This is a genomic window from Methylobacterium symbioticum, assembly GCF_902141845.1.
Taxonomy (GTDB): Bacteria; Pseudomonadota; Alphaproteobacteria; order Rhizobiales; family Beijerinckiaceae; genus Methylobacterium; species Methylobacterium symbioticum.
In genome coordinates, this window is the sequence record NZ_CABFPH010000007.1 from 1 (window position 1) to 55752 (window position 55752).

Consider the following 55752-nt stretch of genomic DNA (forward strand, 5'->3'; position numbering starts at 1 on the left):
CACCGGAGGCGCGCCGGGCTGGACGCCGGCCGCGGCCGTGCCCGTCCGGGCGGCGCCCACCTCCGCCAAGCGCGGCGCGGGCAGGAGCAAGGCACGGCGCCCCAGGTCCGAGGCTGGCCTGATCGCAGTCTCGTAAGACACAGGCGCGCATTCCGGCTGTCGAGCGGAGCGCCCCGGTCCGCTCAGCTCCTCCGGGTGGCTCGTCCCTCCTGCTCCTCGAAGCCCTTCAGCACCTTGTCGAGGGTCATCGGGTAGTCGCGGATGCGGATGGCGGTGGCGTTGTAGATGGCGTTCGCCACCGCGGCGCCGGCACCGCAGATGCCGAGCTCGCCGAGCCCCTTGCTCTTGAGCGGGTTCGCCTTGTCGTCGAGTTCGGGCAGGAACACGGCCTCGATCGCGGGCACGTCGGCATGGGCCGGCACGTGGTACTCGGCGAGGTCGCGGTTCACGAAGCTGCCGAAGCGCGGGTCCATCACAGCGTCCTCCATCAGCGCGGCGCCGATGCCGAAGGTCATGCCGCCAATGGCCTGGGACCGCGCGGTCTTGGCGTTGAGGATACGCCCGCCGGTGAATACGCCGAGCATGCGGCGCAGGCGGATCTCGCCGGTCTCGGCGTCCACCGCGACCTCGGCGAAATGCGCACCGAAGGAATAGTGGGAGAACTGCTCCTTCAGGCTGCCGGGCTTGATCTCACCGGTCGCCTCCATCCCGTCGCGGCCGGCGAGGTCGGCGAGCGCCTCCGAGCGGTTGCCGGAGGTGACGCGCCCGTCCGCGAAGGCGGCCCCCTCCACCGCCATGTCGGCGGCCTTGAGGAGCGCCTGACGGAGGTTGTCGCAGGCCACGTAGAGGGCCGAGCCCGCCGAGCCCGCCCCGAACGAGCCGCCCGAGCCCGCCGCCATCGGGAAATCGGTATCGCCGATCTCGACGCGGATCCGCTCGACCGGCAGGCCCATCATCTCGCCCGCGATCTGAGCGAGGATGGTGTAGGTGCCGGTGCCGATATCGGTCATCGCCATGCGCACCGTCAGGCTGCCGTCCTGGGCGAGGCGCACGCGCGCGGCGGAGGGCATCAGCGGGTTGAGCCGGGCGGCCGCCGACATGCCCATGCCGACGAGATGGTGCCCCTCGCGCCGGCTGCCCGGGGCCTGGCGCCTGTCCCAGCCGAACATCCGCGCGCCCTCGCGCATGCAGGGCACGAGTTGACGCACCGTGAAGGGGACGCGTTTCTCGGGATCCTGCTCCGGCTCGTTGCGCACGCGCAGCTCGATCGGGTCGAGGGCCAGCTGCTCGGCGAGTTCGTCCATGGCGCATTCGAAGGCGAGCTGGCCCACCGCCTCCCCGGGCGCACGCATGGCCGAGGTGATCGGCACGTTCAGATTCGCCAGGCGATGCCGGGTGATCCGGTGCGGCGCGGCGTAGAGCGCGCGGGTGACGTTGGCGGAGGTCTCGAAGAACTGGTCGCCGATCGCGGCGTCCGACCAGGATTCGTGGGCGATGGCCGACAGGCGCCCGTCGCGGTCGGCGCCGAGGCGCACGCGCTGGATCGTGTCGGTTCGGTGGGTGCCGACATGGAATTCCTGCTGCCGGGTCATCGCCACCTTCACCGGCCGCCCGACGATGCGGGCGGCGAGCGCCGCGAGCGTCGCTTCGGGCTGGATCTGCAGCTTCGAGCCGAAGCCGCCGCCGATGTAGCGGCTGACCAGCCGGACCTTGTCCTCCGGGATCTTCAGCACCGCGGCCAGCGATTTCTGCCCGCGGTTGAGCATCTGGTTGGCGGTGAAGAGCACGACCCGGTCGCCCTGCCATTCGGCAATGGTGGCGTGCGGCTCCATTTGGGCGTGGATCTGCGGCGGGGTGGTGTAGGTGACGTCGAGCCGCACGGGCGCCGCGGCGAAGGCCGCCTCGAAGTCGCCGGCCTGCGAATCCGGGTCGGTCTGGGCCGGCTTCGGCTTGTAGGTCTCCGGCAGCGCAGCCTTGAGGGAGGCCTTGGGCGGTGCGGCGTCGTAGGCGACGCGCACCAGGGCGGCGGCGGCACGGGCCTGCTCGAAGGTCTCGGCCACCACGAAGGCGACGGGCTGGTCGAAGAAGTGGATCTCGGTGCCCTGGAGCTGCGGCCAGACCTGCTCGCGCTTCTCGCCCTGGGCCGGCACGTTCTCGTGCGTCATCACGTGGAGCACGCCGGGCGCGCGCCCGGCCGCGGCGGCGTCGAGGCTGCGGATCCGGCCGCTCGCCACCGTCGCGCCGAGGATGAAGCCGTAGGCCGCATTCCGGGGCTCGCGCACCTCGTAGGCATAGGGGGCGCGGCCCGTCACTTTCAGGCGGCCGTCGATGCGGTCGACCGGGCGTCCCACGAGCCCGTCGGGGCGCCCGTCGAGGGGCGTCGCGCCGATCGGCTGATTCATCTCCATGGAGAGGGTCCTCGCGAATGAGCAGGCGATAGGAGCAGGCGGCGGGTTCAGGCCCGGGCGGCCTCGTCGAGGACGGCGCGCAGGGTCCGGCGCGCCAGCGGGATCTTGAAGTCGTTGGCGCCGTAGCCCTTGGCGCCCGCGAGCACCCGGTCGGCGGCGGCGTCGGCCGCGCCGGTCTCGACCAGCGCGCGCTCGGCGGTCTCGACCCGCCACGGCCTGTGCGCGAGGCCGCCGAAGGCGAGGCGGGCATCGGCCGGGCGGCCGCCCTCGCCCTTGACGATGATCGCGGCCACGGAGACCGTGGCGAAGGCGTAGGAGGCCCGGTCACGCACCTTGCGGTAGAGATGCGTGCCGGCGATCGGCTTCGGCAGCGTCACCGCGGTGATGATCTCGCCCGGCTGCAGGGTCGTCTCGGTCTGCGGCGTGTCGCCGGGCAGGCGGTGGAAGGCGGCGATCGGAATGGTCCGCGCCGCGCCCCGCGCGTCGAGGGTCTCGACCGTGGCGTCGAGCGCCCGCATCGCCACGTTCATGTCGGAAGGGTTCGTCGCGATGCAGGATTCGCTCGTCCCCAGCACCGCCATGATCCGGGTGAAGCCGCCGATGGCCGAGCAGCCCGAGCCGGGCTCGCGTTTGTTGCAGGGTTTCGACGTGTCGTAGAAGTAGTAGCAGCGCGTCCGCTGCAGCAGGTTGCCGGCGGTGGTCGCCTTGTTGCGCAGCTGTCCGGAGGCGCCGGCAAGGAGCGCCTTGGCGAGCACCGCGTAATCCTTGCGCACCCGCGGATGCGCGGCGAGGTCGGCATTGCGCACCAGGGCGCCGATCCGCAGGCCGCCGCCTTCCGTGTCGGCCACCGTGTCGAGCGGCAGGCGGTTCACGTCGATCAGAGTCCCGGGCGTCTCGATCTGAAGCTTCATCAGGTCGAGCAGGTTGGTGCCGCCGGCGATGAAGCGGGCATCCGGGCGCGCGGCCGCGATCTCGGCGGCTTCCGCGACGCTCTTCGGGCGCTCGTAGCTGAAGGCCTTCATGATGCGCCCCTCAGATGTCGGCGGCGTCGCGGATCGCCGCGACGATGTTGGGATAGGCGCTGCAGCGGCAGATGTTGCCGCTCATCCGCTCGCGGATCTCGGGCTCGGCGAGCGCGGCCTCGAGGACGAGCGGCTCGGCGATCTGCGCGCTGACATGGCTCGGCCAGCCGGCCTTCGCCTCGCGCAGCATTCCGACCGCGGAGCAGATCTGGCCCGGCGTGCAGTAGCCGCACTGGAAGCCGTCATGCGCGATGAAGGCGGCCTGGACCGGGTGCAGGGCGTCGCCCTCGGCCAAGCCCTCGATCGTGGTGATCGCGTCGCCGTCGTGCATGGCGGCGAGGGTCAGGCAGGCATTGATCCGGCGTCCCTCGACCAGCACCGTGCAGGCGCCGCACTGGCCGTGGTCACAGCCCTTCTTGGTGCCGGTGAGACCAAGATGCTCGCGCAGGGCGTCGAGCAGGGTGGTGCGTGTGTCGAGCTCGAGGTCTCGCGCCTGCCCGTTGACGGTGAGCCGCACCGGCATCGTCTGCGGCGCCGGATCGCCGGGCGCGGGCGCCGCGACGGCATGGCCCGGCCAGCCGAAGCCCGCCGCGCCGACGGCCGCGGCGCAGCCCTCGACCATCGTGCGCCGGGTCAGTGCCAACGGGTTTCGCTGCTGTGGATCGTTCATGCCGCCATCCCGCGCTGCAACTGGTGCGGGTGGCAAACGTCCTGTGCCGGGGTTCGATCCGCCCCGGACTTGCGCCCGATCGGCGCGGGGCGTCAGATCTCCCCGGCCAGCCCGTCATGGCCGATGGCGGACAGGGTGAGATGGTCCGCTCCGACCTCGGCCCCCGTATAGCCCAGCATATGCGCGAGCTGGTCGCGCGCCCGCCAGACGCGGCTCTTCACCGTCCCGATGCGGCATTTGAGGATCTCGGCGGCCTCCTCGTAGGAGGCGTTCTCGACGGCGACGAGGATCAGCGCCTCGCGCATCACCGCGGGCAGGCGGTCGAGGGCGGCCTGAACATCCTGCAGGTCGAGATGGCCGCCCTGCTCGGGCACGGTCGAGAGCCGGGCGGCATGATCGCCGTCCGTGTCCGAGACCTCGCGGGACTGCTTCCGGTGCACGCTGTAGAAGGCGTTGCGCATGATCGTGAACAGCCACGCGCCGAGATTAGTCCCAGCCTTGAAGCTCGCGCGGCTGCGCCAAGCCCGCAGGAGCGTGTCCTGGACGAGGTCGTCGGCGGTGGTCGGGTTGCGCGTCAGGGACACGGCAAAGTTGTGGAGGCTCGGCACCGCTTCGAGCAGGCCGGCCCGGAACGCCTTCGCATCGCGATCCTCGGTCTTCGTCAGCGCCGCGTCCAGCTTGGCGATCAGCTCGGCGAGATGGGGCGTCGGCGGAGCCGGTTTCATCTCTGCATAGGCGGATTGAAGATGCAGGCCGAGATGCGCCCGGATGGCCTCGGTGAGACCCGGACGGAGGTCTGGGGATGCGATGGCGTTCGGCAGGGCTGGATGGCCAGACATCGAACCTCGTTCGCGCAGAAGTTGCCGGAAAAGCGGTATTGCACTTGTTGGTTCAACTCTCGCGCAGGCATCCAGGGGTTGCAGCAACATAGGTTACCGGTCCTGTCCGAAGACCCCTCGCGGCACTGGATCGGGCCGCAAAAGGAGCCAGGTGATGGCGAAATCATCCCGCGACCAGAGCGCGCGCCCCGCTCAGCCGGGGCCGGCGCCCCGCCCGGAGCCGACAGCCATGGCCGACCCTGTCCCGAGCCTGTCCCTCATCGACGGCCGGCCGATGCCGCAACTCGGCTTCGGCGCCTATCAGGTCGAGGAGGCCCGCGCCCCCGCGGTGGTCGGTGCGGCGATCCGGGCCGGATACCGCTCGATCGACACGGCGGCGATCTACGGTAACGAGGCCGGAATCGGACGGGCGATCCGGGACGCGGATGTCGCGCGCGCGGATCTCTTCATCACCACGAAGCTGTGGAATGACCGGCACGGCTACGACGCGGCGCAGGTCGCTCTGGACGAGAGCCTCGCCCGGCTCGGACTCGATCACGTCGATCTCTACCTGATCCACTGGCCCTGTCCGGGGCAGGGCCGGTTCGTGGAGGCCTGGAAGGGGCTGATCGCGTTGCGCGCGTCAGGCAAGGCGCGCGCGATCGGCGTCTCGAACTTTACGCCCGCGCATCTCGACCGAATCATCGGGGAGACCGGTGTCGTCCCGGCGGTGAACCAAGTCGAGCTGCATCCTCGCTTCCAGCAGGCGGCGTTGCGCGCGGCCCACATCCGTCACGGGATCGTGACGGAATCCTGGAGCCCGCTCGGGCGCGGCCAAGGCCTCGCCGACCCGGTCCTTGTTGCGATCGCGAAGGCGCACGGGCGGACGTCGGCCCAGGTGGTTCTGCGCTGGCACATCCAGAGCGGGCTCGTCGCCATCCCGAAGACGGCGACCCTTGAGCGTATCTCCGAGAACATCGCGGTCTTCGACTTCACCTTGAGCGCGGACGAGATGGACCGAATTGCCGCCCTCGACCGGGTCGATGGTCGCACCGGGCCGGATCCCGACCGGTTCGGCTGAGAATATATTGCTGCATCGCAGCGAGAGTTGGGGCGCATAACACCGCGTCGCAAAACCTTTATGCTCAGTCTCAGCATATCTGGACAGGGCTGTCTGGGCCGCCTAAGTTAGGCGGCACAATGCTCAAACTGAGCATAATGGAGGACGCCATGGCGGCGACCAGTCAGCCGATCTCCCGCAGCCCCGCCGGTCTCGCACCGGGTCTGCCCCTGCCCGACCTCTACGCCCGGGTCAGCCGGCACGTCCCGGCGATCGAGTGGCCGGCGCTCGCCCCGGACATCGAGGCGATCCTCCGGCTCAAGCGCGAGAAGAACGCCGTCATCCTGGCGCACAACTATCAGGCGCCGGAGATCTTCCACACGGTGGCGGACATCGTCGGCGACAGCTTGGCGCTCGCCCGCGAGGCGGTGACCGTCGAGGCGCAAGTCATCGTGCTGGCCGGCGTCCACTTCATGGCGGAGACGGCCAAGCTGCTGAACCCAGGCAAGACCGTGCTGATCCCCGACATGGGCGCCGGCTGCTCCCTTGCCGACTCGATCACGCCCGAGGACGTGCGCGGCCTGCGGGCCAAGTATCCGGGCGTTCCGATCGTGACCTACGTCAACACCTCTGCGGCGGTGAAGGCGGAGTCCGACCTCTGCTGCACCTCCGGCAATGCCGTCGCCGTCGTGCGCTCGCTCAATGCGCCGCGTGTCCTGATGATCCCCGACGAGTTCCTTGCCCAGAACGTCCAGGCCGAGGTGCCGGAGGTCGAGATCCTGACCTGGGCCGGCCATTGCGAGGTGCACGAGCAGTTCACCCCGGCCGACATCCGTGACGTGCGCGAGAGCTATCCCGGCGTCACCGTGATCGCGCACCCGGAATGCCCCCCCGAGGTTGTGGCCGAGTCGGACTTCTCCGGCTCGACCGCGATGATGATGAACTTCGTCACCGAGAAGCGGCCCCGGCAGGTCGTGCTGGTGACCGAGTGCTCGATGGCCGACAACATCGCCGCCGAGAACCCCGACATCGAGTTCATCAAACCCTGTAACCTCTGCCCGCACATGAAGCGGATGAGCCTCGGCAACATCCGGCGCGCCCTCGAGACCATGACCCACGAGGTCACGGTGGATGCGGCGCTCGCCGACCGGGCGCGCGCGGCGGTGGAGCGCATGCTGGCGGTGCGCGCACGATGAACGCCCTGTCCCGCAACCCCGCCGACCGCGTCGTCGTGGTCGGTGCGGGCGTCGCCGGTCTCAGCGTCGCGCTCCGGCTGGCGCCGCGGCCCGTCACGCTTGTGACGGCGCAAGCCCTCGGCCTCGGAACTGCGACCGGCTGGGCCCAGGGCGGCATCGCGGCCGCGATCGGCGCCGACGACGCGCCGGAGTTCCACGCGGCCGACACCCTGGCGGCCGGTGCGGGGCTGAGCGAACAGGCGGTGGCCCTGCGCGTTGCGGCGGAGGGCCCACGCCTGATCGACTGGCTCGTCGGCCTCGGCGTGCCCTTCGACCGGCAGGCGGACGGCGCCCTGGCGCTCGGTCTCGAAGCCGCGCATGGACGCCGCCGCATCGTGCGCTCGGGGGGCGACGCCACCGGCGCCCGCGTCCTCGAAGCCCTGGTGCGCGCGGTGCAGGCCGCTCCCTCGGTCGAGGTCGTCGCCGCCCGCGTCACCGACCTGCTGCAGGACGCGCACGGCGCCGTGGCCGGCGTGGTCTGCGAGCGAGACGGCGCCCCCTTCCGCATCCCGGCCCAGGCCGTGGTGCTGGCCACCGGCGGCGTCGGGGCGCTCTATGCCTCGACCACGAACCCCCGAGGTGCCACCGGCCGCGGCCTCGCGCTCGCCGCGCGGGCCGGCGCGGTTCTCCGTGACACGGAGTTCGTGCAGTTCCACCCGACCGCGATCGCGGCCGGCGCCGACCCGATGCCGCTGGCCACCGAGGCCCTGCGCGGGGAGGGGGCTTGCCTCATCGATGAGCGCGGCGAGCCGGTCATGGCCGGTGTCGATGGCGGCGACCTCGCCCCCCGCGATGTGGTCGCCCGCGGCATCTTCCAGGCTTTGGCCCGCGGCCGAACGGTCTTCCTCGACACGCGCGGGGCGCTCGGCGACCGCATGGCCGCGCGTTTCCCGACGGTCGCCGCGCTCTGCGCCGAGGCCGGCATCGACCCGGCGCGCCAGCCGATCCCGGTGCGCCCGGCCGCGCATTACCACATGGGCGGCATCGCGGTGGATGCCTCCGGCGCCAGCACCGTGCCAGGCCTCTATGCCTGCGGCGAGGTGGCCTCGACGGGGCTGCACGGCGCCAACCGGCTCGCCAGCAACTCGCTCCTCGAAGCGCTCGCCTTCGCGGGCTTCATCGCCGACGGGCTCGACGCCGCTCCCATCGGCGCCGTCCGGCCAACCGCGACGCAGGTTCGGGCCGGCTCCGACCTCGCCGCGATCCGGGCGCTGATGGAGACCCGCGTCGGCGTGGTCCGGGACGAGGCCGGCCTGCGCGCGGCCGTTTCCGCCCTCGCGCCGCTGGCGCCGTCTTGCGACGCCGCGCTCACCGCGCTGCTCATTGCCCACGGCGCGCTCGCCCGCGCGGAGAGCCGAGGCGCCCATTGGCGCAGCGACTGCCCCGCCCAGGCACCCGCCCGCCACAGCGAGACCACCCTCGGCGGGCTCGAACGCGCCCTCGCCGGAACCCTCGCCGTGCCCCTTGGCGGGCCCTTTGCCGATACCGTTCCGGCCACGGAGGCCCTGTGATGACCGAGATCCGTTCCGAACTGTCGCCGCTGCCGCGGCTCCTGGTGGAGCCCGTGGTGCGCGCCGCCCTGCTGGAGGACCTCGGCCGGGCCGGCGACATCACCACGGATTCCATCGTCCCGCCCGAGGCGCGTCTAAACGGTGTGATCGCCGCGCGCCAAGCTGGCGTGATCTCGGGTGTGGACGCTGCCCGCATCGCATTCGAGCTGATCGATCCGGCCGTGCAGGTCGCGGTGGAGCGCGGCGACGGGGCCCGCGTCGCGCCGGGCGACGTGGTGATCCGGCTCTCGGGGCCGGCACGGGCGATCCTCACGGCCGAGCGCGTCGCCCTCAACCTGCTCTGCCGGATGTCCGGGGTCGCCACCGCCACGGCCGGTCTGGTGGAGGCGGCCCGCCCGCATGGGCGCGCATCCATCGTCTGCACCCGCAAGACGACCCCGGGCTTGCGCGGCCTGGAGAAGCATGCAGTGCGGGCGGGCGGCGGCTCGAACCACCGGTTCGGCCTCGACGACGCGGTGCTGATCAAGGACAACCACATCGCGGTGGCCGGCGGCATCGTCCCGGCGATCGAGCGCGCGAAGGCGCGGGCGGGGCATCTCGTGAAGATCGAGGTGGAGGTCGATACGCTGGCGCAGCTGGAACAGGCCCTGTCGGTGGGGGCCGACGCGGTACTCCTCGACAATATGAATCCCGAGACGCTGCGGGAGGCGGTGGCGATGGTCGACGGCCGTGCGCTCACCGAGGCCTCCGGCCGGATCACCGTCGAGACGGTCGGTGCCGTGGCGGCCTCCGGCGTCGATCTGATCTCCTGCGGCTGGATCACCCACAGCGCCGCGATCATCGATCTCGGCCTCGACGCGGCCTAGCTGGCGCAGGCCTTTCGGATCCGCAAAAAGGAAAAAGCGCGCCCCGGTGCCGGGGATCGCGCTTGCGAGGTAGCCCGCGGTCTCAGGGACGGGCGATGCAATCCTAAGTCGGAGACCGCGGCCGGCGCACCCCGTCGCACGGGAAACTGGATACATTGTTCAGCCGCTGTCGCGACGGTGCGGCCAGTCGATCCGTCATGATTGCTCAGGATCTGGGCAGATCGGGCCGGCGTTCGTGTTCGCTCGGCGTCGTCATCCCGGTCCTACGGCAAAGCTGCCACAGTGTTGCCATGACATCACGAGGGGCCCCGAACCTCGCTGCGGTGCGGTTTCAGGCTTGGCTTTAAGCGGGGCTCGTTTACCCGTTGGCGAGAGATGTCCGAGCATTCTGCCGGACGAATTTTCACCGCGTTTCCACAACCTTCTGCCTTCGAGAGACCTCGATGCGTCGACACGCCCCCGCCCTGCTCGGGCTCGCCTTCGCGGCTGCCGCCTGGGCGACGCCCGCGCTCGCTTACGAGATCGATCCGCTTACCCGTCAGCCCCTCGACAACGCGCTCTCGGTGCGCGTCCGCCCGCAGAGCGTGCAGGCGGTGCCGACCGCCAACGCCGCGCTGAACACGGCCGATCCGCTCGACTCGGCAGTGCCGCAGATGTCGGCGATTCCGCGTGAGACGGTGGCCTATAACGGTCCCTACGGCGCCGGCACGATCGTGGTCTCCACCGCCGAGCGGCGGCTCTACCTCGTCCTCGGCGGTGGCCAGGCGATGCGCTACGGCGTCGGCGTCGGGCGTCCGGGCTTCACCTGGGGTGGCGTGCAGACCGTGACCATGAAGCGCGAGTGGCCGGATTGGCGCCCGCCGGCGACGATGCTGCGCCGCCGCCCCGATCTGCCCCGCTACATGAAGGGCGGTCTCGAGAATCCGCTCGGCGCCCGCGCCATGTATCTCGGCGGCACGATCTACCGCATCCACGGCTCCAACGAGCCGGAGACCATCGGCACCGCGGTCTCCTCGGGCTGCATCCGCATGACCAACGAGGACGTCACCGATCTCTACGAGCGCGTGAAGGTCGGCACCCGGGTCGTCGTCCAGCGCTGAGGCGCACGGCTCCCGCACAAACTGGAACGTCAGAACGCCGGCCTCGCGCCGGCGTTTTGCGTTTTTGGGTCGTGTGGGCCGCCCGGATCGGGTCGGTCGCCGGCGCCGGTTCAGGCCGCGCAGAGACTCTCGATCTCGCGGATGACTGCGCAGCGCATGCTGTGCAGGCGGCCGAGCATCGGCTCGACGCTGCGCTGCTCCTCACAGGCGAGTTCGATCTCCCGGCAGAGGTCGGCGAAGTGCCGGAAACCGAGCACGCCGCTCGCCGAGATCATGGCGTGGGCGTCGTGGGCGAGCTGTCCGCGCTCGGGAGTGCTGCCCGCCGGCCCGAAGCGCTCTCCGAGCTCCTTGGCGAGGGTGGCCAGGAGGTGCTGCATGCGCTTCTGTCCGACCACGGCGGTGACCTCCTCGAAGGTCGAACGGTCGAGGATCTTCGGAGCAACTTCCGCCTCCGCGGGGGAGGGCGCGGCCTCGCCGCTGGCCGTCCAACGCTCCACGCCCGCGAGCAGGGCTGCGCGCTTGAATGGCTTGCCGATATGGTCCGTCATTCCAGCGGCGCGGAAGGCCGCCACCTGCTGCGGCCGCACGCTCGCGGTCATCGCCACGATCGGTAGCGCCTTGCCCTGGTCGAGGGCGCGGATCTGCTGCGTCGCGGTCATCCCGTCCATCCCTGGCATCTGCACGTCCATCAGAACGAGGTCGTAGGACGCCGCGCGGACCGCCGCGATTGCCGCCGGTCCACTCTCCACGGCGTCGACCGTGTGACCGGCCGCGCACAGCACGGCGATCGCGAGGTCGCGGTTGAGCGGCATGTCCTCCACCAGGAGGATGCGGCGGGGCGGATAGTCCGGCTCGGCGGACGGCGCCGCCTGCCCTGCTGGACGCGCAGCGGGCGCGACGGGCAGGCGCAGCGTGAACCAGAAGGGCGAGCCGCGGCCCGCATCGCTCTCGACGCCGATCAGGCCGCCCATCAGCTCCACGAGCTGACGTGAGATGGCGAGGCCGAGGCCGGTGCCGCCGTATTCCCGCTGGATCGTGCCATCGACCTGACTGAAGCGCTCGAACAGCTTGTGCAGTTTGGTCGTGGGGACGCCGATTCCGGTATCCTGCACGGAGAAGCGCAGGCGTACCTCGCCGCCGTCCGAGCCCGCCAACCGTTCGAGGCCGAGCGTCACGCTGCCGGCATCGGTGAACTTCACGGCGTTGTTGAGCAGGTTCATCAGGACCTGCCTGAGGCGGTCGGCGTCGCCGATCACGCATCCGGGCAGGCCGGGGCCGACGCGCACGTCGAGGCGCAGCCCCTTGCCGTCCGCACCCGCCCGGGTGATCGCCACGGCCTGATCCATCAGGTCGGTGAGGACGAAGGGCTCGGCGGCGAGCTCGACCTGTCCCGCCTCGATCTTCGAGAAGTCGAGCACGTCATTGACCACCGTGAGCAGCGCCGCGCCCGCGCCGCGGATCCGCTCGGCATGGAGGCGCGCCGGGGTGCCGGCCTCGAGCTCGTCCACCAAGAGGTCGGCATAGCCAAGCACGCCGTTGAGCGGCGTGCGGATCTCGTGGCTCATCGTGGCGAGGAACTCGCTCTTGGCCGCGCTCGCGCGCTCGGCCTCGCCGCGGGCCGCCTCCGCGGCCGCCTTGGCGCTCACCAGGGCCGCCTCCGCGCATTTGCGCGCGGTCACGTTGATGTTGAGCCCGATCAGCCGTAGCGGCCGGCCGTTCTCGCCGTAGACCGCCCGGCCGGTGCTGCTCACCCAGCGGGTGCGTCCGTCCATTCCCGGCACGCGGAACTCGACGGTGAAGCTGTCGTTCCGCCTCACCGCCTCGGTCACGCCGGCCATCGCCGCCGGGCCATCCTCGGAATCGACGAGGGTGAGCCACTCCTCAAGGGAGAGGGTGTGACCCTGCGGCGCGTCGACTCCATGCAGTGTCGCGCTCTCGCCCGACCAGATGATGCGCTGCGTCTGGAGATCGAACTCCCATATGCCCGCCCCCGCTGCCTGCTGGGCGAGCTGCAGGTGGTTGCCCGTCTCCTCGAGCTTGCGCCGGGCGCCGATGATCTCGTCGATGTCGAGCGCCGTGCCGAGCATGGCCACGATCTCGCCGCGTTGGCGGATCGGGATCAGGATCAGCTTGTGCCAGCGATAGGCGCCGTCGCGGCGGCGCAGGCGCCCCTCGATCCGGTAGGGACTGCCTGTGCGCAGGGCCGTCCGCCAGGCCCGTTCCATCCGCTCGGCGTCCTCGGGATGGTTGCGGCCGATGCGCTCGGCGCGCCGATTGCCGATCGGGCCGTAGTATCGGTCGAATTGCTGGTTGGAGTAGGCCTTCTCGCCGGTCTCGACCGAGAAGATCCACACGAGCTGCGGCAGCGCGTCCGCGAGCGCGCGGTAGCGGGCCTCGCTGGCCTCGCGGGCAGCGATCTCCTCCTGCTGACGCTGGTTGGCCTCGTGCAGACGCAACTGGCCGACCACGATGGCCGCGAGGTCCTGCAACTGGCGCCTCTGGACCTCGCCGAAGGGGCGTCCGACGGTGTCGAGCAGGCAGAGCGTGCCGATGCGCAGGTCAGGCCCGATGATCAGCGGCGCACCGGCATAGAACCGGATTCCTGCCGGACCGGTCACCAGGGGGCTGCTGGCGAAGCGCGGGTCCTGGGTCGTGTCCGCGCAGACCAGGATCTCATCGGCCAGGATCGTATGGCCGCAGAAGGCACCCTCACGCGGGATCGGCGCGCCGTCGGTGCCGCAAGCGGCCCCGAAGCGCAGATGATCCGCCTCGACCAGCGACACCAGCGCGATGGGTACGCCGAACAGGCTCGCGGCCGTCCGGCAGATCGCGTCGAGATGCACGGCGGGATCCGCCCCGAGATCGCCCAGCGCACGAAGAGCTGCGAGCCGCGCGGCCTCGTTGCCTGCGACCGGAAACGCCATCTGACCCGCTCCCCGCAACCGGCCGTGACCGGGTGTCGTCTCCCCCTGTCCGGAACCATCCGGCTAGGAGGCGGCTGATTGCTTAAAACAAGCTTTATTGTCCGGGCGGTCCCAGGCAAGGCCGGGGCCAGACGATCTGCGATCAGGCCGAGAGCGTCGCGCAGGGCCGGCCCCCTGGCCCGGGACGCCGCACACACCATCTCGTGGCGGCGCCGATGCCGTGGCCGAGGAACCCGCGCGAGGGGGATGACCGTCTATTTCACTGCCGACACCCATTTCGGCGACGCCCATATCCTGCGCCAGCGCAGCGCCCGCTTCGATGCGTTGGAGGCCCATGACGAGGCTCTGATTGCCGGGTGGAACGCGGTGGTCGGGCCGGAGGATGAGGTCTGGCATCTCGGGGATTTCGCCGCCCATGCGAGCCGGGCCCATTGCGCCGCGATGTTCGCGCGCCTCAACGGCATCAAACATCTGATCCTGGGCAACCACGACACCAACCGCGTCCGCACACTCGCCTGGGCGGAGGCGCCGGTCGAGACCGCCCGGCTCCGGCTCGACGGACCTGACGGCACGTCCATCCGCCTCTTCCTGGCGCATTATCCGCACCGGGCCTGGCCCGGCCTGTGGCGCGGGGCCCGCCATCTCTACGGGCACACCCACGGCACGATCCCCGACACGCGCTTCTCCTGCGATGTCGGTGTCGATGCCTGGGACTTCCGGCCGGTGGCGCTGGTCGACCTGATCGCCCGGCAGGACCGAGCCACGCTTCTGCCGGACGAACTCGCGGTCCGGGCCCCGCGCAACCGGGCCGAGTGTTGAAAACTGGCGCGACCGTAGCAGTTTAGCGCTCGATCCGTTTTCACCGCGTACCGGCCGCCACCATGTCGCTGTATAGCCGCCTTCACCGGCCCGAACTGACCGCCTCCCTCGCCCTGGGCGACGCAGCCTTCGACGCGCTTCTCACCGACCCGCCGCGGGTCTTCCGGGCCGGCACGGCCATTGTCGCACAGGGCGAGCGGCATGATTACGTCTACCGCTTGCGCACCGGCTGGGTGGCCCGCATCCGCGAGCTCACGGACGGGCGCTCGCAGTACCTCCTCGTGTTCCTGCCCGGCGACATCTTCGGCGTGAAGAGCATGTTCGTCCTCCACCAGCCAGACGCGGTGGTGGCCCTCTCGGACGTCACCGTGGATCGGGTGGAGTACCAGCGGCTCAAGGCCGCCTTCGATGGCAATCCGGACCTCGCCACCCGCTGCGCCTGGCAGATCACCGAGGAGGAGCGGCGCCTGCACAATTGGGTGGTCAGCCTGGGCCAGGGCAGCGCCGAGGAGCGCATCGCCTACGTGCTGCGCGAGTTCAGCGAGCGACTGGCGGGCTCCGACCCGGGCGGCAAGAGCGTGCGGGAATTCGCCATGCCGTTGACGCAGGAGCAGCTCGGCAACGTGCTCGGCCTGACCCCCGTCCACGTGAACCGGGTGCTGCGGCGGCTGCGGCAGGAAGAGATCGTCAGCGTGCGCAACCGCATGGTCCGCATCGTCAACCCGGAGGCGCTGGAGCGGATCGCCCGACCGCTGCAAGACGCGCCGGTCGAGCCGCGCGAGGCGGAGGTCGCCGAGGTGGCCGGGTAAGGCGGCTCAGCCTGCTCAGGCCGAGCGGGAGGCCTCCTCCGGGCTCATCCAGGTCCAGCCCGTGCCCATCTGGTGGCGGAACCAAGTGAACTGCCGCTTGGCGTAAGCGCGGGTATCGCCCTGGCCGCGCAGGATCGCGTCCTCCAGGCTGAGGCGCCCGTCGAGATGGGCGATCAGCCCCGGCACGCCGTGGGCGCGCATCACAGGCAGCATCGGGTCGAGGCCGCGCTCCCTCAAGGCGACCACCTCGTCGAGGGCGCCCCCGGCGATCATCTCTCGGAAGCGCCGGTCGATGCGCGCGCGCAGCTCGGTCCGATCGGGGGCCAGGAAGATCTTGCGCAGTGGTCGGCCGCTCAGGGGGCCTGGGATGCGGCTGCCGTGGAAGGATGCGATCGGCCGGCCCGTCGCCGCCAGGATCTCCAGCGCGCGCAGCACCCGTGCCCGGTCGCTCGGTCGGAGCGTGGCCGCGCCCGCGGGGTCCTGGGCGGCGAGATCCGCGTGGAGCGCCTCGGTCGGCCGGCCCTCCGCCGCCGCGCGCACTGCAGCGCGGACGGCCTCCGGCACCGGCGGCAGGTCGGAGAGACCCTCCTCAAGCGCGCGGAAATAGAGGCCGGTACCGCCGACGAAGACCGGCAGCCGCCCGTCGAGCGCACTGAGCAGGGCGGCCACGTCGCGGGAGAAGTGGCCGGCCGAGTAGTTCACGCCGCCATCCACATGACCGTAGAGCCTGTGTGGCACCCGCGCCTCCTCGGCCGGGTCCGGCCGCGCCGTGAGGCGGCGCAGATCCGCGTAGACCTGCATCGAATCGGCGTTGACCACGACGCCCCCGTGGCGCAGCGCAAGCGCGGAGGCGAGCGCCGACTTGCCCGAGGCTGTCGGCCCTGCGATGAGGATCGCCGCCGGCCGATCCGTGGACGGCCCCTGTGACACCACGCTGAAACGGCTCCCCGGATGACCCTCGTCGCGGTCCTGATAGCAAACCCCGCCCGGCCCGCCATCACCGATGCGGTGCTGGCCGAGACCCGGCGGGTGCTGGGAACCGCGCACCAGCCGCGGATCCTGCACGGCGAGGTGGCGGCCGAGGTGATGCTGGCGGGCGAGGCCGGCTCGGCCCCGTCCCTGACGGAGCGCCTGCGCGCCGCGCTCGGGGATGAGCCGATCGACGTGGCGGTGCTGCCGGCTGACGCGCATCGGCGCAAGCGGCTGTTTCTCGCCGACATGGATTCCACCATGATCGAGCAGGAATGCATCGACGAGCTGGCCGATCAGGTCGGGCTGAAGGCGCATGTCTCCGCCATCACCGAGCGCGCCATGCGCGGCGAGATCGCCTTCGAGCCGGCCTTGCGCGAGCGCGTGGCGCTCTTGAAGGACCTGCCGGTCGGTGCGATCGATCGGCTCATCGCCGAGCGCATCACCCTGACTCCTGGCGGGCGCACCCTGGTGCGGACCCTGCGGGCGCACGGCGCCTATACCTGCCTCGTCTCGGGGGGCTTCACCCTCTTCACCGGGCCGGTCGGCGACAAGCTCGGCTTCGAGGAGAACCGGGCGAACCGCCTGACGCTCGCAGGCGAGAAGCTCGCCGGCACGGTCGAGGAGCCGATCGTCGGCAAGGCCGCCAAGCGCGAGACGCTGATCGAACTGCGCGAGCGCTTCCACCTGGCGCCCGCGGAGACGCTCGCGGTCGGCGACGGCGCCAACGACCTCGACATGCTGGGCGAGGCCGGGCTCGGCGTCGCCTTCCGGGCGAAGCCCGCGGTCGCCGCCGCAGCGCAGGTGCGCATCGAGCACGGTGATCTCACCGCGCTCCTCTACCTCCAAGGCTTCGCCGCGGCCGAGTTCGTGGGCTGAGCGGGCCGCCTGTCACGGGGCGCCGCCCCCGGCAGGGTGTCAGGCCGGGACCCGGCCGCTAGACTGGCCTCCACCGAAGAGCCGCCGTCCGCGCGGCCGTGGATCGAGCCCGAGGACCCGCCCATGAACGCCCCGACGCGCCCACCTGGCTCTGCCGCGCCCGAAGCCTCGGCTTCGGCCCGCTTCGTTTGGGACGATCCCTTCCTGCTGGAGGACCAGCTCACCGAGGACGAGCGCGCGATCCGCGACGTGGCACAGGATTTCGCGCGGGAGAAGCTCCTGCCCGGCATCGTCGAGGCCTACGCGAACGAGACGAGCAACCCGGACCTGTTCCGTGCCATGGGCGCGCTCGGCCTGCTCGGCGTGACGCTGCCCGAAGAATACGGTTGCGCAGGCGCGAGCTACGTTGCCTACGGCCTGGTGGCGCGGGCCGTGGAGAGCGTCGATTCCGGCTACCGCTCGATGATGAGCGTGCAATCCTCCCTCGTCATGTACCCAATCTACGCCTACGGCTCGGAGGAGCAGCGCCGGAAGTTCCTGCCCAGGCTCGCCAGCGGCGAATGGATCGGCTGCTTCGGCCTGACCGAGCCCGATGCCGGCTCCGACCCCGCAGGCATGAAGACGAAGGCCGAGAAGACCGCGGATGGCTACCGGATCTCGGGCGCCAAGATGTGGATCTCGAACGCCCCTTTCGCCGACGTCTTCGTGGTCTGGGCGAAGTCCGACGCCCATGACGGGGCGATCCGCGGTTTCGTCCTGGAAAAGGGCATGAAGGGCCTCTCGGCCCCGACCCTCAAGGGCAAGCTCAGCTTGCGCGCCTCGACCACGGGCGAGATCGTGATGGATGGCGTCGAGGTCGGCGAGGACGCGCTCCTGCCGAACGTCTCGGGTCTGAAGGGGCCGTTCGGCTGCCTCAACCGGGCGCGCTACGGCATCTCCTGGGGCGCGATGGGCGCCGCCGAGGATTGCTGGCACCGCGCCCGCAGCTACACGCTCGACCGTAAGCAGTTCGGCCGGCCGCTGGCCCAGACGCAGCTGGTACAGAAGAAGCTCGCCGACATGCAGACCGAGATCGCGCTCGGCCTTCAGGCCTCCCTGCGCGTCGGGCGACTGATGGATGCCGGCAAGATGGCGCCCGAGATGATCAGCCTGGTCAAGCGCAACAATTGCGGCAAGGCTCTCGACATCGCTCGGACCGCCCGCGACATGCACGGCGGAAACGGCATCATGGGCGAGTACCATGTCATGCGCCACGCCCAGAACCTTGAGACGGTCAACACCTACGAGGGTACGCACGACGTGCACGCGCTGATCCTCGGCCGGGCTCAGACAGGGCTGCAGGCCTTTTTCTGATTTGACCGTGGTCGCGTCGGGACAAAGTGTAGCACGATCGGTTCCAGTCCGCCGGCCGTTGACGTCTCACAGAGTTCGCGAGCGGCAGGATCGGATCATGAAACAGCTTCTCTTCGCCTCAGCACTGCTTACCGGCGCGATCGCCCTGCTTCCGGTAACGGCCGATGCCCAGCGGGGCCGCGCCATCGGCAGCGGGATCGCGGGAGGCACCCTCGGTGGTGGGGGCGGCGCCCTCGCAGGCGGCGGCGTCCGGATGGGCACCTTCGGGGCGGGCCGCGGCGGCTTCGGCGGTGTCGGCGGCCAGCAGACGATCGGTGGCACTGGTTTCCGCGGTGGCGGTCTCCAACAGGGTGGCGGTTTCGCGGGTCGCGGCTTCGGCGGCGGTCCGCGGCCGGGCTTCGCCGGCAATCCCGGCGTGGCCGGTTCGGGCGCCACCAATCCCGGCGTCGCGGCCAATCCGGGCTTTGCCGGGCGCAATCCCGGATTCAACAATCCTGGGCTTGGCAATCCGAGATTCGGCAATCCCGGCTTCGGCAACGGCTACCGCGCCGCGGGCTTCAACCGAGGCTACGGCTTCCATCGGGGCCACGGACACTGGCGCCGCGGCGGCTACGGTCTTGCCGGCTTCGGGGCTGGCGTCGGTCTCGGCCTTGCCGCAGGCGGCCTCTACGGTGGATACGATGACGCTTACCCGTACCCCTATGACAGCTATTATGGCGGCGGCTACGCACCGGTGACCTATGGCGCCGAGGATGAGACCGAGCAGGCGACGACGTCCGACGCCGGCGCCGTGGCGTATTGCGTGCGCCGCTTCCGCTCCTACGACACGCGGACCGGCACCTATCTCGGCAATGACGGCCGGCGCCACGCCTGTCCGTAACCGATTCCGAACCCCCGGATCTTCATGATGGCCCCGCGCGTTCCGACGCGCGGGGCCATCGGCCATCTGGAGCCGGGCGGCAGAGAACGGGGCTGCCATGACCGAGTCGGCGATCGAGACCCTCAACCGGGCGCGCGCCAGCCTCGTGCGCGAGCGCGACACGCTCGCCCGCCGCATCGCGGGCATGGACCTCGCCCCGGTGACGATGGCCGAGGACCTGACCCGCATTCTGGTCGCGATCGAGACCCTGGACCGTGCGCTGACGGCGGAAGGCCAGCCCTACCTGCCGCCGATGAGCGCGGACTGAGATCCCGTGTGTCGAGAGGGATCATCCCTCTCGCGGGTCCGGGCAGAGCCCGGGATCTTCCGTCAGGGCTTCGCCCCGACACCCCACCAAAGGGATCATCCCTTTGGGATCCCAGATGGATGGATCAGCCGCCCGTCACGCTCATGTGGCGCGGCACGGCGGCCGGGCGCTGGCGCTCGATGACGAAGTCGTGGCCCTTGGGCTTGCGCGCGATCGCGTCGATCACCGCCTGCGTGACCAGGGCGTCGTCTGGCGAGGCCCGCAAAGCCGCGCGGAGATCGGCGGCGTCCTCCTGGCCGAGGCACATGTAGAGCTTGCCGGTGCAGGTCAGGCGCACCCGGTTGCAGCTCTCGCAGAAATTGTGAGTCAGCGGCGTGATGAAGCCGAGCCGCCCGCCGGTCTCGGCCACGCGCACGTAGCGGGCCGGCCCGCCGGTGCGGTCGGGCAGGGGCGTCAGGGTGTAGCGCTCCTCCAACCGCTGCCGCGCCACCGAGAGGGGCAGGAACTGGTCGGTGCGGTCGCCCTCGACCTCGCCGAGCGGCATCACCTCAATCAATGTCATGTCCATGCCGAGCCCGTGAGCCCAGGCGATCATGTCGGCGATCTCGTGCTCGTTGACGCCCTTCAGCGCGACGGCGTTGATCTTCACCTTGATCCCGGCGTCGCGCGCCGCGGCGATCCCGTCGAGCACGACCTTCAGGTCGCCGCGGCGGGTGATCGCGCGGAACTTGTCCGGATCGAGGGTGTCGAGGGAGACGTTGACCCGGCGCACGCCGAGATCGGCGAGCTCGCCCGCGAATCGCCCGAGCTGGGTGCCGTTGGTGGTGAGCGTCAGTTCCTGCAGCGCGCCCGTGTCGAGGTGGCGCGACAGGCGGCGGAACAGATGCATGATGTCGCGCCGGACCAGGGGCTCGCCCCCGGTGATGCGAAGCTTCCGCACGCCGCGGGCAATGAACACGCCGCAGAGGCGGTCCAGCTCCTCCAGGGTCAGCAGATCGCGCTTGGGGAGGAAGTTCATCTCCTCCGCCATGCAGTAGACGCAGCGCAGGTCGCAGCGATCCGTCACCGAGATGCGCAGATAGGTGATCGCCCGCTGGAACGGGTCGATCAGCGGCGCAGGTGCCGGGGCAGCGGTCGCTGCGAAGTCGGTACGCGGTCCCCACATCTCGGAATCACGGCTCTGCTGCGGCTGGGTGACGATGGCGTCGCGTGACGAACCTAGCATGTCCTGGCATATGAGGGGATGTGTGCCAGGGAGCAAGCTGGGCCGGACCAGCCGCCGCACGCCGCCTGTGAAAGGGACCTGATCCGTGAGCGAGGAACGCTGGCCCACCGAGATCCGCCTGTCCGCCGACAAGCGAATCCTCAACGTCGCCTTCGACGACGGCAAGCGCTTCGCCCTGCCGGCGGAATATCTGCGCGTGTCGAGCCCTTCGGCCGAGGTGCAGGGCCATTCGCCGGCCGAGCGCAAGGTGATCGGCGGCAAGCGCGCTGTCGAGATTCTCTCGGTGCAGCCGGTCGGCAACTACGCGGTCAAGCTCGGCTTCGACGACATGCACGATACCGGCATCTACGGCTGGGGCTACCTCTACACGCTCGGGGCCGAGTATTGCGACCGCTGGAAGACCTATCTCGCCGAGCTGGCGGAGCGCGGGCTCGACCGGGAGCGCCGCGGCTCGGCTCAGGCCGCGCCCGCCGCGGGCGGGAGCTGCGGCAGCGGCTGCGGCTGCCATTGAGGCCGCCAGCCGGGCCGCGGGGCCGTTGCAGGAAAGTCACCGATGCGCGCGACGGTGAAAGATGGTTAACCTCGCGCCCCTAGGGTCGGCGGCGTTGCAGACCTTCGGAGTGTCGCCCGTGACTCTTCTGCTCGTCCTCGCCCTGCTTCCCGTGGTCGCCGCCATCGTGCTCGGCCGGGGCCGGCCGGGGCCGGCGATCGGCTGCCTCTGCCTGATGGGCGTCGGCTGCGTCATCGCCTGCTCCAGCCTCGCGGGGCTGCTGCGCCACCAGCGGGCCTGAGGGCCGGTCCCGGTTCAGGGCGCGAACCGGGCCTGCAGGTTATGGCCGTGGAGCTTGGCCGAGAGCACGACCTTGGCGCCTGCCGGGAGCGGGGCCTTGAGGTCGGCGACGAGCCTGTTCGGCGCGGCGGGTTTCAGGATCAGCGTCTCGGTCTTCCCCCCGGCCTGGATATAGGCCTTGGCGCTGAGCCCTTCGGTGCTCAGCGGCGTCCCGTCCTCGTCGGAGAGGAAGAAGGTCACGCCGGTTGCGCTGCCGACGAATTCGATGGGGTGCCCGTCGGCGGTCGCGGTCTGGCCGCCATTCGGTCCGGCCGCCGCGGCGGGCGTCGCGAGCAGGGCGGCGAGGGCGGTCACGAGAATCCTGCGCATCGGCTGTCTCCTGGTGGGTCGGTGGCTTAGAAGGCCTCGGCCGGGCGGCCTGACGCCGCGTCGGCCGGGTTCGATCGGGCCTGACGCAGGCGCTCGAGCGGCTTGCGGCCGAAGCTCAGGACGAGGAGCGGCGTCAGCACCGTGTCGAGGAGCGTGGCGCTGATCAGGCCGCCGAAGATCGTCACCGCGACGGGATGGAGGATCTCCTTGCCCGGCGCGTCGGCCCCGATCAGCAGCGGCACCAGCGCGACGCCGGCCGAGAGGGCCGTCATCAGCACCGGGGCCAGCCGCTCCAGGCTGCCGCGGATCACGAGCTCCGGTCCGAAGGACAGGCCCTCGTGGATCGCCAGGTTGAGGATGTGGCTGATCTTCAGGATGCCGTTGCGGGTGGCGATGCCGGTCAGCGTGATGAAGCCGATCATCGAGGCCACCGAGAGCGGCTGCCCGGCGATCGTCAGGGCCGCCACCGATCCGATCAGGGCCAGCGGGATGCTGCCGAGGATGATGAGCGTGAACACCGCCGAGCGGTAGCGGCTGTAGAGCAGGGCGAAGACCAGGGCGAAGGACAGCCCCGAGAGCAGGCCGATGGTCCGGCTCGCCTCGCCCTGCGCCTGGAAGGTGCCCTCCAGACTGGTGGCATAGCCCTCCGGCAGATGGGACCCGGCCACCGTCTTCTCGATGGCAGTGACGATGGCGCCCATGTCGGCGCCGGGGCCGGTATTGGCCATCACCACGATGCGCCGACGGGCGTTCTCGCGCAGGATCTGGTTCGGCCCGTCCGTCTCGCGGATGTCGGCGATCTGGCGCGCCGGCACCCAGCCGGAGGGCGTCTCGATCAGCAGGTCGCCGAGCCCGCCCGTGGTGCGCACCGAATCGGAGAGGCGCATCACGACGTCGAAGCGGCGGTAGCCGTCCACCACCCGCGAGACCACCTGCCCGTTGGAGAGGCGGCTCAGCTGCTCCACCAGGGCGGCCGGCTGCACGCCGTAGAGGGCGGCGCGGGCGTAATCGACGCGGATCTCCAGCTGCGGGATCAGTACCTGCTTCTCGACCTGGAGGTCGGCGAGGCCGGGGATCTCGGCCATGCGCCGCCGCAGGTCCTCGGCGAGGCGGCGGAGCGTGTCGAGATCCTCGCCGAAGATCTTTAGCGCGATCTCGGCGCGCACGCCGGACAGCATGTGGTCGAGCCGGTGCGAGATCGGCTGGCCGACATTCACGTTGACCGGCAGCAGGGCGAGGCGCCCGCGGATATCGGCGACGAGTTCAGCCTTGGGCCGGGCGCCCGGCTTCAGCGCCACTTCGAGGTCGGAGGAATGGACGCCCTCCGCATGCTCGTCGAGCTCGGCCCGGCCGGTGCGGCGCCCGACCGAGCGCACGTCCGGGATCTCTAGGAGCAGGCGCTCCGCCACCAGCCCCACCCGGTTGCTTTCGACGAGCGAGATCCCGGGATTGAAGGTCATGTTGACCGTGAAGGAGCCCTCGTTGAAGGGCGGCAGGAAGGCCCGGGGCAGGGTGGTCGCGGCGAAGGCCGCCGCCGCGACCGCGAGGGCCGCACCGGCCAGGATCGGCCGCCGATGGGCGAGGGCGACGCGCAAGACGGCCGCGTTCAGCCGCTTCAGCAGCCGCACCAGCCCGCTCTCATGCCCCTCCAGCCGCTTCATCCCCGGCAGGAGGTAATAGGCCAGGACCGGCGTCAGGGTGATCGAGACGAGGAGGCTCGCCAGGATCGAGACGATATAGGCCTGTCCCAGCGGCGCGAAGAGCCGGCCCTCGATGCCCGACAGGGCGAAGAGCGGCACGAAGACCAGCACGATCACCATCGTCGCGTAGACGATGCCGGAGCGCACCTCGTTCGAGGCCGAGACCACCACGGCGAAGACCGAGCGCGGATTGCCGGCCCGCCGGTTCTCGCCGAGCCTGCGAAAGATGTTCTCCACATCGACCACCGCGTCGTCGACGAGCTCACCGATGGCGATGGCGAGCCCCCCGAGCGTCATCGTGTTGATGGAGAGGCCCGCGAGGTGAAACACGATGGCGGTGGCGAGGATCGAGACGGGGATCGCCGTCAGCGAGATCGCGGTGGTCCGCAGGTTGAGCAGGAAGGCGAACAGCACCACCGCCACGACGGCGACCGCCTCGACCAGCACGCCCTCGACGTTGCGGATCGAGGTCTCGATGAAATCCGCCTGCCGGAAGATCAGCCGGTCGGCGCGCACGCCCTGCGGCAGGCTCGCGGTGATCTCCTTCAGCGCCGTCTCGACCGCGCCGGTGAGGCGGACCGTGTCGATGCCCGGCTGCTTCTCCACCGAGACGATCACGGCCGGCGCGCCCATATAGCCGGCGTCCCCCCGCTTCACCCGCGCCGCGAAGGAGACCTCCGCCACCTGCCGCAGATAGACCGGCCTCGTCTCGACGGTGGCGACGACCATGTTGCGCAGGTCGTCGAGATCCATGGTCCGGCCGAGGTTCCGGATCAGGTATTCGCGGGCATACTGGTCGGTGAAGCCGCCGCCGGTGTTGGTGCCGAACTGGGCGAGCGCCGTCTCGAGCTGCGCCTGCGTGACGCCGAGTGCGCGCAAGGCCGCGGGCTGGGGCGCCACGCGGAACTGGCGCACCTCGCCGCCCATCGGGATGACCTGGGCGACGCCGGGGATCGCGAGCAGGCGCGGGCGGATGGTGAAATCCGCGATCTCGCGCAGCTGCATCGGGCTCAACCGCTCGCCGGTCAGCGCCACCATGACGATCTGCCCCATGATCGAGGAGACCGGACCCATCATCGGGGTGACCGTCGGCGGTAGCTGTGGCCGCACCATCGCCAGCCGCTCGGCGACCTGCTGGCGGTTGCGGTAGATGTCGGTGCCCCAGTCGAACTCGACATAGGTGACCGACAGGCCGACGCCCGAGACCGAGCGGACGCGGCTGACGCCGGGCAGGCCGTTCATCTGCGTCTCGAGGGGGAAGGTGACGGTCTGCTCGACCTCCTGGGGGGCGAGACCTTCGGCCTCCGTCATGATGGTGACGGTCGGCCGGTTGAGATCGGGGAAGACGTCGACCGGCAGCTTGGTCACGGCGAAGGCGCCGTAGAGCACGAGCACGGCCGCGAGCGTCAGGACGAGCAGGCGGTTGCGTAGGGACTGCGTGACGAGGAGCGTGAACATCGGGCGCCCTCCTCAGCGGACTTGGTTGAGGAGTTCGGCGCCCTGCGTGACGATCCGGCGGCCGGGCGTCAGGCCCGAGACCACCAGCACGCGGCTCGCATCAAGGGGCTCGACGCGCACCTCGCGCGGCTCGAAGCGCTCGGGCGCGGTGTGCTCGTAGACGATGCTCTGGCCGTTGCCGCCGCGGACCACGCTGGTGCGGGGCAGGGCGAGGCCGGTCTGGCGCGCGTCGGTCTCGGCGAGCACGGTGACGAACTGACCGGTGCGCAGGTCCGCCTGCGTGCCGCGGATCGCGAACTGCACCGGCACGGCCTGGCTACGGTCGGCTAGGCCCGCGCCCATATAGGCGAGGCTCAACACCCGGCCGTCCGCGAGGCGGGCGGTGGCGTCGGCGGCCGCGGCCGGGGCGTCGAAGCTCAGGGCCTCGACCCAGAGCCGGTCCGGATCGACGATCTGAAACACCACCGCGCCGGGGCTCGCCATCTTGCCGGCCACCGCGTTCGCCTCGGCGACGATGCCGGAGACCGGCGCGGTCAGCGCTTCGGGCTGGGCGCGCACGCCGTCCAGCGCGCTGCGGCGGTCGATCAGTCCCTTCAGCTCGGCCTGGGCCTCCTCCAGTTGCACCTGGGAGATGGCGCCGCCGGGCGCGAGCTTGCGGTAGCGCTCCACGCGGCGCTCGACGATGGCGATCTGCTGGTCGAGCTCGCCCTGGCGCTGGCGCATGTCGGAGACGTCCACCGCCTGGACCGGCGGCGTCACGGTGGCGAGCACGTCGCCCTTCGAGACCCGGGTGCCGAGGCGGGGGAACAGGCCGGATTCCGGCGGCGAGAGGCGGCCGCCCACCGAGGATTGCACGACGCCGCTGGCATTCGGGTCCGGCACGACACGGCCGGGCAGCTCGGTGGTGCGGCTGAGCGCGGCCTGTACGGTCACGAGGGTGCGCAGGCTCAGCACGCGCTGCGTCGGCTTCGGCACGAAGACCGCGCCGTCGGACATGCGTTGGGCGAGGTCCTGCGGGCCGGGAGCCGCCATCTGCATCGCCTGCGGAGCGCCGTGATCGTGCCCCTCGCCGGCGAAGGCGACGGGGGCGGCGAGCAGCGCTGCGGCCAGGAGGAGCACGGCGACGGCCGGCACGAGGGGGCGGCGCCGGATAGCGAGGGTCGCCACGATGCCGAGGAGGAAGCCCGCGCCCCCGATGAGGAAGGGCATCGGGTCGGCCTCCCGCAGGTGCTGGCGAAAATCGTGCGCGACCGCGAGGCCGGCATGCCAGGCGGCGGCCGGGCCGGAGGGGGGCGCAGGCGGCGGTTCCGGCACTGTGAGGGAGACGGGGAACAGCTCGGTGGCGCCGTCGACCGTCACCGTGAACAGCACGTCGTAGGCGCCGGGCGCCTCGCTCCAATGGGCGTCGAGGCGGTAGCTGCCGTCCGGAGCCGGTGCCGCATGGGCCGCGCCCTCGGGCGTCTCGGCCTCGACCTGGGCCACCGTCACAGGCTCGTTGGTCGCGGCACGGTCGATGAACACCGTGATCTGGCCGTTGCGCGCGACCGCGACGAGTTCGAGCGCGTCCGTGCTCGAGGTGCCGCGCGGTGCGATCGTCGCAGGCGCCGCTTTGGGGGCATCGCCGTGGTCGTGGCCTTCATGGGCCGAGACCGCGCCGGCTCCGAGGGCGAGCGCGAAGAGAGCCGCGCGAGCGGCACGAAATGGCATTCGCATGGGAAAAAGGCACCCTTGACCGTGTCTGAGCCCGGGCGCGGGACGACTCGGCGTCCCACGCGGAGGGCGCGCCGACGGGCGCGCCGGTTTCAGGCGAAGGGTCTGGGCGGTTCGGGCAGGATACCGGGCGCCGCGTCCGGACGGGCGGCCTCGGGGGCGGGCACAGGCAGGCGCTGCGCCGTCCAGCTTGCGACTGCGGGCGCGACGGGCGTCGCTCCAACGAAGGCGTGGCAGGAGCAGCAGCCGAGCCAGCAGGTGTCATGGCCACTGCCCGCATCGGGGGCGGCGTCGGCCAGATCAGTGGCGGAATCCGTGACGGAGACGGCGTGGCCGTGCTCGGCCGCAGCCTGGTCCAGCGCGGCGTGGAGACCCGCATGCCGGTGCACGGCGGCCTGGGCCGGAGCCGGCAGCACGAACAGCACGAAGGCCGCGATCTGAAGGATCGCGGTCAGCATGCGCCAGCCGTGCAGGGTCGGATTCATCACGGGCCGAGCCATAGCACATCCCATCCGCCCGAACAGGGGCACCCGCGCCGCCGGCCCCGCCTCCGGGCCAGGGGCGCCCCTCGCGGCGTGCCGTGGTGCACCGGCGTCGGAACCATACCCCCTAACGCGAAGGGCCTGCCGGCGCGGATCGTCTCCGCGGCGGCAGGCCCTTCGGGGGAGCGGATGGGGCGGGGATCAGACCGCGATGCGCTCCTCGCCGTCCATCGGCTCACGCAGGACGTAGCCGCGGCCCCAGACGGTCTCGATGTAGTTCTTGCCCTGGCTGGCGTTGGCGAGCTTCTTACGGAGCTTGCAGATGAACACGTCGATGATCTTCAGCTCGGGCTCGTCCATGCCGCCATAGAGATGGTTGAGGAACATCTCCTTCGTCAGCGTCGTGCCCTTCCGGAGCGAGAGGAGCTCCAGCATCTGATATTCCTTGCCCGTGAGGTGGACGCGGGCGCCGGAGACCTCGACGGTCTTCTGGTCGAGGTTCACCACGAGATCGCCGGTGGTGATGACGGACTGGGCGTGACCCTTCGAGCGGCGGACGATCGCGTGGATGCGGGCGACGAGCTCGTCCTTGTGGAAGGGCTTGGTCAGGTAGTCGTCGGCGCCGAAGCCGAGGCCCTTCACCTTGTCCTCGATGCCGGCCATGCCGGACAGGATCAGGATCGGGGTCTTCACCTTGGCGACGCGGAGCGAGCGCAGCACCTCGTAGCCCGACATGTCGGGCAGGTTCAGGTCGAGGAGGATGATGTCGTAGTCGTAGAGCTTGCCGAGATCGACACCCTCCTCACCGAGATCGGTGGTGTAGGTGTTGAAGTTCTCGGACTTGAGCATCAGCTCGATGCTCTGCGCCGTGGCGCTGTCGTCCTCGATCAGAAGTACCCGCATCGTCGGTCCCCAGCCCCGCCGGCCGCATCAGCGTTCGGACACGCCCCCGCCGCTCACCTGCCCCGGCCTGTGGACAGGCGTTCCGTCGACATTGACGTGAAACGCTAGTGGTTAATCGTTAACAAAACCTGATTCTCGGTTGCAAGCGATCTGTTGGTGTCTCTCGTGCGGCCAAGCCGGTAACGTTGACGATCTGTTCTCACAGGTGCCAGCGTTCCCCGCGCGGTCGATCCCCGCAACCCGATTCAAGTGCCTCCCCTGCAACGAGTCGTGCCCTCACTGTGGCCTGCCGGACACGCCGGTGCGGCATGTCGAGGCAGCTCGCCGCGGCCGGCCTCGCGACCCGCCTCGACACTCGGAAAGCACGGGCCGCTACAAGCCCGATGACCTCAGTGTTAAGGAGGGAGGTAAACGAAGGGTTGAGAGGGCGCCCCGGTGGCGGAGAATCCTGCGACGGCTCCCATGTCCCTCGCCGCCCTGCGGGCGGCCTTGGAGCGGGTGGAGCCGCTCGCCGTCTACGGCCGCGTCGTGGCCATCCGCGGCCTGCTCGTCGAGGTCGCCGGGCCGGTGGCCGCCATGCGGCTCGGCGGCCGACTCGACGTCGAGGGAGCGGCCGGCCTGATCCCCTGCGAGGTCATCGGCTTCCAGGGCGACCGGGCGCTCGCCATGCCGTTCGGTTCCCTGGACGGCGTGCGCCGCGGCTGCCCGGCCTATGTCCGCGACGAGGCGGCGGGCGCGGTACGCCCGTCCCAGGGCTGGCTCGGCCGGGTGATCGACGCCCTGGGGCGCCCCGTGGACGGGCTCGGCCCCCTGCCGGAGGGGCCGCGGATCTACCCGCTGCGCGCCGACCCGCCCCCCGCCCATGCGCGGCGCCGGGTCGGGCCGCCCCTCGATCTCGGCATCCGCTGCATCAACACCTTCCTGACCATGTGCGCCGGCCAGCGCATGGGCATCTTCGCCGGCTCGGGCGTCGGCAAGTCGGTGCTGCTCTCGATGCTCGCCCGCTACACCGCCGCCGACGTGGCGGTGATCGGCCTCGTCGGCGAGCGCGGCCGCGAGGTGCAGGAATTCCTGCAGGACGATCTCGGCGCCGGAGGTCTCGCCCGCTCGGTCGTGGTGGTGGCGACCTCCGACGAGCCGGCGCTGATGCGCCGGAACGCCGCCTACGTGACGCTCTCGGTGGCCGAGCATTTCCGGGACCAGGGCGCGAAGGTCCTGTGCATGATCGATTCGATCACCCGCTTCGCCATGGCCCAGCGCGACATCGGCCTCGCCGCGGGCGAGCCGCCCACCGCCAAGGGCTACACGCCGACCGTGTTCTCGGAACTGCCGCGCCTGCTCGAGCGGGCGGGGCCGGGCGTGGGGGAGGGGACGATCTCGGCCCTGTTCACCGTGCTGGTGGAGGGCGACGACCACAACGAGCCGGTGGCCGATGCCGTGCGCGGCATCCTCGACGGGCACATCGTGATGGAGCGCGGCATCGCCGAGCGCGGGCGCTACCCGGCCATCAACGTGTTGCGCTCGGTCTCCCGCACCATGCCGCGTGCCTGCGACCCGGCCTATCTGCCGGTGGTGCGGCGCGCCCGGCGCGTACTCTCGACCTATGCCGACATGGAGGAGTTGATCCGCCTCGGCGCCTATCGGGCCGGCTCGTCGCCGGAAGTGGACCAGGCGGTGGCGCTCATGCCCGATATCGAGGCTTTTCTGGGACAGGGTAAGGAAGAAGCAACGTCCATCGGCGAAGGATATGCCCGTCTCGCCCAGATCGTGGGCACCGACTGAGAGGTCGTTCCGGCATGTCCGGAAGGGGGCCTCCTTGTGAGCGTGGAGTGAGCGTCCCCCATGAAATCGCGTGACACGCTGATCCGTCTGCGCCGCTTCCAGGTCGACGAGAAGCGCCGTCGCGTGACCCAGATCGAGATGATGATGGCCGACTTCCTGCGGATGGCGGCCGAACTCGATCGGGAGATCGCGCAGGAGGAGTCCCGGGCCGGCATCACCGACACGGCACATTTCGCCTATCCGACCTATGCCCGCGCCGCGGCCACGCGGCGGGACAACATGCGCCAGTCCGCCGCCGCGCTGGAGGACCAGCTCGCGGAGGCGAAGGCCGAGCTCGGCGAGGCCTTCGAGGACCTGAAGAAGGTCGAGATCCTCGACGACCGCGAGCGCTCGGCCGAGCGCGCTGCGGAAGCCGCCCGCGAGCAGGCGGCGATGGACGGGATCGGGCTGGCCCGGGCGCGGGCCTGACCGGACGATCCCGGGCCGCGTCCGGAATCCTGTCTTCGAAGGGGACGACGCCGCTCTCGGATCCGTGATCGGCATGAAACGGTCATGATCGGCTGACATCACGCGCTGCGCGGGGCCGTTCGGCCTCACTTGCGGCGCGCCTCTTCCTGGCGCATCAGGTTCGCCCTGAAGGGCAGGTGCCATGAAGAAGATCAGCGAGTTTATTTGGCCGCTCGTCGGCCTCGCGGCGGTGGTCGTCTCGGGCTACCTGCTCTACCGGGAACTCGCCGGGATCTCCATCGCCGAGATCAAGGGCAGCCTGTTCGCGATCCCGCTCCATCACTTCCTGCTCGCCGCCCTCTCGACGCTCGTCGCATACGCGGCGCTCGCTTGGTACGATCGGATCGCGCTGCTGCATCTCGGTGTGCGGCACATCTCCTGGTTCTTCGTCTCGGTCTGCTCCTTCACCACCTACGCGCTCTCGCACAATATCGGCGCCTCGGTTTTCTCCGGCGCCGTCGTGCGCTACCGGGCCTATACCGCCAAGGGCCTCTCGGCCGCGCAGGTCGCCGTGCTGGTGGCGCTGTGCTCCTTCACGTTCGGCCTCGGGACGATCCTGCTCGGCGGCTTCGTGCTCACCGTGCTGCCCGGCACCCTGACCCGGCTCAACGGCATCCTGCCGGCCGTGCTGACCGATCCGGCCACCGCGCGCGTCCTCGGCGTCGGGCTGCTTGCCTTCGTCGCCCTCTATGTCGCCGGCTCCCTGCTGAGACTCAAGCCGCTGACGATCCGCAGCTTCAAACTTGAATATCCGCGCCCGGCCATCATGGGCCGCCAGCTCGTCGCAGCGCCCCTCGAACTCCTCGGCGCAGCCGGCATCATCTATTTCGCGCTGCCCGAGGCTGGCAATCCCGGCTTCCTCGTGGTGCTCGCGGTCTTCCTCGCCTCGTTCTCGGCGGCGCTCGTCTCCAACGCACCCGGCGGCCTCGGCGTCTTCGAGTTGGTTTTCGTCGTCGCGATGCCGGATATCGACCGGCCGGCGGTTATCGCGGCCCTGCTCGTTTTCCGCTTGTTCTACTTCTGGCTTCCGTTCCTGATCTCGGTGGTGGTGGTGCTGCTCTACGAGCGCAACCGCCTCGCCAGCGCCCTGCGGAGGCAGCCGGCGGCCGAAGCGCCGCCCGAGCCGCCGCTGACGGCGCCGGGCCTCGATGCGCGCGAGCTGGAGCGCCGCATGGAGAAGCACCCCGCCTGAAGGCAGCCTCGAGGCGGCGGCGCGCGCTTCGCCGACGAGCCCGCCCGATCCGGCTCCGTCCGGCCCTCGCCTGTCCGAGGAAGGCATGGGCTCGAGCAGAGAGGGATGGGGTGAGGGGTGAAGAACGCCCCGGATGGACCCGGCCCTCGGGCCACGTCACAGCGCGCGGGTTCCTCCGATCAGCCTTCGCCCCAGCCTTTGGCCCTTTCCCGCTCGGGAGAGACGAAAGCTGCGGTCCGGCGTGATGCGGACCGCCACTGGATCGATCGGCCGACCGCATCGGCAACGACCGACACCGGTGCAGGGCAGCCTGCGATCGTCGGATTGCGGCTTGGGATTGGGTGCGAGAAGGCGCCCGCTTGGACCCAGCCGTCGGACGCTCAGATCGATCCCACCGTACGCAGCCGCGCCCGCGGATGGATCTCCGCCTGGCTCATCACCGGGGTCTCGCGGCGGAAGCGCTCGATGATCGAACGCACGAAGGGCCGTGACTGGGCCGAGGTCACGAGGACCGGCATCTCGCCGAGGCGGGCGGCACTCTCGAAGCGGTCGCGTACCGTGTTGACGAACTCGGTCAGCTTCGAGGGCTGCATCGCGAGGTAGCGCTCCTCCCGCTCGCCGACGATCGCATCGAGGAAGGCCTGCTCCCAGGCCGGTGACAGGGTGATGATCGGCAGCGTGCCGTCCGGACCCTGGTACTGCGCGCAGATCTGGCGGCCGAGGCGGGCGCGCACGTGCTCGACGATGTCGCGCGGGTTCTTCACCCCGCCAGCCACCTCCGCGATGCCTTCCACGATGGCGCCGAGATCGCGGATCGACACGCGTTCCGCGAGCAGGAACTGCAGCACGCGCTGCACGCCGGTGGTCGAGATCTGGCTCGGCACCACCTCCTTGAGCAGGTCGCCGTGCTCCTTGGGCAGCTCGCGCAGCAGCTTCTGCACCTCGACATGGTTCAGAAGCTCCGAGACATGGGCCTTGATGATCTCGGTGAGATGCGTGGAGACCACGGTTGCCGCATCGACCACGGTGTAGCCCTTGAGCTGGGCTTGGTCGCGCAGGCCCGCATCGATCCAGGTCGCGGGCAGGCCGAAGGTCGGCTCCAGCATGTGCTGGCCCGGGAGCTGAACCTGGCCGCCCATCGGGTCCATCGCCATGAACTGACCGGGAAAGATCCGCCCGGTGCCGGCCTCGATCTCTTTCACCCGCACCACGTAGGCATTGGCGTCGAGCTGCACGTTGTCGAGGATGCGCACCGAGGGCATCACGAAGCCGAGCTCGGCCGCGAGCTGGCGCCGCAGCGCCTTGATCTGGTCGGTGAGGCGATCGCCGGCCTCGCCGTTCACCAGGGCGAGCAGGGCGTAGCCCATCTCGAGCTTGAGGTCGTCGAGCTTGAGCAGCTCCGTGACGGTCTCTTCCTTGGCCGCGGCGACCGCTGCCGGGTCGGCCGGCTTGCCATCGGCATCGAGCGGCGGCGCCTCCTTCGCGGTCTTGGCGATGCGCCAGGCGGCGTAGCCCGATCCGGCGGCGAGGGCGAGGAACGGCAGCATCGGCATGCCGGGCAGGAGCGCGATCAGCACCATCACGGCCGCCGACATGCCGAGCGCCTTCGGGTAATGGGCGAGCTGCTTGCCGAGCGCCTTGTCGGCCGAGCCCCGGACGCCGGCCTTCGAGACCAGGATGCCGGCCGCCGTCGAGACGATCAGCGCCGGCACCTGGCTCGCGAGGCCGTCGCCGATGGTCAGAAGCGTGTAGCTCTTGGCGGCCGCGCCGATGGGCATGCCCTGCTGCGCCACGCCGATGATGATGCCGCCGACCACGTTGATGAAGGTGATCAGCAGCGCCGCCACCGCGTCGCCGCGCACGAATTTCGAGGCGCCGTCCATGGCGCCGAAGAAGGCCGATTCCTCCTCGAGGGCCGCGCGGCGCGCCTTGGCCGCCTTCTCGTCGATCAGCCCCGCCGAGAGATCGGCATCGATCGCCATCTGCTTGCCGGGCATCGCGTCGAGGGTGAAGCGGGCCGCCACCTCCGCGATGCGGCCCGAGCCCTTCGTGATCACGACGAAGTTCACGATGATCAGGATCGCGAAGACGATGATCCCGATGACGAAGTTGCCGCCCATCACGAAGTTGCCGAACGCCTCGATGACGTGGCCGGCCGCCGCGGTGCCCTCGTGGCCATGGCCCAGGATGAGGCGCGTCGAGGCGAGGTTCAGCGCGAGCCGCAGCATGGTCGCGATGAGGAGCAGGGTCGGGAAGACGGTGAATTCGAGCGGGTTGTCGATGAACAGTCCCGTCATCATGATCAGGACCGACATGATGATCGACACGGCGAGGAGCAGGTCGAGCAGGACCGAGGGCAGCGGGAAGATCAGGACCGCCAGGATGGCCATGACGGCGGTCGCGAAGAACAGATCGGAGCGGCGCGACAGCGCCCGAAGGTCGCCGCGGCTCGGCAGCGCCAGGCCGTTCAGCGCCCCCGCGATGCCGCCCATCCGCTCCGGCACAGAGGCCGTCTCGCTCATGCCCGCGCTCCCATCCGCAACCGGCGGACCCGGCAAGAATTGCCGGGCGGATGGTTAGCATCCCGTTAACCTCCGGGTCCGGCCGACCGGAACCCCGTGCGGATCCGGGGCTTGAGAAGGCACGGACCCTGCCGAGGACCCACCGATGCGCGCCCTCACCGTCACGATCGCCCTTCTGGCCCTCGCCGCGGGATCGGCCTCGGCCCAGACGCCCAGCGAGGCGGTCCGGCCGGACGGCCACGGCATGGTGGGCGAGCCGCTCGAATCCGGCGCCAACAGCTTCACCGAGGCTCAGGTGCGCGAGCGCTTCGGCCGGATGGGTTTCGGCGAGATCCGCGATCTGAAGAAGACCGATCAGGGCATCTGGGAGGGCATCGCCACCCATGCCGGCAAGGAGGTCCGGATCGGGATGGATTACCGCGGGAACGTCGCGGCGCGCTGAGGAGCGGCCGCCGCAGGCCCAGCAGTTCAGGAGACGACCCATGGCCACACGCGCCGTCACGGCCCTGTTCGACGATTACGACGCGGCTGCCCGCGCGGTCGACAAGCTGGAGGCCGAGGGCATTCCGCATGCCGATATCAGCATCGTCGCGAGCGACCCGGAGAACCGGCTCACCGAGCGCGCCGCGCAACCGGGCCGCCCGGCGCCTGCCGCGGAATCCGACGCGGCCGATGGGGCCGGGACGGGGGCGACCCTCGGCACGGTGCTCGGCGGCGGAGCCGGGCTGCTCGCGGGGATCGGCCTCCTCGCCATACCGGGACTGGGGCCGGTCGTCGCGGCGGGTTGGCTCGTGGCGGCGGTGACGGGGGCGGGGGTCGGCGCCGCGACCGGGGGCCTGATCGGTGGCCTCACGGGTGCCGGCCTCAGTCCGCGCGAGGCCGAGACCTATGCTGAAGGCGTGCGCCGCGGTGGGACCCTGGTGACCGCGCGCGTCGACGCCGACATGGCCGACCGAGTCCTCGCGATCCTGGACAAGCACGGCTCGATCGATCTCGATGAGCGCGCCCAGGGCTGGCGGGCCCAGGGTTGGACCGGCGGCACCGGCGAAGCCGGCCTGACCCGGACGACCGACTTGGCTGGACCCGGTCTGGCCGGGTCCGGGGTCGATGCCGCGACGGCCGATGGACGCCCGGGGGGAACGCTGCCGCCGAGCCATACGCCCGGCTCGACTACCCGCTGAGGCGGGCAGCCGGCGCGGCTCAGGCGATCTGCTTGCGGGCGAACATGGCGCCAGCGAACAGAATCGCGGCGCCTGCGGTGATCAGGCTGATCATCAGGGCGCGCCGCGGCTGCACGGCCGATTGAGCCAGAACCGGCGGTACGATCAGGCTGAAGAACTCGATCTGCCGCGCGGCGATGATGCGGGCCCGCTCGTTCGCGGTCAGAACCGCCGCGTAATACTTCTCGGCGTCCTTGCGCTCGTTGTCGAACCCTTCGAACCGGGTCAGGGCGTCCGAGAGCAGGCGCTTCTGCTCGGGATCCAGGCTCGCCGCCTGCCGTTCGAGGCGGGCGATGTTCTCGTCGAGGTCGCGGATCTGGGTCTTCAATTCGACGATCCGGTTGGAGCTCGGGCCGAGATCGCGCTGTGCGACGGTGAGCTGCACGGCGAGGTTGATCCGGGCGGTGCGCAGCTCGCCGATCGTCTTGAGGTTCGCCTCGTTCGTCTTTTGCGCATCGAGGACGCCGTCTCGATTGCGCAGGTCTCGCACGGCGAAGCGGATCCGGGTCATCCGCTCCTCGGCCAGCTTCAGCTCTCGGTTGCTCTCCGCGACCGCATCCCGCCGGGCCCGCATGGTGAGTTCGTTGACCATGCGCTCGGCCTCCTTGAGGACGGCCCTGGTGATGGTCAGGGATTCCTGCGGGTCGAAGGCGTTCACGGACAGGGTCATGATGCCCGATCCCGACTCGACGTCGATCGAGACGCGCTGGCGCCAATACTTCACGAATTTCTCGATCGGCTTCTCTGGATCGAAGCGCGACAGGTAGTCGATGCTGTCGCGGCTGAACCACTCCCGCAGCGGGATCTCTTTCTCCAAGACCTCCAGCATCGCGCGGCTCAGGATGTATTCGTACGTGATCAGCGTGTCCTGCGCGATCAGCTCCTTGGGCACGCCGAGATTGGTGCCAACCTTGTCCGGAGTGGCCTTCTCGGCACCGCCGAGCGCCGGCCGGATCGCGAAATGCGTCTCGGTCACGTAACGATCGGAGGCGATCAGCCCGTAATAGATCGCGCCGCACAGGGTCGGCAGAACGAAGCAGAGCACGAACAGAACGGGCAGCCACGGATCGCGCTTGACGTGGCTCTGGTAGGATCGGATGCCCTTCTTCCGGTCGGCGAAGCGTGACAGCCGCGCGATCTGCCGAAGCGATTCGGCAACCGCCTGCGACTTGTCCGCCGTGCTGAGCGGCTGACCCTGCGGATTGCGGATCTCGACGTTCATCGGGTGGTTCGCTTCCCCTGCCGACCGCCGGGTCGCGGCGATCGATCGTTCCGGCACCTGCACTCGCACCCGCCCGCGGCGAAACCATGTCCGTCGCGGTTCGGCAGCGGGGACCGGGTCAGGCGTTCAGGCGTCGATAGAGTTCGATCGCGTCGTTGACGTCCTCGTAGACGATCGCGCGTCCGTTGAGGAGGACGATGCCCTGCTGACACCATTCGCGGATGACCTCCATCGAGTGGGAGACCATGATCACGTCGGCATGCTTGCGGCGGCTGGAGAAGACCTCGTTACAGCGCTTCTGGAAGCGCGCGTCGCCCACCGAGGTCACCTCGTCGATCAGGTAGCAGTCGAACGGGATCGCCATGCTCATCCCGAAGGCGAGGCGCGCGCCCATGCCGGAGGAATAGGTTCGGATCGGGACGTCAAGATAGCTGCCGAGCTCGGCGAAGTCCTCGACGAAATCGAGGACCCGCCGCGGATCCTCGCCGTAGATGCGCGCGACGAAGATGACGTTGTCGCGGCCCGTCATCTGCGGGTGGAAGCCGCCCGCGAAGCCGAGCGGCCACGAGACGCGCAGACCGCGGTGGATCTCGCCCTTCGTCGGCGCCTCGACCCCGCCGATGAGGCGCATGGTCGTCGACTTGCCGGCGCCGTTGATGCCGAGGATCCCGTAGCTGACGCCCGGCTTGAGGGTGAACGAGACGCGCTCCAGGATGGTGCGGCGATGGCCGTCCGTCCTGTAAACCTTCGTGACGTCGTCGAAGCGGATCACCGGGCCGTCCTGCGATGCGCGGCCGTATCCGCGCCGGATGTGCGTTCGTCCGACCTGACTCGTTCGCGAAAGCGGCGAATCTGAGATCAATCGACCGCGGGCGCGTGCAGCTCGGCGTCGGTGAAGCGCTGCTGCTCGGCCATCACGAGGCCCGCGAGCTCCCGCTTGATCGCGTTGAACTCGGCCGAGGCGGTGTCGCGCGGACGCGGCATCTCCACCATGACGTCGCGTTTGAGCCGGCCCGGCCGGTAGGTCATCACCAGGATCCTGTCGGCGAGATAGATCGCCTCCTCGATCGAATGGGTCACGAAGATCACGGTCTTGCGGTACTCGGCCCAGATCCTGAGCAGCTCGTCCTGCAGGGTGCGGCGCGTGAGCGCGTCGAGGGCGCCGAAGGGCTCGTCCATCAGCATCACCGGCGGATCGAGGGCCAGGATGCGGGCGATGGCCACGCGCTGTCGCATCCCACCGGACAGATCCTTCGGGAAGCGCTTGCGGAAGTCCGACAGGCCGAGGGTGGCCGTGATCCGATCGACGGTCGCATTGGCCTCGCCGCGCGGCACGCCCTTGATGTCGAGGCCGAAGCGCACGTTGTCCTCGACGCTCATCCAGGGAAACAGCGCGTATTCCTGGAACACCATCCCGCGATCCGGCCCCGGCCCGGTCACCGGCGCGCCGCCGATGGTGATGCGGCCCGCGGTCAGCGGCGTGAAGCCCGCGATCGCGTTGAGCAGGGTCGACTTGCCGCAGCCGGAGGGGCCGAGCAGGCAGAGAAACTGCCCCTCCGGCACCGTCGCGGTGACGTCCTGCAGGGCCGCGACGCCGGCATCGCCGCTGCCGAACACCTTGCTGGCATCCGCGACCACGATCTCTGCCGACATGCCGTTTCCCGTCTCGCACTGACTGATTAGGAGGGGAGGAGGAAGCGGGTGCTACCGCTCCAAGCCGCGGTGCCAGCGCAGCAAATGGTCGTTGAGGCGGCTCATCGCGCCATCGATGATCAGGCCGAGCACGCCGATCGTGAGCATGCCGCCGATGATCTTGTCGGACCACATGTATTCCCGCGCCTCAAGGATGCGGTAGCCGAGCCCGTCCGAGACCGCGATCATCTCGGCGACGATCACCACGATGAAGGCGGTGCCGATGCCGATCCGCATGCCGGCGAGCACGAAGGGGCTCGCCGCCGGCAGGATCACCCGGCGGAACATGGTCCAGGAGCCAGCGCCGAGATTGCGCGCCGCGCGGATGTAGATCGAGTCGACCTGCCGTACCCCGGCGATGGTGTTGACGAGGACGGGGAAGAAGGTGCCGAGCGCGATCAGGAACAGGGCGGGCGGGTTGCCGAGACCGAACCAGACGATGGCGAGGGGGATGTAGGCGATCGGCGGGATCGGGCGCAGCACCTGCAGCAGCGGGTTGAACAGGTCGTAGAGCCGGTCGTTGGTGCCGAGGACCAGCCCGACCGGCACCGCGAGCCCGGCCCCGATCACGAAGCCGCTGACCACGCGCGACAGGCTCGACACCATGTCGTGCGGCATCTCGCCAGAGAAGAGCCAGCCGAGATAGCTCTGCGTGTCGGGATCGTAGGGCAGGCCCGGCAGCAGGCCGGTGAACCATTTGGCTGCCACCGCGGTGGGCGGCGGCAGCACGATCGGCGAGAACACGCCGACGCGGCTGAGGATCTCCCAGAGGACGAGCAGGCCGACCGGGACGATGGCGCCGCGGAGCGAGGACACGCGCATCAGTTGGTCTTCAACTCGGCCTTGGCCTTATCCAGGAGGTCGGTCTTGACCCATTCCGCGTCGCTCTTTGGCGGGCTGACCATTTTGCCGAGGCCGTACTTGACCATATAGTCGGAGGTGGTCTGCATGTGCCCGGCCGGCATGTCGTAGGTGTAGCTCGCGTTGGCCATGCCATCGCGGAAATCCTGGCTCGAGAGCTGGCCCTTGAAGACCTGCTCGCGCACGTATTTCTCCGCCAGCGCCGGGTCGTCGATGAACGCCTTGGTGGCCGCGACGAACAGCTTGAGGACCTTGGCCGCCACCTCCGGCTTCTCGTTGTACATCTTCTCGGTCATCACCAGCGGGCGATAGGGGATGCCGATCGGCGTATCGTAGGGCTTGACCAGCTCGACGCCCCAGCCGGCGCTGATCGCCTGCGTCGATTGCGGCTCGCTCTGGCAGATCACGTCGACATATTTCTGCGCCAGCGCCTGGTTAAGGTCGGCGTAGTTGTTGAAATAGGTCAGCTGCACGTCCTTGCCGGGCCGCTCGGACCAGGTCATGCCGTGCTTGTCGAGCTCGGCCAGCAGCATCAGGTCCTGGGTTCCGCCCCGGACGGTGGCGACCTTGAGGCCCTTCAGGTCCGCCGCGGTCTTGGCCGGCAGATCCGGCCGCTTGAGGATGCGCACGCCGCCATTGGCGAAGCCCGCCACCACGAGAAGCTTCACGCCGTTCCCGCGCGCGGCGACGGCGCCGTCGCCGCCCGAAGCCGCGATGTCGATCTGGTCGACCGCCATGGCCGGGTAGATGTCGGCGCCCTTGGCGAACTGGCGCTCGTCGATCTTCAGGCCGAATTTCGGTGCGATCTCCTTCATGTACGAGATCGCGCCGTAATGGGCGAATTTCAGATTGCCGAGCCGGACCACGTCCTGCGCGCGGGCGGGAGCGGTCGCTGCGAGGGCGAACAGGGCGGCGCAGGCAAGGGCGCGCTTGAGCATGGGCATCCTCCGGTCGCGGGTCTTGTCGCCCGCTCGATCTCACGAAAACGAGAGCATCGCGCGTTGACTAAGGCAGCGGTCGCACCGGATGTAAAGCGCGTGCGGTGGAAGAGTCCGGAGTTCTGAAATGGATGAGATCGGCGCCGTCGCCGTGGTGGGATGCGGTACGGTCGGTGCGAGCTGGGCGGCCCTGTTCCTTGCGCACGGAATCGACGTCTCCGCCTGGGATCCGGCCACGGGCTTTGCCGATCGCCTGCAGGCTTCGGTCGACCTCGCGCGGGCCCAGCTCGCCGAACTCGGCCTGACCGGCGCCGGCCGGCTCTGCACGCACGCGGATCTCGAGGCCGCGCTCGCGGGCGTCGGCTTCGTGCAGGAGAACGCGCCGGAGGATGAAGGCCTCAAGCGCGGCCTGCTCGCCCGGATCGATGCCAGCCTGCCGGCCGATATCCTGATCGCATCGAGCACCTCGGCGATGCTGCGGAGCCGGATCGTCGCCGATTGCCGCCGACCGGAGCGCGTGCTCGTCGCCCATCCCTTCAACCCGCCGCATCTCGTCCCGCTCGTCGAGATCGTTGCGGGTGGCGAAACGGCTGCGGAGCGAGCGGCCGCCATCTACGCCCGGCTCGGGCGTCGGCCGGTGATCCTGCGCCGAGAGATGCCGGGCCATATCGCCAATCGCCTCGCCTCGGCGCTCTACCGCGAGGCCGTGAACCTCGTCGCGGAGGGTGTGGCGAGCGTGGCCGATATCGACGCCGCCCTCTGCAACGGGCCTGGCCTGCGCTGGTCGGCGATGGGGCCGCACATGACCTACCATCTCGGCGGTGGGGCCGGGGGGATCCGACATTACCTCGACCATCTCGGGCCGAGCCAGGAGCTGCGCTGGGCGAGCCTCGGGACGCCGCGTCTCACCGACACGGTCAAAGCGGCCATCGTGGCTGGTGTCGAGGCGGAGGCTGCCGGCCGCACCGTGGCGGAGCTGGAGGCGCGGCGCGACCGTGCGCTGATCGAGGTCCTCAAGGCCCGGACCGAGGTCGCGGGGCGCTGACGCTCCGAGATCAGCCTGCGCGCCGACCGCAGCGCACATACGATGCGGTGCCCTTGGCGCTCGACCAGGTCAGGCGGTCGCCCTCCACGAGGAGGCGCACCTGCGAGGACCAGCGGCGGCCACGGTCGCTGCACTCCGCAGCCGTGACCCAGGCATTTCCGACGCGGTGGCCGTCATGGAAGGTGCAGACGGTACGGCCGGCCTTCGCTCGCTCCGGGGTGATCGTAGCTTGATAGTAGCCGCGGCGGCGGTGACGGGCGCCGCAGGCCGCGGCGTTCGGCCCCCAGACCCCGATATGGTCCAGCCGCTCGGCCGCCATCCGCTCGGTGGGCGGGGCCGTCGCCGCCGCTTCGGGCAGGGCTCCCGTCCGGCCGGGCTGAGCCGGGGACTCGGCGGAGGTCACGCGGGCCGTGGAGGCGTGCGCGGCGGTCGGAGGATCGGCCGGGGGCGTCGAGGCGGCGCGCGGCTCGTCGAGCCCGTAGGCGACGCGACGGGCCGCCTGCAACGGGGCGGAGCCCGCTGCGGGGAAATCGAGCCCGGTCGCGGCCTCCCGGTCCGCGGCTGCGGCGCGGCGCAGGGGCGGATCCTCGGTCAGGAAGATCGCGCTGTAGGCGAGGAAGGCGCCCCAGCCCGCTGCGAGCGCGAGCAGAATGGCGCGCCAGCCGCGGCCACCGCCGCGCCGTCCCGCCTCCTTGCCCAGGGGTCCCGAATCGAGACCCGCCGCCATGACCGCTCCCCCGCTCATGTCTCAGCGTCCGAAGATGCCCTTGAGGAACTGCGCCGTGCGGTTTCGCTTCTTCTTCCGCTCCAGCTCGGCCGCATCCTTCAACCAAGCGACCTGGACCACGCGCCGCTCGCCCTCGAAGGGCTCGTGACCGTGCCAGGAATTGTCCGCTCGCAGGAACGCGAACATCGTGCCCATCGTCGGCGGAACCTCGACGGCGAAGGGCTCGTAGTTCTTGCCGTCGTAGAGAACCCGCAGGCGGCCGGCGGCCGGCGCGGACCAGGCGTCGTTCATGTAGACGAGCAGGGTGAGCACCTTCGACGGACCGTCCGTGTGGATCGAGCCGTATTTGAGCTGCGAGCGCTTCATGATGGTCGTCAGGCGCGGGCACGCGACGAGGTCGATGCCGAACTTCTCGCCGAGGATCGCGGAGAAGGCGTCGCTCTCCAGCTCGTCGATCAACGCCTTGAAGCGGCCCTTCAGGGCGACCTCGTCCACCGTCAGGTAGCCGGGCTTGGCGATATCGGGAAAATCGGCGCGGATCGCGTCGATCGACTCGGGCTTCAGCACGTTGGTGCCGAGCGTGAAGGCGTAGGGCTCATGGCTCACGGGCGCGGCCCGGACGGCGTCGAGATCGAGAATCGAGAGAGCGGACATCGCAGAACACCAGTCCTCGCGGCGGGGGCAGGTCAAGCAGCGGCGCCGGTCCCATCCCGTCCCGTGTTCAACGAAATGTTAACCGGGTCTCTGCGCCTGCAAATTCCAAATCAGCCGATTACGGCGGCGCCACGGCGAATTGTGTTGCGCTGGCGCGCGCGGGTGACACCCAGGCCCTTCCCGGGGCCTGCGGAAACTGCCATGCTTAACCGTGGGAGAGGGATGCGCGACCCGCGCGGCCTCACCCAGAGTTCACGTGCGTTCCGAGGCACTTGGCCATTTTCTCGATGCGACGCTTCGTCAGCGCCCTTCTGCTCGGCCTCACCGCCAGTGCCTCCGCCGTCGCGCAAGGGCGACCCGCTTCCCCATCCGCCCCACCCGCGGCGACGCAACGCCTCGTCTGCGCCGAGGCGATGGCGCTGGTGAAGCGCGAGGGCGAGATCACCATCCCGACCGGCCGGGGCACGGCGGAGCGCCTGGTGCGCGACCGCTCCTTCTGCGAGTTCTCAGAGGTCGCGGAGCTGCGGTTCCTGCCCACGCGGGACAACCCGCAATGCCCGGTCGGCTATCGCTGCCGCGAGCCGGGTTTCGAGGAGTGGAACTGGTAGGCGGGGCGATCGGTCGCCCGGGCCTTGCCAAAGTTTCACGGGACAGGGCGCCCCGTGTGCCACTATCTCGCCACGACGCGCCGTCACTGGCGCTGACGACGGCCGCGGGCTGACAGCCCCGGCCTCGGGACTATGGGAGAGACGCGCGTGGCCGCACTCAGAACCGGTCTGGGCTTCCAGGCTGCGCTCACCGCACTTGTCGCCCTGGTGCTGCTGGCGGTGCCGGGGATCCCGTCGCCCCCGCTCTACGTCTCGCTCGCGGGCTTCGCGATGGCGGGCATCCTCATCGCCTCGGCGAACCTCTCCGCCTATCTCAAGGTCTTCGTCTCGGTCTACGGCATCGGCTACCTGCTGCTCGCGGGCGCCAAGACCGTGGCCGCCCTGGACCTGCTGCCCGCCGTCGTCGCCGCGCTCCTGCCGCCCGCCTTCGCGGCGACCGGCGCCGTGGTCTTCGCCGGCATCGTACTCGCGATTTCCCACTGGAAGCCGATCCGCGACATCACTCTCATCGCTGACCCGTACTTCGCCAACCGCGACGCGCCGACCAAGGAGATCGGTCTGTTCCGCTGGTTCGGCCGCACGGAGGGCCAGATCGGCCAGCGGCTCGTGGCGTTGTCGATCTTCGTCAACTTCGCCGACGTGGCGCTGACCCTGCGGTTCAACTTCTTCTACCGCGACCTCTACAACACCCTGCAGGAGCTCAACGCGGAAGCGTTCTGGCATCAGGTGCTGTGGATCTTCATCCCGCTCGCGATCCTCAACATCGTGATCGGCATGGTCGACCTGTTCGTCGATTCCTCGCTGCACATCCGCTGGCGCACCTGGCTGACGCACAGCCTCTACGAGCGTTGGCTCGGCAAGGGCACGCATTACCGCATCCCGTTCATCGACGAGCAGGCCGACAACCCGGATCAGCGTATCCAGCAGGACGTCAACGCCTTCATCCAGCAGACGGCGAGCCTGTCGATCCGGCTGCTCAGCCAGGCCGCGCAGCTCGTCTCCTTCATCGTCATCCTGTGGACGCTGTCGCGCGACTTCGTGCTGCCCTTCACCGACGCGGTGATCCCCGGCTTCCTGGTCTGGCTCGTCATCGCCTACGCGGTGGTCGGCACCTGGCTCACCCACATCATCGGCAAGCCGCTGATCGGCCTCAACTTCCGCCAGGAGCAGGTCGAGGCGGACTTCCGCTTCTCGCTGGCCCGCAACCGCATCTATTCCGAGCAGATCGCGCTCCTGCGCGGCGAGCGCGCCGAGGCCTCGCGCCTGGCCACGATCTTCCATACCGTGATCGACAACTACGTCGACATCATCTATCGGCGCATCAAGCTGATCGCCTTCACCTTCAGCTACCGGCAGGCGAGCGCCGTCTTCCCGCTCATCATCGCGGCGCCATCCTTCTTCTCGAAGAAGATCACTCTCGGCACCCTGCAGCAGACTTCGGACGCCTTCGGCAACGTCCAGAACGCGCTGAACTTCTTCGTCACCAGCTACATCACGCTGGCCTCCTACCGGGCGAACACCATCCGTCTCGGCTCCTTCAAGCGGGCGATGACCAAGGCCGAGGCGCTCTCGGCCGCCGGCTACGGCCTCGCCCAGGGCAATGACACCGCCGGGCCGGTCACGGCGCGCGGCCTGACGCTCGCCCTTCCCGACGGGCGCGAGATCGTGAAGGCCGACGAACTCACCTTCCGGACCGGCGGCGCGACCCTGGTCACCGGCCCGTCGGGCTCGGGCAAATCGACCCTGTTCCGGGCGATCGCCGGGATCTGGCCGTTCGGCAAGGGCCGGATCGACGTGCCGGCGGGGCAATCGGCCCTGCTCCTGCCGCAGCGGCCCTACCTGCCGCTCGGGACGCTCCGGGGTGCCGTCGTCTATCCCAACACCATCGACCAGTTCACCGACGAGGCGATCCGCGAGGCGCTGGTCGCGGCCCAGCTCCCGCAGCTCGCCGACCGACTCGACGAGGTCGACAGCTGGGACCGCCGCCTCTCGGGCGGCGAGCAGCAGCGCCTCGCCATCGCCCGCGCGCTGCTCGCCAAGCCGCAATGGCTGTTCCTCGACGAGGCGACCGCGGCTCTGGACGAGCCGAGCGAGGCCGCGATCTACAGGATGCTGCGCGAGCGCCTGCCCGGCACCACCATCGTCTCGATCGGCCACCGCTCGACGCTGCACGGCCTGCACGACCGTCGCGTCGACATGCAGCCGGAGGCGGGCCTGTTCGCGCCGCGCGAGGTGCGCATGACCGTTCCGGCGGAGTAGGGCGGCGGGTTTCCGGCCCGTTGTGCGGCCCGCGCCACGCGGCCGGCACGGAACCTGCGGGGCAGGGCGTGTCATGCGCCTGTCACCCGCACATGCTTCGCAGCCCGGCCCGCTTCCGATAGAAAGGCGCCCGCGCAGACGGCGTCCGACGCCGTCCGCGCCCCGCAGAGGACCGCGATGACCGAACTGCCGAACGTCCACGTGCGCGCCGAAGTACTGGCCCAGGCGCTGCCCCACATGCAGCGCTACGATCAGGAGATCGTGGTCATCAAGTATGGCGGCCACGCCATGGGCGACCGCGCTGCGGCGGAGGACTTCGCCGAGGACATCGTGCTTCTGGAGCAGTCCGGCCTGAAGCCGATCGTGGTCCATGGCGGCGGCCCGCAGATCGGGAAGATGCTCGACCGGCTCGGCATCCAGTCCGAGTTCCGTGGCGGGCTGCGCGTCACCGACGAGGCGACCGTCGAGGTCGTCGAGATGGTCCTGGCCGGCTCGATCAACAAGCAGATCGTCGGCTGGATCTCGGCCGAGGGCGGCCGGGCCATCGGCCTGTGCGGCAAGGACGGCAACATGGTCCGCGCCAAGCGCGCGATGAAGACCGTGAAGGATCCCGGCAGCGACATCGAGCAGGTGGTCGATCTCGGCTTGGTGGGCGAGCCGGAGCATGTCGAGCGCGGCGTCCTCGACGCGGTGCTCAAGGCCGAGCTGATCCCAGTTCTCGCCCCCGTCGCCTACGGCGCCGACGGCCAGACCTACAACGTCAACGCCGACACCTTCGCGGGCGCCATCGCCGGCGCGCTGCGGGCCAAGCGCCTGCTTCTGCTGACCGACGTGCCGGGCGTGCTCGACAAGGACAAGAAGCTGATCCCCGAGCTCACGGTGGAGGATTGTCGGCGCCTCATCGCCGACGGCACCATCACCGGCGGCATGATCCCGAAGATCGAGACCTGCATCTACGCCATCGACCAGGGCGTCGAGGCGGTGGTCATCCTCAACGGCAAGGTGAACCATGCCGTGCTGCTCGAGCTCTTCACCGATTACGGCGCTGGCACCCTGATCCGCAGGGGCTGAGCCGATCCCCTCCGCGGCCGGGGGCACCCGCTCCCGGCCGCATCACTCCGAGTGAGACGTGTACCTACCTGATACGTGCCACTTCACCACCGGCGACGCCCGCGGCTTCGACCAGGTGGACACCTGGGTGTTCGACCTCGACAACACCCTCTATCCCAGCGACGCGATGGTCTGGCCGCAGGTCGACGAGCGGATCACGCTCTATGTCATGCGCCTCTACGGCCTCGACGGCCTCTCGGCCCGAGCCCTGCAGAAGCATTTCTACCACCGCTATGGCACGACCCTGAAGGCGCTGATGATCGAAGAAGGCGTCGATCCGCACGACTTCCTCGACTTCGCCCACGACATCGACCACTCGACCATCAAGCTCGATCCGGCGCTCGGCGACGCCATCGAGCGCCTGCCCGGGCGCAAGCTGATCCTCACCAACGGCTCACGCCGCCATGCCGAGCGGGTGGCGGAGAAGCTTGGCATCCTCAGCCATTTCGAGGATGTGTTCGACATCGCCGCGGCCGATTTCGTGCCGAAGCCCGAGCGCACCACCTACGAGCGCTTCCTCGACCGCCACGGCATCGACCCGGCCCGCTCGGCCCTCTTCGAGGACATCGCCCGCAACCTCGTGGTGCCACACGATCTCGGCATGGCGACCGTGCTGGTCGTCCCCAAGGTCGCCGATCCCTACCGGGAGGCCTTCGAGCAGGAGGCGGTGCAGGAGCCGCATATCGACTACATCACCGACGACCTTGCCGGCTTCCTCGGGGGCTGCGTGCTGCCGACGGCGGCGCAGCGGTCGTGAGCGCGCTCGCGGGCGCCAGGGCGCCGAGCCTCGCCGAAATCGAGGAACTCGCCGACGCGGCCTTCGCCGCCCTGCCCGAGGGCTTCCGGCGCCTCTGCGCGGGCGTGCGCATCGTCGTGGACGACTTCCCCGACGAGGAGACGCTTATCGAGATGGCGTGCGAGAGCGAATTCGACCTGCTCGGCCTGTTCCGCGGCGTCGGCCTCGCGCAGTCGGGCGAGGTGGTGACGGGCCAGATGCCGAACGCCGTCTGGCTCTACCGGCGCCCGCTCCTCGACTACTGGGCCGAGCACGACGAGACCCTGGGCCATCTCGTGGCGCATGTGCTGATCCACGAGATCGGCCACCATTTCGGCCTGTCGGACGACGACATGGCCCGGATCGAGGACGAGGCCGAGATCGGCTGAAACCCCGGGTGTCGAGAGGGATCATCCCTCTCGCGGGGTGCCGGCGCGGCGCCCCGGCGTCATCCCAGGGCTTCGCCCTGGACCCACCAAAGGGGTGCCCCCTTTGGGAGCCCGGACGTGATCAGCCCGCCCCGCCCTCGTGGATCCGGCGCAGGCGGCTGACCTTCGGGCGGCTGGTGCGGAACTGGCCCCGCTCGATCGCCACGAAGACGAGGACGGTCATCGCGAGCGCCGTCAGCCACCAGACCACGGTGAGCCCGACGCCGATGCAGGCCACCGTGAAGGCGGAGGCGAAGGCCGCCATCGCCCCGGGGACGAGGACCGGCACGTCGCGGCCGGCGCGCCGCACCGAGGCGTAGAGCGCGAAGGCTGCGGCCAGCGCCCCGACGACGCCGAGTTCGTACCAGAACTCGAACAGGGCCGTGGTCGGCGCGTTCATCGGCACGAGTCCGACGAAGCGGCCGCGGAGCGCCGTCTCGAAGCCGTGGCCGGTGATCAGCCGCACAGGCTCGGTCGTCACGACCTTCTGCCAGCTCTTGAGCGAGAGAACCCCCGGCGCGAGCGGTCCGAACAGGGCGGAGCCGATCGGACGCGCCACGAAGGGCAGGAGCGGTGCGGCGGCCAGCAGCCCCGCCGTCACGCCCGCCGTGAGCAGTGTGCCCAGGCGCGGTCGGAAGCTCGTCACCGCGAAGGCGACCGCTCCGACCGCGAGCGCCACGATCTGCGTGACGTTCGGCGAGGCGACGAGTGCGCCGGCCACGAGCAACGCCACCGCCAGCGCCTCGCGGTCGCGCCGCCGCGAGCGCAGCCACGCCACCGCCGGCCAGACGAGGAGGGCCAGCAGCGTCAGGCCGCGGCCGAGCGCGCTGTCGTCGTCGGACCCACCCTGGATCAGGCTGTCGCCGAACAGGCCGAGCACGATGGCGACGAGGGCCGCGGCCGTGACGCCGAGGGGCAGGAGATAGAGGTTGGCCGAGCGCATCCGGTCGGGCAGCGAGAAGTAGCCGAGCAGCGTCAGGCCGATCACCGCTGCGAGGTTGGCGAGCCGTTCGGCCGCCGCCGAGAGGAAGGGCGTCCAGGCGAGCGAGAGGGCCGACCACAGAATCACCAGCATGCCCGCCAGGAAGGCGGCCGAGCGCAGGAGCCGCGTCCCAGCCGGGCGCAGGGCGCGCTGGCGCCCGTCGATGGCGCTTGCGATGACGAGGAGCACGACGGCGATCGGCGCGATGATCACGGAGGCGCGGCGCGCCACCTGCGCGGTCACCGGCACCACCACGAACAGCCCGAAGAAGCCCACACGCCGGAGCAGAGCTGCCGCATCGAGCGCCGGATCGACAATCGGTTGGGGCGCGCGCGGCATGGGGCGACTCTGCGGATCGACCCGGCGCGATCACGGCCGCCGCGCGCAGGTCCGACTCCCTCCCTAGTGCAAGGAGCAGGCTCGATGCTGTAGATGTCCGGTCACACCGTGCGCGCAGGTTGCGCCGGGATCACGTCGCCGTGACCGGCTCGCGCGGGCGCCGCCGTGCCGCGCGCCGCCCGAGATCCGAGGCGAGCCGCCACACGGCCCAGGTGGCGACGAAGCCGAGCAGGCCGGCGACCACACCGTCCGCATTCGTCGGCACTGCGGGCTGGTAGTCGCGCCAAGTGGCCCGGGCGAGGGCCGGATCGGGCTGGCGCATCACCGCCACCATGCGGCCGAGCGGACTCGTCGCGGCGGCGATGGCCTGCTGCTGGGCGCTCAGCGCCGCGAGGCGCTCGATATCGCCGCGCGCCGCCTCGCCCCGGCGGGCGACGAGCTGGTCCGGATTGCCGCGCAGCCGATCGACCGCGCCGTCGCGAGTGGTGCCGCTCGCCCGGGCATCGGCCTCGAGACCGTCGACCTGACGCCGCAACTCATCCACCGTCCCACCGAGGCGCTGCACGTATTGCTGGGTGAATTCGGGGCCCTGGGCGGCGATGCCGCCGCCGATCAGCCCGAGGGCGAGGCCGAGGGTTCGGATCACGCGGAACACGGGCATCCTCCGTGGCGGCAGCGTGAGCGTAAAGGCGGGGAGCCGCGCTCCGGTTCCTCACCCCGGCAGGGAGAGGAGGCCGGCTTGCCCATCCGTGCAGCCGAAGGCGAGGCGGGCGCCGGCCGCGTCCCAGGCCAAGGCCGTGACGGCACTCCCCTTCACGGCCGGACGCACGAGAAGCTCGGCCGCGTCCGAGAAGCGCACGAGCAAGATGCAGCCGTCCTCGTAGCCGAGCGCCAGGACGGGCGCCTTCGGGTGGAAGCGGACTTGCGAGACCCGCGCCGGCCGCACGCCGCATTCCCGCGGCGCCTTGCCGGTCGGTCCCTCCTTCGAATCGAAAGGCCAGATGATCGCGGCCTCGGCGCCGCTGGTGGCGAGCCACTTGCCGTCGGACGACCACGACACCGAGCGCACCTTGGCCGGATAGCCCGACATCCGCATGTGTCCGCGATCCGGCTGCAGCCGCCAGCCGTGCAGGGCGTTCTCCTGCATGGTCGAGACCACGAAGCGGCCGTCCAGCGACCAAGTCACATCGATATGAGAGCCCTTCCATGACACCACCTCCGGCGGCGTCTCCAGGTTCGGGTACCAGAGGCTGACGCCGTTGTAGTGGGCCACCGCGAGGCGGAACCCCTTCGGTGCGAAGGCGAGGCCGCGGGCGGTGGAGGGGGCATCAAGGGTGCGCTCCCGGCCCTTGGGGTCGCGGGTGGCGACGCGCTTCCCGGCCGAGAAGGCGAAGCCGCCATCCGGATGCAGGGCGAGCGCGTCGATCCAGGCGCCGCCCTTCGCGGTCGCGGCCTCCGCGAGGGTGCCGTCACCACGGATCTCGACCACACGCCCGTCGTCGCCGCCGGTGAGAAGCCGGCGGCCCGTGCCTGCGGCGCAGAGGATCGAGCCTTCGGGGTGGGCGGCTGCCCGCACCGTCTCGCCGTCGCCCGCGAGCACCACGGTGCCGTCGCCCAGCGCGAGCGCCAGCCGGTCGCCGAGCCAGTGCGCAGCGGTGACGTGCGCGCCCGCCTCGATCGGTTTGACGTGGCTCAGCAGAGAGATCGGTGCGGTCATGTCGGTCCTCAATGGGCGATGCGGGTGCGGGCGGCGAGCAGGGCCGCGGTGACCGCGAGGCTGCCGCCGACGAGAGCCGGAAGGAGGAGGGCGTAAAGCTCGTAGCGGCCATAGGCCAGCGTGCCGACGAACGCGCCGACGAGGAGCGCGCTCCACACGGCCGCGTCGCCGAGCCAGCCGAGCCGTGGCCCCATGCCGGTGAACGCTTCGGCGATCTTCTGGGCCAGGCTGAACAGGGCGCCGGTGACGAAGGTGGTGCCGGCGCGGAAGCCCTTCACCTGGGCGAGAACCGCGTTCTGGGCACCCATGGCCATGGCCATGAAGAACGAGGCGAGGCCGAGTTCCGGCGTCGGCAGGCCGAGTGCCAGTGCCGCCATGATCAGCAGCGTCTCGTAGGCGAGTACCACGGGCGTCGCCCAGCGCCTCGGCACAACCATGGAGAGCCCGCTGCCCAGCGTCGCGCCGGCGAGGAAGCCGAAGATCAGAAGGATGGGCATCAGGGCGTGCCGGATCTCACCGTGGGCAAGGGACACGGAGAGCTGGGTCGTGTTGCCGCTCATGAACGAGGTGTAGAGGCCGCCGAGGCGCACGAAGCCTAGTGCGTCGACGTAGCCGGCCAGCGCCGTGAGGATCAGCCCGGTTCCCAGCTGCCAGCCACGATTCACGAAGCGCGGCTCCCGGGAGGCGCCGCTAACCCTTCGTTAACCATTTCAAGTGCTCCGTTCATTGGAGCGCGGGCAGGGTTAAGGCTCCGCTCACCAAACCTCAGCAATTCGATGCAAACACGGCGAACGCTGGCGCGCAGGGCTCCGTTGGTCCGGCGATCCGGTGAGGGGATGGGATCTCCGTGCCGGGTGAGTTGGAGTTGCGTCATGATCCCCTTTGCCTATCCCGCGCTCGGACTGACGGCCGCCCATCTCGATCGCGGCGCCAACACGGTCCTGGTCGTCGAGGACGAGCCCGTCGTCTGCGAGCTCGCCGCCGAGGCCCTTCTCGACGAAGGATACCGCGTGCTCACCGCCGCCGATGCCTGGGAGGCGGAGGAGATCCTGGCCCGGGAGAGCGTCGACCTGCTCTTCACCGATATCGATCTCGCCCGCAACACGAACGGCATCGCGCTGGCCCGGCTCGCCCGCTGCCAGTGCCCGGACCTGCCCGTCGTCTACACCTCAGGCGGCCGCGCGGAGCTGTCCCACGGCGAAGCCGTCGCGCAATCCGTCTTCGTTCCGAAGCCCTATCGCCCGAGCCAGCTCGTGGCCCTGACCAACGACATCCTGGGCGGCAGCGCGCCGCACCATGCCTGATCCCGAGACGAACTGATGATCCGCCCGACCCTTCGCCTCTCCGCCCTCTCGTTACTGCTGATCGCCGGTCTGGCTGGAGGGTCCGCACAGGCCTGCGACGTGGCGGGCGCGAAGATCGAGGATCTGATCGCGGGCAAGGCCGAGCTTCAGGCGGGTGCCAACAGTCAGACTCTGCGCGACCTGCGCACGCTGCGCGACGCCGCGATCGTGCTGGAGAGCTACAAGTACGCGCCGGAATGTGAGCGGCTGCTCGCGATCGTGCGGAGCCTCGCGGCGGATCCGGACAAAGCGATCGAGCAGAGCGGCGATACCGACGAGGACAAGGCCGAGAGCATCGCGGAATCGCGCAAGCCCCGCATGCCGAAGGGCGAGAAGTCCGCGCCGGCCGAGGCCAAGCCCTGACCCGCATGATCCAGGGCTCCTCCCTGGACCCGCGAGAGGGGTGATCCCTCTCGACACCCGGATCTCAGTTCCGCCCCAGCCCCTGCTGGGCCTTGGCGATGGTCTTGGCGAGGCCCGCCGCCATGCGCTGGCGCAGGGCCTCGTTCACCTCGATGTCGATGAGCCGCCAGGACCAGCCGCGCAGGCGCATGCGGATGCGGGTCTGCACGATCCGCGCCGCCTCGGGTGGCACCGGGATGACCACCGTGCGGAAGCCGCGCATCTCCGACATCAGGTAGTAGGGGACGAGCTTGCCGACCCGGTCGAGGTTGAGTCCGGAGGGCGGCTGCGCCTCCGGCCGCGGCAGGTCGAGGCGCTGCGGCCAGCCGTCGTCGAGGAGGTCAATCACCGTCTCCGGCGTCACCATGGTCTCAGCGAGGGCGAGTGCGAGCCCGACCGCCGCATCGCTGAGCTGCTGCCGCTCGCGGGGTTCCAAGGTGGGATTGCTGTCGGCCGCCGCTTTCACGGCGGCCGTGGTCTGACGGACGAGCGAGAGGCGCAGCGTCCGGAAGTTCACGTGCCGCTCGACATAGGCGACGTCGCGCGCCCGCACCGCCCGGGCGAGGTCGTAGAGGGCCCAGAGCGGACTCAGCGTGAAGAGCAGCCAGCCGAGGGCGATGGCGACGGGAATGGCGAGCCAGCGCACGGGGTGGCTCAGGCGCGCGCGGCGCGGGTCACGCCGTGCGCGCCCATGCGGCGAGCGGCGCGAAGGTGGTGACGACGGCCTCGTAGACGGGCCGCTTGAACGGCACGATCAGCCCGGTCAGGTCCGAGAACGGCACCCAGCGCCAGGCATCGAATTCGGGTTTGTGCGCCCCACCGCCCGGATTCACCACGTCGATATCGTCGTCCGTGCCGAGAAAGCCGAAGGCGAACCATTTCTGGGCCTGGCCGCGGTAGCGGCCCTGCCAGGACCGCTTCAGCAGCTCGGGCGGAAGATCGTAGGTCAGCCATTCCGGGGTCTGGCCGAGCGGGCGCAGGCAGGAGGGCGAGACGCCCGTCTCCTCGTAGAGCTCCCGCACGGCCGCAGCCTCGGGCACCTCGCCCTCGTCGATGCCGCCCTGCGGCATCTGCCAGGCGGCCGCGTCGCCGGCTTCGGCCGGCATGTCTCTGCGCCGCCCGACGAAGGCGAGGCCATCCCGGTTGATCAGGGTGACGCCCACGCAGGGACGGTAGGGCAGGGGCGGTTCGCGGAGGGCGGTGGGCTCGATCGTCATCGCGCGGGGACCATAGGGAGCCAGTGAGCCAGCGGCAACGCCCCGGTGGCGCCTACTCGGCCTTCGACAGCCGCGTCTCGCCACCGCGCAGGGCGACGCTCACCGGCACGAGGCGCAGGCCACGCGCGTCGAGGTCGCGGGCCCAGCGGGCGATGCGGTCGATGGTCTGGGGCAGGGCGCTGGCCGAAGCGAGAACGAACCCCTTTGTACGGGCCTGCGCTTCGAGCCGGGCGAGCTCACGGTCGATCGCGTCAGCGCGGGGCACCGCGTCGATCACGATCTCGGCGCGGGCCAGCGGCGTCTTCACCTTGGCCGACAGGCCGGCGGGGAGGGGCCGGGCCGCGGTGCCGTCGTCGACGAAGCCGAGCCCGCGGGCGCCGATCTCGCGCAGCACCGGTTCGAAGGCGCCCGCGTCGCTCATCAGCTTGGCGCCCATGAAGTTCACCACACCGACATAGCCGGGGAAGCGGCTCATCGCCCAGGCGAGGCGGTCGGCGTTCTCAGGCCCCTTGAGCGCCGTCAGCAGGGTCTGCGGTCCGGGATCGCTGTCGGGATAATCGAAGGGCTCCATCGGCGCCTGGAGCAGGACCTCGTGGCCCGCGGCGCGGGCGCGGGCCGCGGAGCGCTCGATTTCGGCGCCGTAGGGCGCGAAGGCGAGGCTGATCGTCGGCGGCAGCTTCACGATCGCGGCAGCGGTGGCGGCCTGGCCGATGCCGAGGCCGGTCATCAGGATGGCGATGCGCGGCCCGGTGCCAGGCTCCTCGGGACGGGCATAGACGTCGAGCGCCCGCAGCCGTCCCTCGCCGAGCTTCGGCATCGTGCCGTGGCGGCCACGGTCCGTGAGGCGCGGATCGGGAGCCGGGTTGAGCTGCACGTTCGGAGAGGGGACGCGGATGACCACCGTCTCGCTCGGCGCCGCAGTGCCGCTCGGACGCACCACGGTGACGCCCGACGCCGTCTCGATCTCCTCGGCGCTCCGCTGCGTGCGTGCGGGCGGCGCCTCGGCTTCGGGCGCCACCGCGGCGATCTGCGGCGCTTCGGCACGCACCGGTGCCGGATCGCGCAGCGTGATGGCGACGGTGACGCGCGGCTCGCCGCCCTGAGGATCCCCGAACAGCAGGACACTTCCGAAGACGGCCACGAGGAGCGCGCCCGTGGCGCCGGCCACGGCCTTCGGCGAGCGCGCCAGAGCCCGTGCGCGGGCGAGCGCCGCCTCCTTCCGGCTGAGCGGCGGTGTCACCCCCAAGGGTTGGGTCAGGATATCGTCGGACGTCTCACCCACCACGGCCTCGGCCCGGAGCCTCGCCGGAATCGCCGTAACGACGAAAGGGGGCCCCACGCCATTGCCGACCGCCAGGGTTAATTTTTCCTCAACGCGGGTGCGGGACCTGGGAAACGCGAAGCCCCGCCGGGCCTGGGGCCGGGCGGGGCTCGAGACAGGAGACCGAGACCTGAGCTCAGTTCGGCATGCTGGGCTTCTGGGTGTTGGCGGCGCCCTTCTGGATGCCGTGCAGGAAGTCGATCGCCGCGGTGAGCTGCTTGTCCTTGGCCGGATCCGGCGGGACATAGGCGGACGATCCGCCGCGCTCCTCGGTGTCCTTCTGCTTGAGGTGGCCCTTCAGGCCGGCTTCGCCCTTGGTCTCGTCCTTCCCCTTCAACTCGTCCGGCACGTCCTGCAGGACCTCGGTGTCCGGCTCGATGCCCTTTGCCTGGATCGAGCGGCCCGACGGCGTGTAGTAGCGGGCCGTGGTCAGGCGCAGCGCGCCCGAGCCGCCGAGCGGGATGATCGACTGCACCGAGCCCTTGCCGAAGGAGCGCGTGCCGAGGATCGTCGCGCGCTTGTGATCCTGCAGAGCACCGGCCACGATCTCGGAGGCCGAGGCCGAGCCGCCGTTGACCAGCACCACCACCGGCTTGCCCTTGGTGATGTCGCCGGACTTTGC

Annotated in this window: 54 protein-coding genes (1 of these 54 only partly in view); 26 read left to right on the forward strand and 28 right to left on the reverse strand. The window is 70.3% G+C overall.

What is annotated here, in order from left to right:
- Window positions 1-182: 182 nt before the first annotated feature.
- From MET9862_RS04075 to MET9862_RS04090, 4 genes are all read right to left on the reverse strand, one after another.
- Complete coding sequence (locus MET9862_RS04075; RefSeq protein ID WP_142581832.1) at window positions 183-2408, reverse strand: xanthine dehydrogenase family protein molybdopterin-binding subunit; 2226 nt, start codon at window positions 2406-2408, stop codon at window positions 183-185.
- A 47-nt stretch (window positions 2409-2455) separates the two neighbouring features.
- Window positions 2456-3430, reverse strand: a complete 975-nt coding sequence (locus tag MET9862_RS04080) for an FAD binding domain-containing protein (protein WP_142581833.1) — start codon at window positions 3428-3430, stop codon at window positions 2456-2458.
- Between the two features lie 10 nt (window positions 3431-3440).
- Window positions 3441-4100: an aldehyde dehydrogenase iron-sulfur subunit PaoA gene (gene paoA, locus MET9862_RS04085; RefSeq protein WP_142581834.1), complete on the reverse strand. Its 660-nt coding sequence runs from the start codon at window positions 4098-4100 to the stop codon at window positions 3441-3443.
- A 92-nt stretch (window positions 4101-4192) separates the two neighbouring features.
- The gene (locus MET9862_RS04090; protein ID WP_142581835.1) at window positions 4193-4939 is read right to left on the reverse strand and encodes a sigma-70 family RNA polymerase sigma factor; all 747 of its coding nucleotides are present in this window, start codon (window positions 4937-4939) and stop codon (window positions 4193-4195) included.
- A gap of 229 nt (window positions 4940-5168) precedes the next feature.
- Here MET9862_RS04090 and MET9862_RS04095 point away from each other — a divergent pair, with 229 nt between their 5' ends.
- The 5 genes from MET9862_RS04095 to MET9862_RS04115 all read left to right on the forward strand — a co-directional run bounded on the left by MET9862_RS04095 (window position 5169) and on the right by MET9862_RS04115 (window position 10690).
- On the forward strand, window positions 5169-5999 hold the full coding sequence (locus MET9862_RS04095; RefSeq protein ID WP_142581836.1) for an aldo/keto reductase: 831 nt from the start codon (window positions 5169-5171) through the stop codon (window positions 5997-5999).
- Window positions 6000-6148: 149 nt separating this feature from the next.
- The gene (gene nadA, locus MET9862_RS04100; RefSeq protein WP_142581837.1) at window positions 6149-7174 is read left to right on the forward strand and encodes a quinolinate synthase NadA; all 1026 of its coding nucleotides are present in this window, start codon (window positions 6149-6151) and stop codon (window positions 7172-7174) included.
- The gene (locus MET9862_RS04105) at window positions 7171-8724 is read left to right on the forward strand and encodes an L-aspartate oxidase (RefSeq protein ID WP_142581838.1); all 1554 of its coding nucleotides are present in this window, start codon (window positions 7171-7173) and stop codon (window positions 8722-8724) included. Before nadA ends, MET9862_RS04105 begins: the two co-directional genes overlap by 4 nt.
- On the forward strand, window positions 8724-9590 hold the full coding sequence (nadC, locus tag MET9862_RS04110) for a carboxylating nicotinate-nucleotide diphosphorylase (RefSeq protein WP_142581839.1): 867 nt from the start codon (window positions 8724-8726) through the stop codon (window positions 9588-9590). Before MET9862_RS04105 ends, nadC begins: the two co-directional genes overlap by 1 nt.
- 443 nt (window positions 9591-10033) lie before the next feature.
- Complete coding sequence (locus MET9862_RS04115; protein ID WP_142581840.1) at window positions 10034-10690, forward strand: L,D-transpeptidase; 657 nt, start codon at window positions 10034-10036, stop codon at window positions 10688-10690.
- A gap of 110 nt (window positions 10691-10800) precedes the next feature.
- On the opposite strand, the gene MET9862_RS04120 is transcribed toward MET9862_RS04115, so the two are convergent.
- Window positions 10801-13614 (reverse strand): ATP-binding protein, encoded by a 2814-nt coding sequence (locus tag MET9862_RS04120; RefSeq protein WP_142581841.1) that lies wholly within the window; start codon window positions 13612-13614, stop codon window positions 10801-10803.
- Between the two features lie 246 nt (window positions 13615-13860).
- Here MET9862_RS04120 and MET9862_RS04125 point away from each other — a divergent pair, with 246 nt between their 5' ends.
- Both MET9862_RS04125 and MET9862_RS04130 read left to right on the forward strand, forming a co-directional pair.
- A complete protein-coding gene (locus MET9862_RS04125; protein ID WP_142581842.1) occupies window positions 13861-14433 on the forward strand; it encodes a metallophosphoesterase in 573 nt (190 codons plus the stop codon).
- 62 nt (window positions 14434-14495) lie between these two features.
- Window positions 14496-15242, forward strand: coding sequence for a Crp/Fnr family transcriptional regulator (locus MET9862_RS04130; RefSeq protein WP_142581843.1), 747 nt, complete (start codon window positions 14496-14498; stop codon window positions 15240-15242).
- A gap of 15 nt (window positions 15243-15257) precedes the next feature.
- Here the strand turns inward: MET9862_RS04130 and miaA are convergent, their stop codons facing one another.
- Window positions 15258-16172 carry a tRNA (adenosine(37)-N6)-dimethylallyltransferase MiaA gene (miaA, locus tag MET9862_RS04135; protein ID WP_244612559.1) on the reverse strand — a complete coding sequence of 305 codons (915 nt, stop codon included), beginning with the start codon at window positions 16170-16172 and terminating at the stop codon, window positions 15258-15260.
- A 21-nt stretch (window positions 16173-16193) separates the two neighbouring features.
- On the opposite strand from miaA, the gene serB reads away from it, so the two are divergent.
- From serB to MET9862_RS04155, 4 genes are all read left to right on the forward strand, one after another.
- Window positions 16194-17090 (forward strand): phosphoserine phosphatase SerB, encoded by an 897-nt coding sequence (gene serB / locus MET9862_RS04140; RefSeq protein ID WP_142581845.1) that lies wholly within the window; start codon window positions 16194-16196, stop codon window positions 17088-17090.
- Window positions 17091-17213: 123 nt separating this feature from the next.
- Complete coding sequence (locus MET9862_RS04145) at window positions 17214-18443, forward strand: acyl-CoA dehydrogenase (protein ID WP_142581846.1); 1230 nt, start codon at window positions 17214-17216, stop codon at window positions 18441-18443.
- 97 nt (window positions 18444-18540) lie between these two features.
- The gene (locus MET9862_RS04150) at window positions 18541-19323 is read left to right on the forward strand and encodes a BA14K family protein (RefSeq protein ID WP_142581847.1); all 783 of its coding nucleotides are present in this window, start codon (window positions 18541-18543) and stop codon (window positions 19321-19323) included.
- A gap of 97 nt (window positions 19324-19420) precedes the next feature.
- A complete protein-coding gene (locus tag MET9862_RS04155) occupies window positions 19421-19630 on the forward strand; it encodes a hypothetical protein (RefSeq protein ID WP_142581848.1) in 210 nt (69 codons plus the stop codon).
- 124 nt (window positions 19631-19754) lie between these two features.
- Here MET9862_RS04155 and moaA read toward each other — a convergent pair whose 3' ends face one another.
- On the reverse strand, window positions 19755-20795 hold the full coding sequence (moaA, locus tag MET9862_RS04160; RefSeq protein ID WP_142581923.1) for a GTP 3',8-cyclase MoaA: 1041 nt from the start codon (window positions 20793-20795) through the stop codon (window positions 19755-19757).
- Between the two features lie 145 nt (window positions 20796-20940).
- On the opposite strand from moaA, the gene MET9862_RS04165 reads away from it, so the two are divergent.
- Window positions 20941-21366, forward strand: a complete 426-nt coding sequence (locus tag MET9862_RS04165; RefSeq protein ID WP_142581849.1) for a gamma-butyrobetaine hydroxylase family protein — start codon at window positions 20941-20943, stop codon at window positions 21364-21366.
- A 118-nt stretch (window positions 21367-21484) separates the two neighbouring features.
- On the forward strand, window positions 21485-21646 hold the full coding sequence (locus MET9862_RS29145; protein WP_185156742.1) for a hypothetical protein: 162 nt from the start codon (window positions 21485-21487) through the stop codon (window positions 21644-21646).
- Between the two features lie 14 nt (window positions 21647-21660).
- Here the strand turns inward: MET9862_RS29145 and MET9862_RS04170 are convergent, their stop codons facing one another.
- The 5 genes from MET9862_RS04170 to ctrA all read right to left on the reverse strand — a co-directional run bounded on the left by MET9862_RS04170 (window position 21661) and on the right by ctrA (window position 28267).
- The gene (locus MET9862_RS04170; RefSeq protein ID WP_142581850.1) at window positions 21661-22014 is read right to left on the reverse strand and encodes a hypothetical protein; all 354 of its coding nucleotides are present in this window, start codon (window positions 22012-22014) and stop codon (window positions 21661-21663) included.
- A 26-nt stretch (window positions 22015-22040) separates the two neighbouring features.
- Complete coding sequence (locus MET9862_RS04175) at window positions 22041-25172, reverse strand: efflux RND transporter permease subunit (protein WP_142581851.1); 3132 nt, start codon at window positions 25170-25172, stop codon at window positions 22041-22043.
- Window positions 25173-25184: 12 nt separating this feature from the next.
- The gene (locus MET9862_RS04180) at window positions 25185-26885 is read right to left on the reverse strand and encodes an efflux RND transporter periplasmic adaptor subunit (protein WP_142581852.1); all 1701 of its coding nucleotides are present in this window, start codon (window positions 26883-26885) and stop codon (window positions 25185-25187) included.
- Between the two features lie 89 nt (window positions 26886-26974).
- Window positions 26975-27382 (reverse strand): hypothetical protein, encoded by a 408-nt coding sequence (locus MET9862_RS04185; RefSeq protein WP_142581853.1) that lies wholly within the window; start codon window positions 27380-27382, stop codon window positions 26975-26977.
- Between the two features lie 183 nt (window positions 27383-27565).
- Complete coding sequence (gene ctrA, locus MET9862_RS04190; protein ID WP_142581854.1) at window positions 27566-28267, reverse strand: response regulator transcription factor CtrA; 702 nt, start codon at window positions 28265-28267, stop codon at window positions 27566-27568.
- Window positions 28268-28729: 462 nt separating this feature from the next.
- Between ctrA and fliI the strand changes: the two genes are divergently transcribed.
- The 3 genes from fliI (at window position 28730) to MET9862_RS04205 (ending at window position 31748) form a co-directional block, all read left to right on the forward strand.
- Window positions 28730-30049 carry a flagellar protein export ATPase FliI gene (fliI, locus tag MET9862_RS04195; protein ID WP_142581855.1) on the forward strand — a complete coding sequence of 440 codons (1320 nt, stop codon included), beginning with the start codon at window positions 28730-28732 and terminating at the stop codon, window positions 30047-30049.
- A gap of 60 nt (window positions 30050-30109) precedes the next feature.
- A complete protein-coding gene (fliJ, locus tag MET9862_RS04200) occupies window positions 30110-30517 on the forward strand; it encodes a flagellar export protein FliJ (protein WP_142581856.1) in 408 nt (135 codons plus the stop codon).
- A 181-nt stretch (window positions 30518-30698) separates the two neighbouring features.
- Window positions 30699-31748, forward strand: coding sequence for a lysylphosphatidylglycerol synthase domain-containing protein (locus MET9862_RS04205; protein WP_142581857.1), 1050 nt, complete (start codon window positions 30699-30701; stop codon window positions 31746-31748).
- Between the two features lie 380 nt (window positions 31749-32128).
- Here MET9862_RS04205 and flhA read toward each other — a convergent pair whose 3' ends face one another.
- Entirely contained in the window at window positions 32129-34270 is a 2142-nt protein-coding gene (gene flhA, locus MET9862_RS04210) for a flagellar biosynthesis protein FlhA (RefSeq protein ID WP_142581858.1), read from the reverse strand.
- Window positions 34271-34415: 145 nt separating this feature from the next.
- Between flhA and MET9862_RS04215 the strand changes: the two genes are divergently transcribed.
- Complete coding sequence (locus tag MET9862_RS04215; RefSeq protein WP_142581859.1) at window positions 34416-34712, forward strand: hypothetical protein; 297 nt, start codon at window positions 34416-34418, stop codon at window positions 34710-34712.
- Between the two features lie 40 nt (window positions 34713-34752).
- Window positions 34753-35451, forward strand: coding sequence for a general stress protein (locus MET9862_RS04220; protein WP_244612560.1), 699 nt, complete (start codon window positions 34753-34755; stop codon window positions 35449-35451).
- Window positions 35452-35470: 19 nt separating this feature from the next.
- Here the strand turns inward: MET9862_RS04220 and MET9862_RS04225 are convergent, their stop codons facing one another.
- The 5 genes from MET9862_RS04225 to MET9862_RS04245 form a co-directional block, all read right to left on the reverse strand.
- A complete protein-coding gene (locus tag MET9862_RS04225; RefSeq protein WP_142581860.1) occupies window positions 35471-36712 on the reverse strand; it encodes a KpsE/RkpR family capsule polysaccharide export protein in 1242 nt (413 codons plus the stop codon).
- Window positions 36713-36830: 118 nt separating this feature from the next.
- Window positions 36831-37484 carry an ABC transporter ATP-binding protein gene (locus tag MET9862_RS04230; protein ID WP_142581861.1) on the reverse strand — a complete coding sequence of 218 codons (654 nt, stop codon included), beginning with the start codon at window positions 37482-37484 and terminating at the stop codon, window positions 36831-36833.
- Between the two features lie 86 nt (window positions 37485-37570).
- Window positions 37571-38365 (reverse strand): ABC transporter ATP-binding protein, encoded by a 795-nt coding sequence (locus MET9862_RS04235; protein WP_142581862.1) that lies wholly within the window; start codon window positions 38363-38365, stop codon window positions 37571-37573.
- A gap of 51 nt (window positions 38366-38416) precedes the next feature.
- Window positions 38417-39226, reverse strand: coding sequence for an ABC transporter permease (locus MET9862_RS04240; RefSeq protein WP_142581863.1), 810 nt, complete (start codon window positions 39224-39226; stop codon window positions 38417-38419).
- The gene (locus tag MET9862_RS04245) at window positions 39226-40203 is read right to left on the reverse strand and encodes an ABC transporter substrate-binding protein (protein ID WP_142581864.1); all 978 of its coding nucleotides are present in this window, start codon (window positions 40201-40203) and stop codon (window positions 39226-39228) included. Before MET9862_RS04245 ends, MET9862_RS04240 begins: the two co-directional genes overlap by 1 nt.
- Window positions 40204-40330: 127 nt before the next feature.
- Here MET9862_RS04245 and MET9862_RS04250 point away from each other — a divergent pair, with 127 nt between their 5' ends.
- Window positions 40331-41248, forward strand: coding sequence for a 3-hydroxyacyl-CoA dehydrogenase NAD-binding domain-containing protein (locus MET9862_RS04250; protein ID WP_142581865.1), 918 nt, complete (start codon window positions 40331-40333; stop codon window positions 41246-41248).
- A 10-nt stretch (window positions 41249-41258) separates the two neighbouring features.
- Here MET9862_RS04250 and MET9862_RS04255 read toward each other — a convergent pair whose 3' ends face one another.
- Together MET9862_RS04255 and MET9862_RS04260 are read right to left on the reverse strand one after the other, a co-directional pair.
- Window positions 41259-41993 (reverse strand): peptidase inhibitor family I36 protein, encoded by a 735-nt coding sequence (locus tag MET9862_RS04255; RefSeq protein ID WP_142581866.1) that lies wholly within the window; start codon window positions 41991-41993, stop codon window positions 41259-41261.
- A gap of 3 nt (window positions 41994-41996) precedes the next feature.
- The gene (locus MET9862_RS04260) at window positions 41997-42629 is read right to left on the reverse strand and encodes a 2OG-Fe(II) oxygenase (RefSeq protein WP_142581867.1); all 633 of its coding nucleotides are present in this window, start codon (window positions 42627-42629) and stop codon (window positions 41997-41999) included.
- A 287-nt stretch (window positions 42630-42916) separates the two neighbouring features.
- Here MET9862_RS04260 and MET9862_RS04265 point away from each other — a divergent pair, with 287 nt between their 5' ends.
- From MET9862_RS04265 to MET9862_RS04285, 5 genes are all read left to right on the forward strand, one after another.
- Window positions 42917-43237, forward strand: coding sequence for a hypothetical protein (locus tag MET9862_RS04265; RefSeq protein ID WP_142581868.1), 321 nt, complete (start codon window positions 42917-42919; stop codon window positions 43235-43237).
- 147 nt (window positions 43238-43384) lie between these two features.
- Window positions 43385-45496, forward strand: coding sequence for an ABC transporter ATP-binding protein/permease (locus MET9862_RS04270; RefSeq protein ID WP_142581869.1), 2112 nt, complete (start codon window positions 43385-43387; stop codon window positions 45494-45496).
- A gap of 177 nt (window positions 45497-45673) precedes the next feature.
- Entirely contained in the window at window positions 45674-46567 is an 894-nt protein-coding gene (argB, locus tag MET9862_RS04275) for an acetylglutamate kinase (RefSeq protein WP_142581870.1), read from the forward strand.
- 58 nt (window positions 46568-46625) lie between these two features.
- Window positions 46626-47363: a pyrimidine 5'-nucleotidase gene (locus MET9862_RS04280; RefSeq protein WP_142581871.1), complete on the forward strand. Its 738-nt coding sequence runs from the start codon at window positions 46626-46628 to the stop codon at window positions 47361-47363.
- Window positions 47360-47770: a metallopeptidase family protein gene (locus tag MET9862_RS04285; protein WP_142581872.1), complete on the forward strand. Its 411-nt coding sequence runs from the start codon at window positions 47360-47362 to the stop codon at window positions 47768-47770. The genes MET9862_RS04280 and MET9862_RS04285 overlap by 4 nt, the downstream gene beginning before the upstream one ends.
- Before the next feature lie 121 nt (window positions 47771-47891).
- Here the strand turns inward: MET9862_RS04285 and MET9862_RS04290 are convergent, their stop codons facing one another.
- The 4 genes from MET9862_RS04290 to MET9862_RS04305 form a co-directional block, all read right to left on the reverse strand.
- Window positions 47892-49130, reverse strand: a complete 1239-nt coding sequence (locus tag MET9862_RS04290) for a peptide ABC transporter permease (RefSeq protein ID WP_142581873.1) — start codon at window positions 49128-49130, stop codon at window positions 47892-47894.
- 130 nt (window positions 49131-49260) lie between these two features.
- Window positions 49261-49785 carry a DUF2937 family protein gene (locus tag MET9862_RS04295; RefSeq protein ID WP_142581874.1) on the reverse strand — a complete coding sequence of 175 codons (525 nt, stop codon included), beginning with the start codon at window positions 49783-49785 and terminating at the stop codon, window positions 49261-49263.
- A gap of 57 nt (window positions 49786-49842) precedes the next feature.
- A complete protein-coding gene (locus MET9862_RS04300; RefSeq protein WP_142581875.1) occupies window positions 49843-50847 on the reverse strand; it encodes a WD40 repeat domain-containing protein in 1005 nt (334 codons plus the stop codon).
- An 8-nt stretch (window positions 50848-50855) separates the two neighbouring features.
- Window positions 50856-51512, reverse strand: a complete 657-nt coding sequence (locus MET9862_RS04305; protein WP_142581876.1) for a YoaK family protein — start codon at window positions 51510-51512, stop codon at window positions 50856-50858.
- Between the two features lie 207 nt (window positions 51513-51719).
- Between MET9862_RS04305 and MET9862_RS04310 the strand changes: the two genes are divergently transcribed.
- Both MET9862_RS04310 and MET9862_RS04315 read left to right on the forward strand, forming a co-directional pair.
- Window positions 51720-52151, forward strand: a complete 432-nt coding sequence (locus MET9862_RS04310) for a response regulator (RefSeq protein ID WP_142581877.1) — start codon at window positions 51720-51722, stop codon at window positions 52149-52151.
- Window positions 52152-52166: 15 nt separating this feature from the next.
- On the forward strand, window positions 52167-52553 hold the full coding sequence (locus MET9862_RS04315; protein ID WP_142581878.1) for a photosystem reaction center subunit H: 387 nt from the start codon (window positions 52167-52169) through the stop codon (window positions 52551-52553).
- 64 nt (window positions 52554-52617) lie between these two features.
- Here the strand turns inward: MET9862_RS04315 and MET9862_RS04320 are convergent, their stop codons facing one another.
- The 4 genes from MET9862_RS04320 to MET9862_RS04335 form a co-directional block, all read right to left on the reverse strand.
- Window positions 52618-53238 (reverse strand): DUF2939 domain-containing protein, encoded by a 621-nt coding sequence (locus tag MET9862_RS04320; protein WP_142581879.1) that lies wholly within the window; start codon window positions 53236-53238, stop codon window positions 52618-52620.
- A 28-nt stretch (window positions 53239-53266) separates the two neighbouring features.
- Complete coding sequence (locus MET9862_RS04325) at window positions 53267-53809, reverse strand: RNA pyrophosphohydrolase (RefSeq protein WP_142581880.1); 543 nt, start codon at window positions 53807-53809, stop codon at window positions 53267-53269.
- Between the two features lie 52 nt (window positions 53810-53861).
- Window positions 53862-55091, reverse strand: a complete 1230-nt coding sequence (locus MET9862_RS04330; protein WP_142581881.1) for a divergent polysaccharide deacetylase family protein — start codon at window positions 55089-55091, stop codon at window positions 53862-53864.
- Between the two features lie 175 nt (window positions 55092-55266).
- Window positions 55267-55752 carry the end of a S41 family peptidase gene (locus tag MET9862_RS04335; RefSeq protein WP_142581882.1) on the reverse strand. It continues 837 nt past the right edge of the window, so only the last 486 of its 1323 coding nucleotides appear in the window; its start codon lies off the right edge, out of view — the gene reads right to left on this strand; it ends in the stop codon at window positions 55267-55269.

What these genes read in the sequence shown, in the direction of transcription:
- MET9862_RS04075 (WP_142581832.1), bottom strand. Translation starts at nt 2,408, where the DNA reads ATGGAGATGAATCAGCCGATCGGCGCGACGCCCCTCGACGGGCGCCCC.
- MET9862_RS04080 (WP_142581833.1), bottom strand. Translation starts at nt 3,430, where the DNA reads ATGAAGGCCTTCAGCTACGAGCGCCCGAAGAGCGTCGCGGAAGCCGCC.
- paoA (WP_142581834.1), bottom strand. Translation starts at nt 4,100, where the DNA reads ATGAACGATCCACAGCAGCGAAACCCGTTGGCACTGACCCGGCGCACG.
- MET9862_RS04090 (WP_142581835.1), bottom strand. Translation starts at nt 4,939, where the DNA reads ATGTCTGGCCATCCAGCCCTGCCGAACGCCATCGCATCCCCAGACCTC.
- MET9862_RS04095 (WP_142581836.1), top strand. Translation starts at nt 5,169, where the DNA reads ATGGCCGACCCTGTCCCGAGCCTGTCCCTCATCGACGGCCGGCCGATG.
- nadA (WP_142581837.1), top strand. Translation starts at nt 6,149, where the DNA reads ATGGCGGCGACCAGTCAGCCGATCTCCCGCAGCCCCGCCGGTCTCGCA.
- MET9862_RS04105 (WP_142581838.1), top strand. Translation starts at nt 7,171, where the DNA reads ATGAACGCCCTGTCCCGCAACCCCGCCGACCGCGTCGTCGTGGTCGGT.
- nadC (WP_142581839.1), top strand. Translation starts at nt 8,724, where the DNA reads ATGACCGAGATCCGTTCCGAACTGTCGCCGCTGCCGCGGCTCCTGGTG.
- MET9862_RS04115 (WP_142581840.1), top strand. Translation starts at nt 10,034, where the DNA reads ATGCGTCGACACGCCCCCGCCCTGCTCGGGCTCGCCTTCGCGGCTGCC.
- MET9862_RS04120 (WP_142581841.1), bottom strand. Translation starts at nt 13,614, where the DNA reads ATGGCGTTTCCGGTCGCAGGCAACGAGGCCGCGCGGCTCGCAGCTCTT.
- MET9862_RS04125 (WP_142581842.1), top strand. Translation starts at nt 13,861, where the DNA reads ATGACCGTCTATTTCACTGCCGACACCCATTTCGGCGACGCCCATATC.
- MET9862_RS04130 (WP_142581843.1), top strand. Translation starts at nt 14,496, where the DNA reads ATGTCGCTGTATAGCCGCCTTCACCGGCCCGAACTGACCGCCTCCCTC.
- serB (WP_142581845.1), top strand. Translation starts at nt 16,194, where the DNA reads ATGACCCTCGTCGCGGTCCTGATAGCAAACCCCGCCCGGCCCGCCATC.
- MET9862_RS04145 (WP_142581846.1), top strand. Translation starts at nt 17,214, where the DNA reads ATGAACGCCCCGACGCGCCCACCTGGCTCTGCCGCGCCCGAAGCCTCG.
- MET9862_RS04150 (WP_142581847.1), top strand. Translation starts at nt 18,541, where the DNA reads ATGAAACAGCTTCTCTTCGCCTCAGCACTGCTTACCGGCGCGATCGCC.
- MET9862_RS04155 (WP_142581848.1), top strand. Translation starts at nt 19,421, where the DNA reads ATGACCGAGTCGGCGATCGAGACCCTCAACCGGGCGCGCGCCAGCCTC.
- moaA (WP_142581923.1), bottom strand. Translation starts at nt 20,795, where the DNA reads ATGTGGGGACCGCGTACCGACTTCGCAGCGACCGCTGCCCCGGCACCT.
- MET9862_RS04170 (WP_142581850.1), bottom strand. Translation starts at nt 22,014, where the DNA reads ATGCGCAGGATTCTCGTGACCGCCCTCGCCGCCCTGCTCGCGACGCCC.
- MET9862_RS04175 (WP_142581851.1), bottom strand. Translation starts at nt 25,172, where the DNA reads ATGTTCACGCTCCTCGTCACGCAGTCCCTACGCAACCGCCTGCTCGTC.
- MET9862_RS04180 (WP_142581852.1), bottom strand. Translation starts at nt 26,885, where the DNA reads ATGCGAATGCCATTTCGTGCCGCTCGCGCGGCTCTCTTCGCGCTCGCC.
- MET9862_RS04185 (WP_142581853.1), bottom strand. Translation starts at nt 27,382, where the DNA reads ATGGCTCGGCCCGTGATGAATCCGACCCTGCACGGCTGGCGCATGCTG.
- ctrA (WP_142581854.1), bottom strand. Translation starts at nt 28,267, where the DNA reads ATGCGGGTACTTCTGATCGAGGACGACAGCGCCACGGCGCAGAGCATC.
- fliI (WP_142581855.1), top strand. Translation starts at nt 28,730, where the DNA reads ATGTCCCTCGCCGCCCTGCGGGCGGCCTTGGAGCGGGTGGAGCCGCTC.
- fliJ (WP_142581856.1), top strand. Translation starts at nt 30,110, where the DNA reads ATGAAATCGCGTGACACGCTGATCCGTCTGCGCCGCTTCCAGGTCGAC.
- MET9862_RS04205 (WP_142581857.1), top strand. Translation starts at nt 30,699, where the DNA reads ATGAAGAAGATCAGCGAGTTTATTTGGCCGCTCGTCGGCCTCGCGGCG.
- flhA (WP_142581858.1), bottom strand. Translation starts at nt 34,270, where the DNA reads ATGAGCGAGACGGCCTCTGTGCCGGAGCGGATGGGCGGCATCGCGGGG.
- MET9862_RS04215 (WP_142581859.1), top strand. Translation starts at nt 34,416, where the DNA reads ATGCGCGCCCTCACCGTCACGATCGCCCTTCTGGCCCTCGCCGCGGGA.
- MET9862_RS04220 (WP_244612560.1), top strand. Translation starts at nt 34,753, where the DNA reads ATGGCCACACGCGCCGTCACGGCCCTGTTCGACGATTACGACGCGGCT.
- MET9862_RS04225 (WP_142581860.1), bottom strand. Translation starts at nt 36,712, where the DNA reads ATGAACGTCGAGATCCGCAATCCGCAGGGTCAGCCGCTCAGCACGGCG.
- MET9862_RS04235 (WP_142581862.1), bottom strand. Translation starts at nt 38,365, where the DNA reads ATGTCGGCAGAGATCGTGGTCGCGGATGCCAGCAAGGTGTTCGGCAGC.
- MET9862_RS04240 (WP_142581863.1), bottom strand. Translation starts at nt 39,226, where the DNA reads ATGCGCGTGTCCTCGCTCCGCGGCGCCATCGTCCCGGTCGGCCTGCTC.
- MET9862_RS04245 (WP_142581864.1), bottom strand. Translation starts at nt 40,203, where the DNA reads ATGCTCAAGCGCGCCCTTGCCTGCGCCGCCCTGTTCGCCCTCGCAGCG.
- MET9862_RS04250 (WP_142581865.1), top strand. Translation starts at nt 40,331, where the DNA reads ATGGATGAGATCGGCGCCGTCGCCGTGGTGGGATGCGGTACGGTCGGT.
- MET9862_RS04255 (WP_142581866.1), bottom strand. Translation starts at nt 41,993, where the DNA reads ATGAGCGGGGGAGCGGTCATGGCGGCGGGTCTCGATTCGGGACCCCTG.
- MET9862_RS04260 (WP_142581867.1), bottom strand. Translation starts at nt 42,629, where the DNA reads ATGTCCGCTCTCTCGATTCTCGATCTCGACGCCGTCCGGGCCGCGCCC.
- MET9862_RS04265 (WP_142581868.1), top strand. Translation starts at nt 42,917, where the DNA reads ATGCGACGCTTCGTCAGCGCCCTTCTGCTCGGCCTCACCGCCAGTGCC.
- argB (WP_142581870.1), top strand. Translation starts at nt 45,674, where the DNA reads ATGACCGAACTGCCGAACGTCCACGTGCGCGCCGAAGTACTGGCCCAG.
- MET9862_RS04290 (WP_142581873.1), bottom strand. Translation starts at nt 49,130, where the DNA reads ATGCCGCGCGCGCCCCAACCGATTGTCGATCCGGCGCTCGATGCGGCA.
- MET9862_RS04300 (WP_142581875.1), bottom strand. Translation starts at nt 50,847, where the DNA reads ATGACCGCACCGATCTCTCTGCTGAGCCACGTCAAACCGATCGAGGCG.
- MET9862_RS04310 (WP_142581877.1), top strand. Translation starts at nt 51,720, where the DNA reads ATGATCCCCTTTGCCTATCCCGCGCTCGGACTGACGGCCGCCCATCTC.
- MET9862_RS04315 (WP_142581878.1), top strand. Translation starts at nt 52,167, where the DNA reads ATGATCCGCCCGACCCTTCGCCTCTCCGCCCTCTCGTTACTGCTGATC.
- MET9862_RS04325 (WP_142581880.1), bottom strand. Translation starts at nt 53,809, where the DNA reads ATGACGATCGAGCCCACCGCCCTCCGCGAACCGCCCCTGCCCTACCGT.